Raw genomic sequence first — 54,802 nt, forward strand, 5'->3', positions numbered from 1 at the left:
TTCGCCCCATTCCTGCCGGAGAGGAACATTATGAAGCGAACGACCATCGGGCACGCCATGCTCGCCGCGGCGCTGCTGGTCGGCGGCCATGCTGCAGCGCAGAACCTGACCATCGGGATCGGCGGCTCGCCGACCTCCCTCGACCCGCATTTCTACAATGCCTCCCCCAACAGCAGCCTGACCCAGCACCTGTTCGACACGCTGGTGGAACGCGACGCACAGGCGCGCCTCCGCCCGATGCTCGCCGAGAGCTGGCGCGCGGTCGAACCGACCGTCTGGGAATTCAAGCTGCGCCCCGGCGTGAAGTGGCATGACGGGCGCGATTTCACCGCCGACGACGTCGCCTTCACCATCGAGCGCGTGCCGACCGTGCGCAACAGCCCCGGGTCCTTCGCCGGGCTGATCCGGGCCATCACCCGCGTGGAGGTGGTCGATCCGCTGACCATCCGCTTCCACACCGCCGCGCCGCATCCGCTGCTGCCGACCGAGCTCGGCTCCATCCAGATCATCTCCCGCCACGCCGGCACGGGGGCCGAGACGGACCAGTACAATTCCGGCCAGGCCGCGATCGGGACGGGGCCCTACCGCCTGGTCTCCTACCGGTCCGGCGATCGCACCGAGTTCGTCCGCAACGATGGCTACTGGGCCGGGGCGCAGCCCTGGGCGCGCGTGTCCTACCGCTTCATCGCCAACGACCCGTCGCGCACCGCGGCGCTGCTCGCCGGCGACGTCGACGTGATCGACCAGGTCCCGTCGACCGACATCGCGCGCCTGCGCCGGGAACAGCGCATCAGCCTGTTCGAGATCCAGGGCCTGCGCCTGATCTACCTGATTCCGGACTATTCCCGGGCCGAGAACCCGCTCTGGGTGACCGACAACAACGGCCAGGCGCTCACGCGCAATCCGTTCCACGACGTGCGCGTGCGCCGGGCGATGTCGATGGCGGTGGACCGCGCCGCGCTGTCCGAACGCGTGATGGAAGGCACGGCGCGCCCGACCGGCCAATGGCTGCCGCAGGGGGCCTTCGGCTACAATCCGGACGTGCCGGCGCCGGCCTATGATCCGGATGGCGCGAAGCGGCTGCTCGCCGAGGCGGGCTTCCCGCAGGGCTTCCGCATCACCCTGTCCTGCCCCAACGACCGGTACCCCAACGATGCGCGGGCCTGCCAGGCGGTGGCGCAGATGTGGACGCGCATCGGCGTGCGGACCGAATTGCAGGCCCTGCCCTGGGCGACCTACTCCGCCCGCACCTCCCGCCAGGAATTCAACATGCGCATGGGCGGCTGGGGCAGCGTGACGGGCGAGGCGTCCTACATGCTGGTGAACATCTTCGGCACCTACGACCGCGAGCGCCGGCGCGGCGCGTCGAATTCCTCGCGCTACTCCAATGCGGCGCTCGATGCCCTGACGGAACGCGCCGCGGCGACGCTCGACGACGTGCAGCGCGAGGCGATGCTGCGCGAGACGGTGCGCATGGTCGCCGACGACCAGGCGATGATCCCGCTGTTCCAGCTGGTGAACTTCTGGGCGGCGCGGCGCGGCTTCGCCTACGAGGCGCGGATGGACGAGCGTACTACCGCGATGGCGACGCGGCCGGCGAACTGACCGGAGGGGCAGCGCCCCTCCACGCCGGACTGCCGAGGGCCGCAGGGCCCTCGGCGCCCCGATGGGGCCTCAGGCCGGGCTGGCGAGCTTCAACCCGACGATCCCCGCCAGGATCAGGCCGACGCAGGCGAGGCGGAGCGCGGTCGCCGCCTCCCCGAACAGCACGATCCCGAGCAGCACCGTCCCGACGGTGCCGATCCCGGTCCAGATGGCATAGGCGGTGCCGAGCGGCAGCGTCTTCAGCGCCAGCCCCAGCAGGCCGATGCTGATGATCATGCTGACGATCGTCAGCACGGTGGGCACCGGGCGCGTGAAGCCCTCGGTGTATTTGAGGCCGATGGCCCAGCCGATTTCCGAAAGCCCGGCCGCCAGCAGATAGATCCAACCCATCACAGGTCCCCTTCGGTGCCTGTGGCGGGGTCGTCCCCACCGTTGCAAACGAGGCGCCGGGGTCGTCCCCGGCGCCGATTGGTCAGCCCTGGCGCTCCGCCACGAAGCGCTCGAGCCAATGGATGGTATACTCGCCGGACTGGAATTCCGGATCGTCCATCACCGCCTGGTGCAGCGGCAAGGTCGTGCGGATGCCGGCCACCACCATTTCGCTCAGCGCCCGCCGCATCCGGCCGATCGCCTCGGGCCGCGTCGGCGCGTGCACGACCAGCTTCGCCACCAGGCTGTCGTAATGCGGCGGCACGGTATAGCCGGAATACAGCGCGCTATCGACGCGCACGCCGAGGCCGCCCGGCGCGTGGTAGGTGTTCACGCGGCCGGGGCTCGGCGCGAAGGTCTCGGGATCCTCGGCGGTGATGCGGCATTCGATCGCATGGCCGGCGAAGCGGATGTCGCCCTGGCCGTAGCCGAGCGGTTCCCCGGCCGCGATGCGGATCTGTTCCTTCACCAGGTCGATGCCGCAGACCATTTCGGTCACGGGATGTTCGACCTGCAGGCGGGTGTTCATCTCGATGAAGGCGAACTGCCCATCCTGCCAGAGGAACTCGAGCGTGCCGGCATTGCGGTAGCCGAGCTTCGCCAGCGCCCCGGTCACGCGCGCCCCCATCGCCTCGCGGTCGGCCGCCGTCAGCACCGGGCTGCCGGCTTCCTCGACCAGCTTCTGGTGGCGGCGCTGCAGGGAGCAGTCGCGCTCCCCGAAATGCACGACGTTGCCGTGGGTGTCGGCCAGCACCTGCAGCTCGATGTGCCGCGGGCGGTCGAGGTACTTCTCCATGTAGACGCTGTCGTCGCCGAAGGCCGCCTTGGCCTCGGCGCGGGCGACGCGCCAGGCGTCCTCGAGCTCGTCGGCGCTGCGCGCCACCTTCATGCCGCGCCCGCCGCCGCCGGCCGCGGCCTTGATGAGCACCGGGTACTTGATCTGGTCCGCGACGGCGCGCGCTTCCTCGAGCGATTCGAGCGCGCCCGGCGAGCCCGGCACCAGCGGCACGTCGAGCCGCCGCATCGCATCCTTCGCGGCGATCTTGTCGCCCATCATGCGGATGTGGTCCGGCGAAGGGCCGATGAACTTCAGCCCATGCGCCTCCACCATCTCGGCGAAGCGGGCGTTCTCCGACAGGAAGCCGTAGCCGGGATGCACCGCATCCGCGCCGGTGATGGTCGCGGCCGACAGGATCGCGGCAGTGTTGAGATACGATTCGCGCGCATTCGGCGGACCGATGCACACGCTCTCATCCGCCAGGCGGACATGCATCGCCGTCGCGTCGGCCGTGGAATGCACGGCGACGGTGCGGATGCCCATCTCCTGGCAGGCGCGATGGACGCGAAGCGCGATCTCGCCCCGGTTCGCGATCAGGACCTTGCCGAACATCACGCCTTCCCCGCGTCGCTGCGCGCCGCCCGGCAGCCGGCCGCGTCGGACCTGCAGGCCTGCGGCCTTCCAGTCATCGGACGGCTCATTCGATGATCATCAGCGGCTCGCCGTATTCGACCGGCATGCCGCTCTCGACCAGGATGCGCGTCACCGTGCCGGCCCGCGGAGCCTTGATCTGGTTGAAGGTCTTCATCGCCTCGATCAGCAGCAGGGTCTGGCCCTGGGCGACCTTGGCGCCGACCGTGACGAACTGCGCCGCGTTGGGTTCGGGCGAGAGATACGCCACGCCGACCATCGGGCTCGTCACCGCGCCCGGATGGCCGGCGTCGAGCGGCTCGGCCGCGGGCGCCGCCGCGGCAACCGGGGCAACCGGGGCAGCCGCCACGGCGACCGGCTGCATCACCGGCGCGGCGACGACCGCCTGGCGCACGACACGCAGCCGCGCCTCGCCGTCGACCAGCTCGATCTCCGTCAGGTCGGTATCGCGCAGGATCTGCGCCAGCTCGCGAATCGCGGCGGCGTCGAATTCGATGAAGTTGCCCATCATTCCTCGTCCTGCTCGACCAGATCCGCCATGGCGCGGATGGCGAGCGCGTAGCCCGTCACGCCGAGGCCGCAGATCACGCCCGTCGCCGCCTTGGAGACGTAGCTGTTGTGCCGGAATTCCTCCCGGCGGTGGATGTTCGTGATGTGCACCTCGATCACCGGCAGGTCGACGGCCAGCAGCGCGTCCATGACCGCGATCGAGGTGGTGGTGTAGCCGGCGGGGTTGATCACGATCCCCGCCGCGCGCCCGCGGCATTCCTGGATCCAGGTGACGAGTTCGCCCTCGGCATTGGTCTGCCGGAAGTCGATGGCGAGGCCATACTCCTCGGCCGTCTCGGCGCACAGCGCCTCGACGTCGTCGAGCGTCGCGGTGCCGTACTTCTCCGGCTCGCGCACGCCGAGCATGTTGAGGTTCGGTCCGTTCAGGACCACGATCAGGGGCGGACTCACGGGCATTTCCCGAAAATGGGGGCGGAAGGGGCTAGCACGGGGTGTTTCGGCGGGGCAAGCGGGGCGCGCCCCGGCCATGCGCCGACCCGGCTTGCGGCGCCCCCTCCCCTTCGCCACATTCCCCGCAAGATGTCAGAACGGATCGCCATCACGGTGAACGGGGAAGACCGCGAGGTTGCGCCCGGGGACACCGTCGCCGCCCTGCTCGGGGCCATCGGCCTCGACACCCGCAAGGTCGCGGTCGAACGGAACGAGGAGATCGTTCCGCGTTCCACCTATGCGACCGTCGCCCTGGCCCAGGGCGATCGGCTCGAGATCGTACACTTCATCGGCGGAGGCTGAGCATGGACGGGACCCCCGCTGGAACCACCGACGACACCTGGGAGGTCGCGGGCCGCCGCTTCCGCTCCCGGCTGATCGTCGGCACCGGCCGCTACAAGTCGCTCGAGGAGACCGCCGCGGCCATCGAGGCCTCGGGAGCGGAGATCGTCACCGTCGCGGTGCGGCGGGTGAACCTGTCCGACCCGAATGCGCCGATGCTGCAGGATTTCGTGTCGCCCAAGCGGTACACCTACCTGCCCAACACCGCCGGCTGCCACACCGCGAACGACGCGGTGCGCACGCTGCGCCTGGCGCGCGAGGCCGGCGGGTGGAACCTCGTGAAGCTCGAGGTGCTGGGGCCCCCGCCCTACCTCTACCCGGACATGGAAGGCACGCTGGAAGCGGCGAAGGCGCTGATCGCCGACGGCTTCGAGGTGATGGTCTACTGCGCCGACGACCCGGTGGCGGCGAAGAAGCTCGAGGATCTGGGCTGCGTCGCGATCATGCCGCTCGGCGCGCCGATCGGCTCGGGGCTGGGGCTGACCAATCCGTTCATGATCCGCTCCATCAAGCAGAACGCGAAGGTGCCGGTGCTGGTGGATGCGGGCATCGGAACGGCGTCGGATGCGGCCAAGGCGATGGAACTCGGCTGTGACGCGGTGCTGCTGAATTCGGCGATCGCGCATGCCAAGGACCCGGTCCGCATGGCAGTCGCGATGAAGGCCGCGGTCGAGGCCGGGCGGGATGCCTTCCTCGCCGGCCGCATGCCCTGGAACTACCAGGCCGATGCGTCGAGCCCGATGACGGGGCTCATTCGCTAGGCCCGCGCCCGGGGTAACCCGCGGCGTTGCCTCGCAACGTCGATGGGAACCCCGCCAGGGCCCGGCATGTCGCCCAGCATGGCCGGATCGAGCGGTGTCACGACGCCGGGCCAGTCATGGCGCTGCAGAATGACGCGGTCGACGGTGGATTGGGGTTCGGTGAAGGCCATCGCGGCCGTCGCGCGCCGGGCCCCGAAGGCAGGGGCGCGGTCGGGCGCCATGATCGCGGCCACCCGATCCGGGCCGACATGGGGCATGCCGTATCCCACGGCCGCGCGCGGCCTGCCACTGGCTCGCGCGGGGTCGTCGTGGCCCCGCTGCGGCCGATCAGGGGCTGCCGCCCCGCCACAGCACGATGCTGCCCCCGGTCGGCCGTCAGCCCTCCGCGCCGCGCAGCGCGCGGATCTCCGCCGCGACCTCCTCCCGCGTGAGGTCGGTCCGCCAGGTCGCCTCGACCGACAGCGCCGCGGCGAGGCGCAGCTTGTAGTCGGCCTTCGGGATCTCGACGGCGCCGAAGCGGGCGAGATGGGCGGTGAGGAACTGGGTGTCGAGCAGCGCGTAGCCCCCGAGGCGCAGCCGCGCCACCAGGTGCACCAGCGCGACCTTCGAGGCATCGGTGGCGCGGGAGAACATGCTCTCCCCGAAGAAGGCACCGCCGAGCGAGACGCCGTAGAGCCCGCCGACCAGACGCCCTTCCGCGGTCACCTCGACCGAATGGGCGGCGCCGCGGGCATGGAGTTCGAGGAAAAGCCGCTCGATCTCCTCGTTGATCCAGGTGTCGGTACGTCCGGGGGCGGGTTCGGCGCAGCCGCGGATGACGCCGGGGAAGTCCCGGTCGACGGTCACCGCGAATCGGTCGGACAGCGCGGTGCGCCGCAGGCGCCGGGAGAGGTGGAATCCGCCGTCGAGCGGCAGCACGCCCCGCAGCGCCGGGTCGAGCCAGTAGAGACGGTCGGAGCGGCGGCTCTCGGCCATCGGGAAAACCCCCGCCGCATAGGCGCGGAGCAGGAGGTCGGACGTCACCTCGAGGGTGCGGCGGCTCATGGCGAGGCAGCCTGCACCAGCCGCCCGCGCCGCGTCACGCTTCCTCGTCGTCCGGCGGGGCGACGGGGAGGATCGCGGTTTCCTTGACGGTCGAGAGGGCGAGCACGGTCTCGGTCCGTTCGACGCCCGCCTTGCGACGGAGCTCCCCGGCGACGAAGGCCTCGAGTTCCGGCAGGCCGGCGACGCGCAGCTTCAGCATGTAGGACCAGGGCCCGCTCACGGCGTGGCATTCCAGCACGTGCTCGAAGGGCGCGAGGCCGTCGCGGAACTTGGCGTCGCTGGCGCCGGGGCGGAGGGTCACGAACACCCAGGCGAGCAGCGGGCAGCCGACCGCCGCCGGATCGAGATCCGCGCGCCAGCCGCGGATCGTACCGCGTTCCTCGAGCCGCTTGACCCGTTCCGCGGTGGCGGAAACGGACAGGCCCGCCACCTTGGCGAGCTCCGCGAGGCCGGAGGCCCCGTCATGTTGCAGCGCGACCAGGATGTTCCGGTCAATGCTGTCCATCGCCGCATCCTATCCGGCGCGACGCGCAAATGGAACGTGAAATCGGGCGCCGCCCTTCGCATATCAAAACGGCCCGAGGCGAAGCCTCGGGCCGGGAGCGCAAAGCGCGACCGCGCCCAGACCATCCGCCGCCGCCAGCACGCCAGTACACGGCGCGAAGGCAAGCGGCCCGGACGGGCCGCGCCCGCCGCCTGAGGGCAGACTAGATGTAGTGTTCCGCGAGCGGCCGGAAGCCGTTGAAGGACTGCGAGGCGTAGGAGGTGACGTAGGCGCCGGTCGACAGCAGCTCGACCCGGTCGCCGTCGGTCAGCGCCATCGGCAGGCGGTAGTTCGACTTCTCGTACAGCGTGTCGGTGCTGTCGCAGGTCGGGCCGGCGATGGTCACCGGGCCGTCCGCGGTGCCGTCATGGGGCGTGCGGAAGGCGTATTTGATCGCCTCGCCCTCGGTCTCGGCCAGGCCGCCGAAGCGCCCGATGTCGAGATAGACCCAACGCACCGGATCGTCCTTGCCCTTGCGGGAGACGAGCACGACCTCGGCCGAGACCACGCCGGCGTCGCCGACCATGAAACGGCCGGGCTCGACCAGCATCTCCGGCAGGTCGTTGCCGAAATGCTGGGTCATGGCGCCCATGATGGCGTTGCCGAAATCGTCGATGCCCGGCACCTCGGCGCGGTAGCGCACCGGGTAGCCGCCGCCGAGGTTCACCATGCGCAGCTTCACCCCGGCCTCCTTGAGGTCGGTGAAGAGCATGGCGACGCGCGCGATCGCCCCTTCATAGGCGGCCGTGCTGGTCTGCTGGCTGCCGACATGGAAGGAGATGCCATAGGGGTCGAGGCCGAGCGTGCGGGCCTGCACCATCAGGTCGCGCGCCATCTCGAGCTCGCAGCCGAACTTGCGGCTGAGCGGCCATTCGGCGCCCTTGTTCTCGACCAGGATGCGGCAATAGACGCGCGCGCCGGGGGCGTTCTTCGCGATCTTCAGCAGCTCGGGCTCGCTGTCGAAGGCGAAGAGCGTCACGCCCGCTTCGTGCGCGGCCTTGATGGCCGACGCCTTCTTGATGGTGTTGCCGTAGGAGATCGCCTCCGGCCGCGCGCCGGCGGCCAGGCACGCCTCGATTTCTTCCCACGACGCGGCGTCGAAGGAGGAGCCGAGGCCCGTCAGGCGCTCGAGGATCGGCGCGGCCGGGTTGGCCTTCACGGCGTAGTAGACGCGCGCGAGCGGCAGCGCGGCCTTCAGCCGGCGGTAGTTCGCCTCCACCCGGTCCACGTCGAGGACGAGACAGGGCGTGGCGGGCGCGTGGTCGCGCAGGAACTGGGCGATCTTCGGGGTCATCGCCGCACCTCTCCAGGCTCCGGTGGGCCGCCTGTCCAGGCGACGACCCAAGGTTGACGAAACGGTCGAACGAACCAGCGACCAAAGTGGGCCGCCCGGCATGCCGGGCGGGGTTGCCAGAACGCTTGACGTCGTTGCGTAAACCCTTTGGCCGGAACGGCCGGGGGCCAGAGGCACGTGCGTACTGCGTCTGAGCGGCGCTATACGCCCGCGCCCCCCGGGCGCAAAGAGGAAAATGCGCCGGGGCCGAAGTTTTTTCTCAGCCCGGCCGGATTGCCCGGAAATGGGCCCGGAAGGCCGGGGGTGTCTCGGGTGTTTCGACCAGCGGGCCCGGCGAATCGCCGGAACCATACCGGTCCGCGGGGCGGCGCCCGTCAGGCCGCGCGGGATTGCGCGTTCGCGTTCTCGTTCGCCGCCTTGCGCAGCGCCTGCTGGTAGCGGTCACGCCGCCACTGCAGCAGCCGCCAGGCGCCCTTGGCCGCGATGTCCGACATGCGCCCGCGGGGCTCGAGGCCGATCGTCTTGAAGATCATGCCCATGCCGCGCTCGATGTGGCGAAAACGGTAGAAGCCCATGGCCCGACCCATGTAGCCGCTGATGCAGCGGTCATGGTCGTAGGGCATGCCCTCGGCCTCATTGCCGCAGTGGAAGGCGTAGGCGAGCTCGTCATCCTCGCTTTCCCCGATGCGACCCAGGGCGACGCGCAGGCGCTTCGCGAAGGAAAGCTTCTCGCGCGCCAGGTAGCGCTTCATGTGGTCGTAGAACAGCTTGAAGTGCCGATACTCGTCGGCCGCGATCAGCCGGCAGACCTGCCTGAGCACAGGTTCCTCGGTCGAATCGCCGAGGGCCGAGTAGTAGGAGGAGGTCCCGGTCTCGACCATGCAGCGGGCGATCAACTCGCCGGTGCGCGACCCGCGGATCGAGGCCTCGGCGTCGAGCTGGATCTTGTAGCCGGCCCGGTAGCGGGCGAAGGCCTCCTGGAAGTTCCAGGTCGGATCAGCGATCTCGCCCCAACGGCCGAGCGCGTCGCCGTGCTGCGTCTCCTCCACGCCCCAATGTTCCGCCGCCGCCTGGAAGTCCGGGTCGTCGGCGAAGACACGGGTGAGGTAGGTGACGTAGTCGGCCGCGTTCCGCTCGACCATGGCCGCGGCCTTCACCAGCGGCACGATCTCCGGGTCCACCTTGGAGGGGTCGAAGCGGTCCCAGCCGATCTCGTCGATGTGCCAGTGCTTCATGCCAACCTCTTGCTTGCGGGCGCGAGCCCGGACGACGCGCGACGGCCTGCCATTTTCGCCCCGTGCGTGGTCGTTTCAAGGCAGCCGGCGCGTGCGGAGGCGGATCGTATGAAAGGTGTGTGAAACAGGACGCGCGCCGCGGGGGGCGGCGCGCGCATCAGGAAAACGTGATCGGGCGGCCCCAGGGCCGCCGGGATCAAGCCGCCTCGGCGGCGGCGAGCATGGCGCGGGCCGCGAGCAGGCGCGCCATGGCGGCATCGCGCTTCTCGGGCGTCGCCTCGCCGGCGGCCTCGTCATACGCCTTCTCGCATTTGGCGACGCGGCGCTCGGCATCGGCCTTGGAGAGCTGGGCGACCGGCGTCGCCTCATCGGCGAGAATGGTCACGCGGGACGGCGTCACCTCGGCGAAGCCGCCGGCGACGAAGAGCCGCTCGGAGACCTGGCCGGCCTCGGTCACGGTGATGACGCCGCCGCGCAGGGCGACGATCATCGGCGAGTGGCCGGGCAGCACGCCCATCTCGCCCTCCGCGGCGGGGATCACCGCCATCTCCACCGGCCGGGAGAGCAGCAGCTTCTCGGGGGAGACGAATTCGAGCTGGAACGTGGACATCGCAACGCCCTTCCAAAGTCTGGCGCGACCGGCGGACCCGGCTGCGGCCGGGTCCGAGGCCGCGAATGCGGCCCGCGGCTAGTGCCGCGAAAGCCAAGCGCGCGGAGGCGCGCCCGGCGTCTGAGGGCACCGAAAGATGCGGAAGCCCGTCGCTTACGCGGCGGCCTTCAGCCCCTCGGCCTTCTTCACGGCCTCTTCGATCGTGCCGACCATGTAGAAGGCAGCTTCCGGAAGGTGGTCGTACTCGCCGGCCACGATGCCCGCGAAGGAGCGGATCGTGTCTTCCAGCTTGCAGAACACGCCCGGCGTGCCGGTGAAGACTTCCGCGACGTGGAAGGGCTGGGACAGGAAGCGCTGGATCTTGCGCGCGCGCGCCACGATCAGCTTGTCCTCTTCCGACAGCTCGTCCATGCCGAGAATGGCGATGATGTCCTGCAGCGACTTGTAGGTCTGCAGGACGCGCTGCACTTCGCGCGCCGTCTTGTAGTGCTCCTCGCCCACGATGCGCGGGTCGAGCGCACGCGAGGTCGAGTCCAGCGGGTCGACGGCCGGGAAGATGCCGAGCTCGGCGATCGAGCGGTTGAGCACCGTCGTGGCGTCGAGGTGGGCGAAGGAGGTCGCCGGCGCCGGGTCGGTCAGGTCGTCCGCAGGCACGTAGATGGCCTGCACCGAGGTGATCGAGCCCTTCTTCGTCGAGGTGATGCGCTCCTGCAGCGCGCCCATGTCGGTGGCCAGCGTCGGCTGGTAGCCCACCGCGGAGGGGATGCGGCCGAGCAGCGCCGACACCTCGGCGCCCGCCTGCGTGAAGCGGAAGATGTTGTCGATGAAGAAGAGCACGTCCTGGCCCTGCTCATCGCGGAAGTACTCCGCCATGGACAGGCCGGACAGCGCCACGCGCGCGCGGGCGCCCGGCGGCTCGTTCATCTGGCCGTACACCAGGGCCACCTTCGACCCTTCGGTGTTGCCCTCGTTCAGCTTGATGACGCCGGCATCGACCATCTCGTGATAGAGGTCGTTGCCCTCGCGGGTGCGCTCGCCCACGCCGGCGAAGACCGACACGCCGCCGTGGCCCTTGGCGACGTTGTTGATCAGCTCCTGGATGGTGACCGTCTTGCCCACGCCGGCGCCGCCGAACAGGCCGATCTTGCCGCCCTTCAGGTAGGGGGCGAGCAGGTCGATGACCTTGATACCCGTGACGAGGATCTCGGCCGCGGTGGCCTGTTCCTCGAACGCCGGGGCGTCGCGGTGGATGTTGTAGGTCTTGTCGTGCGGGACGGCGCCGCGCTCGTCGATCGGCTCGCCGATGACGTTCAGGATGCGGCCGAGCGTGCCCGGGCCGACCGGCACCGCGATGCCCGAACCGGTGTCCACCACCTCGGTGCCGCGGACCAGGCCGTCCGTGGTGTCCATGGCGATGCAGCGCACGGTGCGCTCGCCGAGGTGCTGCGCGACCTCGAGGACGAGGGTGCGGTCCTCGACCTTGGTGTGCAGCGCGTTGAGGATGTTGGGCAGGTCCTGCGGAAACTGCACGTCCACGACGGCGCCCAGCACCTGCGTGACCTTGCCGACGTTGTTCTTCATCGTGCGGATTCCCTTCTCAGCGGCCAGCCGGCCGATTCACGTTGCGCGCCTTCGGCGCTTCACGATCGGACGGCATCAGACGGCCTCGGCACCGGAGATGATCTCGATCAGCTCCTTGGTGATGTTGGCCTGGCGTGTGCGGTTGTAGTTGATGGTGAGCTTGTTGATCATCTCGCCCGCGTTGCGCGTGGCGTTGTCCATGGCGGTCATCTGGCTGCCGTAGAAGCCGGCGGTGGTCTCCAGGATGGCGCGATAGACCTGCACGGCGAGGTTCTGCGGCAGCAGCGCGGCGAGGATCTCGTCCTCGGTCGGCTCGTACTCGTACAGCGCCTGCGCGCCGATCGCCTCACCGGCTTCCTGCTCGGGCACGGCTCCCGGGATGAGCTGCTGCTCCGAGGGCGTCTGCGTGATGACGTTCTTGAAGCGGTTGTAGATCAGCGAGCAGACGTCGAACTCGTTGGCGTCGAGCATCTTCGTGATGGTCGCCGCGATCTCGGCCGCGTCCTCGAAGCCCACCACCTTCTTGTTGGCGAAGGAGACCTCGCCCACGAAGCGGGAGCCGAATTCGCGCTTGAGATAGGTCGTCGCCTTGCGGCCGACGCCCAGGATCTTCACCGTCTTGCCGTGGCTTTCCAGCTCACGCACGCGGTTGCGCGCGAAGCGGCCGACATTGGTGTTGAAGGCGCCCGCGAGGCCGCGGTCGCCGCTGACCACCACCAGCAGGTGCACGGCGTCGCCGCCCGTGCCCACCAGCAGCTTCGGCGCATCGGGCTGCCCCGCCACCGCCGCGCCGAGGGAGGCGAGCATGCGCTCCATCCGCTCGGCATAGGGGCGGGCGGCCTCGGCGCGCTGCTGCGCGCGCCGCAGCTTCGCCGCCGCCACCATCTTCATCGCCTGCGTGATCTTGCGCGTGGACTTCACGCTGTTGATCCGCAGGCGGAGGGCCTTCAGGCTCGCCATGGATGGCTCTCCGCCCCCTGTTCGCTCAGCTGAAGGACTTCGCGAAGGAGTCGAGGAAGGCGACGAGCTTCGTCTCGGTCTCCTTCTTGATCTCCCGGTCGGTGCGGATCGCCTGGACGATCTCCGGCGCGCGGGACTTGATGTCCGCGAGCAGGCGGCGCTCGAACTCGCCGACCTGACCCACCTGGATGCGGTCGAGGTAGCCGCGCGTGCCGGCGAAGATCGCGATCACCTGCTCCTCGACCGGCACCGGCTTGTACTGGGGCTGCTTCAGCAGCTCGGTCAGGCGGGCGCCGCGGGCGAGCAGCGCCTGCGTCGTCGCGTCGAGGTCCGAGGCGAACTGCGCGAAGGCCGCCATCTCGCGGTACTGCGCCAGTTCCAGCTTGATGCGGCCGGCGACCTGCTTCATCGCCTTGATCTGCGCGGCGGAGCCGACGCGCGAGACCGAGAGGCCGACGTTCACCGCGGGACGGATGCCCTTATAGAAGAGCTCGGTCTCGAGGAAGATCTGGCCGTCGGTGATGGAGATGACGTTGGTCGGGATGTAGGCCGACACGTCGCCGGCCTGCGTCTCGATGACCGGCAGCGCGGTCAGGGAGCCGGCGCCGAAATCGTCGTTCATCTTCGCCGCGCGCTCGAGCAGGCGCGAGTGCAGGTAGAACACGTCGCCCGGATAGGCCTCGCGGCCCGGCGGACGGCGCAGCAGCAGCGACATCTGGCGGTAGGCGACGGCCTGCTTCGACAGATCGTCGTAGAAGATGACCGCGTGCATGCCGTTGTCGCGGAAGAACTCGCCCATCGCGCAGCCGGAATACGGCGCGAGGAACTGCATCGGCGCCGGGTCGGAAGCGGTCGCGGCGACGATGATCGAGTACTCGAGCGCGCCCTGCTCTTCCAGCGTCTTCACGAGCTGGGCCACGGTGGAGCGCTTCTGCCCGACCGCGACATAGATGCAGTACAGCTTCTGCTTCTCGTCGCCCGAGGCGTTGATCGGCTTCTGGTTGATGATGGTGTCGAGGATCACCGCCGTCTTGCCGGTCTGGCGGTCGCCGATGATCAGCTCGCGCTGGCCGCGGCCGATCGGGATCAGGCTGTCGATCGCCTTGATGCCCGTCTGCATCGGCTCATGCACCGACTTGCGGGGAATGATGCCCGGGGCCTTCACCTCGACGCGGGTGCGGGTGACGTCCACCAGCGGGCCCTTGCCGTCGATCGGGTTGCCGAGCGCGTCGACGACGCGGCCTAGCAGGCCCTTGCCGACCGGCACGTCGACGATCGAACCCGTGCGCGAGACGGTGTCGCCCTCGCGGATGTTCTTGTCGTCGCCGAAGATCACGACGCCGACGTTGTCGGCCTCGAGGTTCAGCGCCATGCCGCGCAGGCCGGCGCCGGGGAACTCCACGAGCTCGCCGGCCATCACGTTCTGCAGCCCGTAGACGCGGGCAACGCCGTCACCCACGGTCAGAACGGTGCCGACCTCGGCCACGTTCGCCTCGGCGTCGAACCCGGCGATCTGCTTCTTGAGGATCTCCGAGATTTCGGCGGGACGGATATCCATGGTCAGGCGGCCCCTTTCATCGCGTACTGCAGGCGCTGCAGCTTGGACTTGATGCTGTTGTCATAGAGGCGGGAACCGATCCGGACGATCAGCCCGCCAAGGATGGAAGCGTCGACGCTTTCGGACAGCCGCACGCCCGAATAGCCGGCCTCGGTGAGGCGGGCGACGATCTGGGCGCGCTGGGTGTCCGTCAGCGGATGGGCGGTGACCACCTCGGCCGTCTGCTGGCCGCGGCGTTCCGCGAGCAGCGCGCCGAAGGCCTGCGCCACGGCGGGCAGCGCCGACAGGCGACGGTTGGTGATCATGACGCCGACCAGGTTCTTCACCTCCGCGCCGATGCCGACGCGCTCGAGGATGGCGAAGGCGCCCGCGCGCTGCTTGGCGGCGTCGAGGCGAGGGTCGGCGATGAAGTCGCGGAACGGGGCGTCATCGCGCCACAGGGTGAACAGCGTCTCCAGGTCGTTGGCGATGCGGTCGACCGCGCCGGGCTCGGTGGCCCGCAGGTCGTCGGCGATACCGAGCAGCGCATGGGCATAGCGCTGCGGCGCGCCCGCCGATTGCGACGAGGAGGTGGAGGCGGTCTGGATGGTCTCGGCTGCGGCCACGGGCGATCCCGGTCCTGTTCTTGCTGGGTCTGCGACGAACGACGGCAAAGGACATGGCCGCGCGAAGGCATCCTCCGGCGGCGGCGGGCGCTTAACATACGCATTGCCGCACCGCAACCGGACGGCCATCGGTTTTCGCACGCGCGGCACCGATTCCGACCCCGGCTGGACGCTGCCGGCCGGGCGGGCGAGGCTGATCAGGCCAGGACATGGGGAACCCCGCGATGCTCGACAACCCGCCGCTGCTGACCATCCACCGCGGCCACCGCCGGCCCGACAAGGCCCTGATCGAGGCCTTCCGCGGGGCGCAGACCTCCCACCTCGTCGACGCCATGGATGGGCGCGGGGCGGTCGACTACCGGATCAAGCCGATGGACCCGGCCAATGCGGGCTTCGTCGGCCCGGCGCTGACCGCCTTCGCCTACCCCGCCGACGTGGTCGGCGTTTACGGCGCGCTCGCCGAAGCCGAACCGGGCGATGTCGTGGTGGTCGCGAACGACGGCTACACCACCACCGCCGTGGTGGGCGACATCGTCGCCGGCATGATGCGCAACAAGGGCATCGCGGCCTTCGTGACGGACGGCCTCGCCCGCGACCGCGCCGGGATCGTCGCGACGGGCCTGCCGCTCTTCGCGGCCGGGATCGTGCCGACCTCCCCGGCCTCCAACGGGCCGGGCGTGGTGGGCGCGCCGGTCGTGATGGGCGGGCAGCATGTCCGCCCGGGCGACATCGTCGTCGGCGACGAGGACGGGGTGGTGATCGTCCCGTTCGACCGCGCCGCGGCCGTGCTGGAGCGACTCGCGGCCATCCGCGTGGCCGAGGCCAAGGCCATCGCCGCCGTCGAATCGGGCGCGACCGCGACGGACCGGATCCGCGCCATCGTGGCCGACGCCAAGGTCATCGGCCCGTAAGCGGGTCCCACAGCGGCATGCCGAGCACGGCGGCGGCGAGGATCAGGACATAGGCGGTGCGGCGGAAGGTCGTCTCGCTGGCCATCCCGAACAGCGCCGCCCCGCCCCACAGCCCCGCGGCATAGGCGGGGCCGGCGGCCAGCGCCAGCCAGGCGCTGCCGGCCCCGATCAGCCCGCGCCAGGCGAAGGCCGCGGTCACCGCCGCGGTCAGGATGGCGAAGTACAGGTTCATGTTGGCGCGCACGTTCAGCGCCGCGCCGCCGCGGCCGAGCCACCAGACCGCCGGCGCCACGCCGCCCAGCATGGCGGTGCCGCTCATCACGCCGCCCACCGCCCCGACGCCGACCGTCAGCGGCGCCGATCCCGCCCCGCGATAGCGCCAGCCGGATCCGAGGACGACCAGCGCGCCCAGGACAAGGCCGGTCATCGCCCAGCGCAGCGCCACCGGGTCGCTGTGCGCGAGGATCAGCGCCCCGAGCGGCACCGCGAAGATGGCGCCGAGGCTCATCACCCCGACTTCGCGCCGCGCCGCGTGCCGCCAGGCCCCGGGCAGGAAGGCGAGGCAGGAGAAGCATTCCAGCAGCGCGAGCACCGGCACCGCCGCCCGCGGCCCCACCGCGGCCGAGGCCAGCGGCACGAAGACCAGCGCGGCGCCGAAGCCCGAGAAGCCGCGCGACAGACCGCCGATCAACGCCGCCGCCGCGACGCCGAGCAGGGCGCCGGTCGCCGGCAGGCCGTTCAGGAATTCCCCCATGGGGTGAGACTCGGCCGGACGCGCCGGCCCGTCCAGGCCCTCAGTCGCTCCGGCGGACCAGGTCGTACTTCAACAGCCAGACCAGGCCGCGCGCGCCGCGTCCGGCCGGCGCGAGAGCGGCGAGTTCCCCCGCTGTCGCCGGCCCGACCGCGAGCCGTGCCAGCATCGCGGCGAACTGGCGCTCGGTCGGCAGCAGGCTGCCGCGCCCGACCACGCCGGGCACCTGCGCCCGGGCACGCAACGCCTCGATCCCCGCGCCCGGCGCGAGGGCCAGGCGCATCTCCCCCGCGATCGCCTCGGTCGGGTAGTCGGCGAAGATGCGCAGCGGATCGGGACGCAGCGGGACCGGCTCGCGGCCCGGCTGCGGCGGGGCGCGCTCGCCGCCGCCGCGACGCCGTTCGGCCAGCTCGTCGAAGAGATCGAGGTAACGGCGGATCACCACCGCCCAGTCGTAGCGGGCGCGGGCATGGGCCGCTGCCGCCGCCCCCATCGCGCGTCGCCGCTCGGCATCGTCGACCAGCGTCCGGTAGGCCTCCGCCGCCCGCGGGATATCCATCGCGACGCCCAGCGAGGCGCCCAGCACGTAGTGCGAATAGGCATCCATCCCCGCCGCGTACCGCCGCGCAATATCCGCCCCCGGCCCGCCCATCACCGTCGGGATGCGGAATCCGTGGACGCCGTCCTCGACCGTGTCGCGGAAGCCGTCCCAGTCGGTGACCACGACGGGCAGGCCGGCCGCCATGGCCTCGACCGGGGCCAGGCCGAAGGTCTCCTGCACATTGTCCACCGGCAGGGTGAAGAAATCCGCCGCGCTCCAGATCTCCCGCCGCGCCATGGGCTCGGTCGCGTCGACATGGTGGACCGTGACCGAGGGGCAGAGCGCGGCCGCGCCGTCGAGGAAGACGCCGCGCGCCTGCTCCGGTTCGAAATACCCCGCGAGGATCAGGTGCATCCGCCGCGCCGCCCCCTGCGCCGCACGCTCGAGCGCCAGGTACATCGGCGCCGGCGTGAACTTCGTCACAAGGCTCAGCCGCCCGACCACGATCGCCGCGACGTCCCCGACCCCCATGCCGAGCCGCTCGCGCCAGCGCCGCCGTGCCTCGGGCAGCGGCGCGAAGGATGCGGTGTCGACGCCAAGCGGGATCTCGGCCAGCAGCGGGCCCTCGATGCGTCCGGTGCCGAAGCGGTCCCGCAGATAGGCGCCCTGCTCGTCGAGCACACGCTGAACCATGCCGCGCGCGGCGCGCGAGGTGCAGACGAGCGCATCCCAGGGCTGCAGCGGTGCGACCAGCAGGTCCCCGATCGCGTCCATCGCCCGGTCGGTCGCGGTGGTGTGAGTCACGCCGCAAAGGCTGAAGGCGTCCTGCCGATGCCGTCGGCGCCACCAGGCATAGGTCGACATGGCCGCGCCCGGAACGAAGATCGTGCCGGCATCGTCGAAGCCGGCCGGGTCCTCATAGGTGTGGGCGCTGGTGTCGAGCGCGGGATCGATCGCCGCCACATGGGCGCGGAAGGCCTCGGCCTGGGCGCGGTCCTGGACCAGCGCGCGCAGCGCCTGCAGGCCGCCATGGCGCACCAGGGCGCGCAGGAATTCCTCCCCGGCGACGCGCCGGCCGATGATCGGCTTCCCGGCGGTGCCGTAGCCGTCGGGATGGTAGTGCAGGGCGGCGACGCGGCGCATGGCCTGGGACGCTGCCGGTGGCCCCCGCGCATGTAAAGGCCGGGCGCGGTTGTCCGCCCGGCGGGATCGGGCTATGGCCCGGGCCGTCATGCACGCCCCCGTCAACCGCCCGCCCGGCGATGCCGGGGCGCAGGCGCCGGTCGCCCTCACCTCCGAGGGGCCCCTGCCCGCGCTCCGCGCGCGCATCGCCGCGGGCGCCATCACCGCCGATCCCGCCCAGGAACTCGCCGCCGAGAAGCTGCAGGATCTCTGGCGCCGCACCCGCGGCTACGACCCGAAGGTCGAGCCGCCCGACACCGGCGGCTTCCTCGGCCGCTTCTTCCGCCGCAAGGCGGTGGAGGAGGCGCCCTCCGGCGCGCCGCTCGGCCTGTATCTCGTCGGCGAGGTCGGGCGCGGGAAGTCCATGCTCATGGACCTGTTCTTCGCCAGCGCGGATGTGGCGCGGAAGAAGCGGCTGCACTTCCACCAGTTCATGCAGCAGGCGCACCGGCGCATCCATGCCTGGAAGAAGGAACACGGGGACACCGCCGATCCCATCCCGCCGCTGGCGGATTCGATCGTCGCCGAGGCCGCGCTGCTCTGCTTCGACGAGTTCCAGGTGCACGACATCGCCGATGCGATGATCCTCGGCCGGCTGTTCGAGGCGCTGTTCGCCCGCGGCGTGGTGATCGTCGCGACGTCCAACACCACCCCCGACGACCTGTTCAAGGGCAAGCCGGGCCGCGACGCCTTCCTGCCCTTCATCGCGCTGATCAAGAAGCGGATCGAGGTGCTGGAGCTCGAATCGGCGCGCGACTACCGCCGCGACCGCATCCGCGGCCTGCCGACCTGGCATGTCCCGCCCGACGGCCGCGCCGAGCGCGCCATGGACGCCGCCTTCGCGGAACTGACCGGCGACACGCCGGCGAAGCCGATGAAGCTGACGCTGCTCGGCCGCGCCGTGGAGGTGCCGCTCGCCGCGCGCGGCGTCGCGCGCTTCGAGTTCAACGACATCTGCGGCAAGCCGCTGGGCCCGGCGGACTACCTCGCCGTCGCGACGCATTTCCACACCGTGGTGCTCGACGGCATCCCGCGCCTCGGGCCCGAGAATTTCGACAAGGCGCGGCGCTTCATCACGCTGATCGACGCGCTCTACGAGCATCGCGTGAAGCTCGTCGCCAGCGCCGAGGAGCATCCCGACCGGCTCTACGAGCGGGGCGAGAACGCCGCCATGTTCGAGCGCACCGCCTCGCGCCTGGTGGAGATGCAAAGCCAGGACTACCTGGCGCTCGCGCATTTGACTTAGCCCTCAAGCGCCGGGCGCCGCGCATCCGCGCGGCTTGGCTGCGCGCCGTGGACTGTTGCGCCAGCGGCGGCGGATGGGCTGGGCGCGGTCGCGCTTCGCGCTCCCGGCCCGAGGCCTGGCCTCGGGCCGAAGTGTCGGCGCTGGCCAGCGGCTGTCTCGTTGATTGGGTCATAGGTCGCGGCGGGCAGGGCCGGCCAGTCGTCATGCATGGCGACCTTCTGCGGCACGGAATGCGGCATCACGCATGTATTGCCGCGGCCTGCCCGGTTTTGACGCCGGTCAAGAATGGCCGGAAGGGGTTCCCGACGCGGGACGACCCAGGCTAAAGTCGTTGAAATATCCCGCAACGAAACGAGAGGTTTGGCGCATGCGGTTTCTGGCCATGGCCTTCATCGCCCTTGCCACCGTCGTCACGGCCGCCGCCCCGGCCGAAGCCCGGTCGCGCACGCAGCAGCAGGCCCAGGCCCAGCAGACCCGCGCCACCGCACCGCAGACGGCACGCGCCAGTGCCGCCCGCAGGACCGAGGCGCCGCAGCGCAACGCCCGCGCCACCGACCGGACTCGCCAGGCGGGCACGGCGACCACCCGCAACGGCCGTCAGGCCAACCGCACCACGTCTCGCGGCACGCAGGTCGCCGAGTCCTGCCGCGGCCGGGCCTGCGGCGCCCGCAGCCGCACCGTCGCCTGGCAGGGCGGGCTCGAGCCGCCGACCAACACCCAGGCCCAGTCCTGCCCGACCGGCACCATGGCCACGCTGGCGCTGGGCCATAACGACGTGGTGCGCTGCCTGCCGCTCTGACGAACCGCGCGGGCCGGCCGGCGCCGTTCCCGGGCGCCCCGGCAGCCTTGCCGCCGCGCGGGCCACGGAGTAGGTAGCGGCGCTTTTCCGCACTGCACCACATCCCGAGGAAGTCCCATGGCCCGCAAGAAGATTGCGCTGATCGGCGCCGGCAACATCGGCGGCACGCTCGCCCACCTCATCGGGCTCAAGGAGCTCGGCGACGTCGTGATGTTCGACGTCTTCCCGGGCGTGGCCGCGGGCAAGGCGCTCGACATCATGCAGTCGGGCCCGGTGGACGGCTTCGACAGCGCTATGTCGGGCTCGGGCGACTACAGCGCGATCGCGGGCTCCGATGTCGTCATCATCACCGCCGGCTTCCCGCGCATGCCGGGCATGAGCCGCGACGACCTCGTCTCCAAGAACGCCGGCGTCATCGCGCAGGTGGCCGAGGGCGTGAAGCAGCATTGCCCGAACGCCTTCGTCATCGTCATCACCAACCCGCTCGACGCCATGGTGTGGGTGTTCCGCGAGAAGTCGGGCCTTCCCGCGAACAAGGTGGTCGGCATGGCCGGCGTGCTGGATTCGAGCCGCTTCCGCCTCTTCCTCGCGCAGGAGTTCAACGTCTCGGTCGAGGACGTGACCGCCTTCGTGCTCGGCGGCCACGGCGACACCATGGTGCCGCTGACCCGCTATTCCACCGTTGCCGGCATCCCGGTGCCGGACCTGGTGAAGATGGGCTGGTCGACGCAGGAGAAGATCGACGCGATCTGCGCCCGCACCGCGAATGGCGGCGGCGAGATCGTGAAGCTGCTCGAAAAGGGCTCCGCCTTCTACGCGCCCGCCGCCTCCGCGATCGCGATGGCCGAGGCGTACCTGAAGGACAAGAAGCGCGTCCTGCCCTGCGCCGCCTGGCTGACCGGCCAGTACGGCATCAAGGACCTCTATGTCGGCGTGCCGGTGGTGATCGGCGCGGGCGGCGTGGAGCGCATCGTCGAGATCGAGCTCAACGCGAGCGAGAAGGCGGCCTTCGAGAAGTCCTGCGGCGCGGTCCGCGAACTGATCGACGCTTCCAAGAAGCTGGTGGGCTGAGCCCCCGGGGCCCGGCGGCGACGCCGGGCCCTTTTCCTGTCAGGCCAAGGGATCTCCGGGCATGAACATCCACGAATACCAGGCGAAGGAGCTGCTGCGCCGCTACGGCGTGGCCGTGCTCGACGGGCATGTCGCCTGGACGGCCGACGAGGCTGCCGCCGCGGCGAAGCAGCTGCCCGGCCCCGTCTATGTCGTGAAGTCCCAGATCCACGCCGGCGGCCGTGGCGCGGGGCGCTTCAAGGAAGACCCGAACGGCAAGGGCGGCGTGCGCGTCGTCAAGTCGATCGAGGACGTGAAGGCCGCCGCCGAGGCGATGATCGGCAAGACGCTGGTCACCAAGCAGACCGGCGAGCACGGCAAGGTCGTCTCCCGCGTCTATGTGGAAGACGGCTGCGACATCAAGCGCGAGCTCTACCTCGGCCTGCTGGTCGATCGCGCGACCTCGCGCGTCACCATCATGGCGTCCACCGAGGGCGGCATGGAGATCGAGGAAGTCGCCGAGCACCAGCCCGAGAAGATCCTGAAGGTGGCGGTGGACCCGGCCTCGGGCATCTCGGGCTTCCATTGCCGCAAGCTGGCCTTCGGGCTCGGCCTGCAGGGCAAGCAGGTGGCATCCTTCACGAAGTTCGTCACGGCGCTCTACGGCGCCTTCCTCGAGCTCGACTGCATGATCGTCGAGATCAACCCGCTGGTCGTCACCGGCGCGGGCGAGATCGTCGCCCTCGACGCCAAGGTGTCCTTCGACGACAGCGCGCTGTTCCGCCACAAGGACCTGGAAGAGCTGCGCGACGACAGCGAGATGGACCCGAAGGAGCTCGACGCGGTCAAGAACGACCTCAACTACGTCGCGCTGGACGGCGAGATCGGCTGCATGGTCAACGGCGCCGGCCTCGCCATGGCGACGATGGACATCATCAAGCTGTACGGGTCCTCGCCGGCGAACTTCCTCGACGTCGGCGGCACGGCGAACGCCGCGCGCGTGACCGAGGCGTTCCGCATCATCACCTCCGACCCGAATGTGAAGGCCATCCTGGTCAACATCTTCGGCGGCATCGCCAAGTGCGACATGATCGCCGAAGGCATCGTGGCGGCGAGCAAGAACCTCTCGCTGAAGGTGCCGCTGGTGGTCCGGCTCGAGGGCACGAATGTGGACCTCGGCAAGAAGATCCTGGCCGAGAGCGGCCTGACGATCACTGCGGCCGATAATCTCGCCGACGCTGCGCAAAAGGTCGTCGCGGCTGTGAAGCACAAGTACCCCGCGGCCGAGACGAAGGGAGCCTGACGCCATGGCCGTTCTGGTCGACAAGAACACCCGCGTCATGACCCAGGGCTTCACCGGGGCCCAGGGCACCTTCCACGCCAGCCAGGGCATCGCCTACGGCTCGACCTATGTCGGCGGCACCACGCCCGGCAAGGGCGGCACGATGCACCCCGAGCTGAACCTGCCGGTCTTCGACACGGTGGCCGAATGCGTCGCGAAGACGCAGGCCAATGCGTCGGTGATCTACGTCCCCGCCCCCTTCGCGGCGGATGCGATCCTCGAGGCGATCGACGCCGAGCTGCCGCTCATCATCTGCATCACCGAAGGCATCCCGGTGCTCGACATGGTGAAGGTGAAGCGGGCGCTCGGCGGGTCGAAGTCGATCCTGGTCGGGCCGAACTGCCCGGGCGTGATCACGCCGGAAGCCTGCAAGATCGGCATCATGCCGGGCCACATCCACAAGCGCGGGTCGGTCGGCGTGGTCTCGCGCTCCGGCACCCTGACCTATGAGGCGGTGGCGCAGACCACGGCCGCGGGCCTGGGTCAGTCCACCTGCGTCGGCATCGGCGGCGACCCGGTGAAGGGCATGGACTTCATCGACGTCCTCGAGCTGTTCCTCAAGGACGACGAAACCAAGTCGATCGTCATGATCGGCGAGATCGGCGGCCAGTCCGAGATCCTCGCGGCCGAGTACCTGAAGGCCGAGAATTTCGGCCCGGGCAAGCCGAACAAGCCCGTCGTCGGCTTCATCGCCGGCGCGACCGCCCCCCCGGGTCGCCGCATGGGCCATGCCGGCGCCGTCATCTCGGGCGGCAAGGACACCGCGGCCGCGAAGATGGAAGCTATGGCCGCGGCCGGCATCCATGTCGCGGACAGCCCCTCGGCGCTCGGTTCGACCATGGTGAAGGCCCTGAAGGGCTGACATCGCCCTCGGGCGGGGTGAAAGCCCTGCCACAAAGGGGCCATGCGCCCTATGTTAAGCGACGCCGCCGCACCCTTAAGGCAGGGGCGGCGGCGACCCGCACTTGATACCAACCCGACGTGACACCCGGCGGCGCCGTCCGCCGGCACGGAGAGACCCGATGGCCGGAGTTGACGTCCTCGCAACCGCGATGACCGGCGCGAATGCCGCCTATCTCGCGGACCTCTACGCCCGCTGGGCGGAAAATCCCGCCAGCGTCGATCCCTCCATGGCCGAGCTGTTCGGCGCGCTGAACGACGAGGCGCGCGCGGTTCTGACGGATGCGACCGGCGCCTCCTGGGCCCCGCGCATCCGCGGCGCCTTCGGCCCCGAGCCCGAGAAGCCGGCGCCGGTCAAGGGTGCCAAGGGCGCAGCCGCTGCCGCCGACCCCGAGGCGACGCGCCGCGCGGTGCTCGATTCCATTCGCGCGCTGATGCTGATCCGGTCCTATCGCGTGCGCGGGCACCTGGAAGCGCAGCTCGACCCGCTGGGCCTCACCCAGCCCAAGCCGCACCCGGAACTCGATCCGAAGACCTACGGCTTCACCGACGCCGACCTCGACCGGCCGATCTTCCTCGACATGGTCCTGGGGAAGGAGACGGCGACGCTGCGCGAGATCATGGCGATCTGCCGCGCCTCCTACTGCGGGTCGATCGGCGTCGAGTTCATGCACATCCAGGATCCGGAGCAGAAGTCCTGGATCCAGCGCCGCATCGAGGGCGCGCCCTGGCTCGCCGGCTTCGACGCCGCGGCCAAGAAGCAGATCCTGCAGGAGCTGACCGAGGCGGAGGGCTTCGAATCCTTCTGCGCGCGCAAGTTCGTCGGCACCAAGCGCTTCGGCCTCGAAGGCGGTGAATCCACCATCCCGGCGCTGGAAGCCGTGATCGAGACCGCGGCCAAGGGCGGCGTGAACGAGATCGCGATCGGCATGGCCCATCGCGGGCGCCTGAACGTGCTCGTGAACGTCGTGAAGAAGCCCTACGTGCAGGTCTTCTCCGAGTTCAAGGGCGTCGGCGCCAACCCTGACGACGTGCAGGGTTCGGGCGACGTGAAGTACCATCTCGGCACCTCGGTCGATGTCGAGATCGGCGGCCGCATGGTCCACCTGTCGCTGCAGCCGAACCCCTCGCACCTCGAGGCCGTCGATCCGGTCGTGGTCGGCAAGGTGCGCGCGCGCCAGGACATGGCGGGCGACACCAAGGGCCGCCGGTCCGTGATGGGCATCCTGCTGCATGGCGACGCGGCCTTCGCCGGCCAGGGCGTGGTCTATGAGACGTTGGCGATGAGCCAGCTCATCGGCTACCGCACCGGCGGCACGGTCCACATCGTCACCAACAACCAGATCGGCTTCACCACCGTCGCGGCGCATGCCTATTCGGGTCTGTACTGCACCGACATCGCGAAGTCCGTGCAGGCGCCGATCCTGCACGTGAACGGCGACGACCCCGAGGCGGTGGTCTTCTGCGCCCGCATGGCGGCCGAGTTCCGCATGCAGTTCGGCGCCGACATCGTGCTCGACATCGTCTGCTACCGCCGCCACGGTCACAACGAGAGCGACGAGCCGGCCTTCACCCAGCCGATCATGTACAACCGCATCAAGGAGATGCGGACGACCCGCACGCTGTACGCGGAACGCCTGGCGCGCGAGGGCTCGCTCAGCGCCGAGGATTCGAAGGCGATGTACGACGCCTTCAACGCGACGCTCGAGGACGCCTTCCAGGCCGCGCAGTCCTTCAAGCCGAACAAGGCCGACTGGCTGGAAGGCCACTGGACGGGCCTGAAGTCCGCGACCTCGGGCGAGGAGGTCGAGAAGCTGCACGACACCGCCGTGCCGCTCGACACGCTGCGCGAGGTGGGTGCGGCGCTCTGCCGCTACCCCGCCGACTTCAACGTCAATTCCAAGATCGCCCGCCAGCTCGAGGCCAAGAAGCAGGCCATCGAGACCGGGGAGGGCCTGGACTGGGCGACCGGCGAGGCGCTCGCCTTCGGCACGCTGCTGCTCGAAGGCCATCGCGTGCGCCTGTCGGGCGAGGACGTGCAGCGCGGCACCTTCTCCCACCGCCACGCCTATCTCATCGACCAGCGGACCCAGGCGGAATACGTCCCGCTGAACAACATCCGCGAGGGCCAGCCGAAGTTCGAGGCGTTCAACTCCCTGCTCGCGGAGTTCGGCGTGCTCGGCTACGACTACGGCTACACGCTCGCGGACCCGCACACGCTGGTGCTGTGGGAAGGCCAGTTCGGCGACTTCGCCAACGGCGCGCAGGTCATCATCGACCAGTTCATCGCCTCGGGCGAGACGAAGTGGCTGCGCATGTCGGGCCTGGTGATGCTGCTGCCGCATGGCTACGAAGGCCAGGGGCCGGAGCATTCCTCCGCACGGCTCGAGCGCTACCTGCAGCTCTGCGCCGAGCGCAACATGCGCGTCTGCAACTTCACAACGCCCTCGAACTACTTCCATGCGCTGCGCCGCCAGATCAAGGCGAACTACCGCAAGCCGCTGGTGCTGATGACGCCGAAGTCGCTGCTGCGCCACAAGCTGGCGGTCAGCTCGCTGGCCGATTTCGGCCCGGGCAGCGCCTTCCGCTACGTCATCCCCGAAATCGACGCGATCGCGCCCGAGGAACAGGTGAAGCGCGTCGTGCTCTGCACCGGCAAGGTCTACTACGACCTGCTGCAGGAACGCCGGGACAAGGGTGCCAACGACGTCGCCATCGTGCGCGTCGAGCAGATGTACCCCTTCCCGGCCAACAGCCTGGCCAAGGCGCTGGCGCCCTACAAGAACGCCGACGTGGTGTGGTGCCAGGAGGAACCCGAGAACATGGGCGCCTGGACCTTCATGGACCGGCGCATCGAGAAGGTCCTCAGGACCCTCGACATCAAGGCGAAGCGGCCCGAATTCGTGGGCCGCGAAGAAGCGGCGAGCCCGGCCACCGGCCTCGCCCGCATCCACCAGCAGCAGCAGGACGCCCTGGTGCGCGCGGCCCTCGGGCTCTGACGCGCGCCACGGCCATCAACGGACGGCAGACATGACCGACATCCTGGTTCCCACCCTCGGCGAGAGCGTTTCTTCCGCCACCGTCGCCCGCTGGCTCAAGAAGGCCGGCGAGGCCGTCGCGGCCGACGAGCCGCTGGTGGAGCTCGAGACCGACAAGGTGACGGTGGAGGTCAACGCGCCGTCCGCCGGCGTGCTGGAAGCGATCGCCGCGGCCGAGGGTGCCGAGGTTGCGCCGGGCGCGGTGCTCGGGTCCATCGCCGCGGGCGGCGGCGCCGCCGCCGCGAAGCCCGCCGCGCCGCCGCAACCGGTGGCTGCCGCCCCGGCCGTGCCGGCCGTCGAGACCCCACGCGCCGTCACCGGCCCGGTTGCCGTCCCCGGGACCCACGCACCGCTGCCCGCCGCGGCCAAGCTGATGGCCGAGACCGGCGCGTCCGCCGCCGCGATCGGCGCCGGCACCGGCAAGGACGGACGCATCACCAAGGGCGACGTGATGGACTTCCTCGCGCGTCCCGCCGCCGCCCCGGCCGCGGCCGCCGCGCCGAAGCCGCCCCGCGCGCTCGAGGCCGGCGAGGAGCGCGTGAAGATGACGCGCCTGCGCATGACCATCGCCCGGCGACTCAAGGAAGCGCAGAACACCGCCGCGATGCTCACCACCTTCAACGAGGTGGACATGGGCGCCGCGATGGCCCTGCGCGCCGAGTACAAGGAGGTGTTCGAGAAGAAGCACGGCGTGAAGCTCGGCTTCATGTCCTTCTTCGTGAAGGCCTGCGTCGCCGCGCTGAAGGAGTTCCCGGCGGTCAACGCCGAGATCGACGGCGACGAGATCGTCTACAAGCACTTCGTGCACATGGGCATCGCCGTCGGCGGCCCGTCCGGCCTGGTCGTGCCCGTGCTGCGCAATGCCGACACGCTGTCCTTCGCCGATATCGAGAAGTCGATCGGCGCCTTCGGCAAGAAGGCCCGTGACGGCGCGCTGAAGCTCGACGAGCTCGCCGGCGGGTCCTTCACCATCACCAATGGCGGGATCTACGGGTCGCTGATGTCGACCCCGATCCTGAACCCGCCGCAGTCCGGCATCCTGGGCATGCACAAGATCCAGGACCGCCCGATGGCGGTGGGCGGCAAGGTCGAGATCCGGCCGATGATGTACATCGCGCTGTCCTATGACCACCGCATCGTGGACGGGAAGGAAGCGGTCTCCTTCCTCGTGCGCGTGAAGGAGAGCATCGAGGATCCGCGCCGGCTGATGCTCGACATCTAAAGGCAACCACCACTGCCCGGGAGCGGCCCCGGCGACGGGGCCGCATTGGTCCCCCGTGCGCCGTCGCCGCGGCGGGACCCAATCATCAAGAAGGAGGTGTCACATGCGCAGCCGTGAAGGCCAGTTCTCCGACGCGCGTCCCATCCAGCGCAGCAAGGCCGAGAAGGAACGGCTCCTGCGCGAACTCCGCGACACGCTCGCGAGCCTCAAGCCGCACGCCTCGGCGTCGATGCGGACCACGCTGCAGGGGCGGATCCGGGAACTCGAGGCGGATCTGGGCGTCGCGAAGAAGTAAGGTTGGAGGAGCGCCGCCCCTCCAAGCCACCCCGCCGAGGGCCGAAAGGCCCTCGGAACCCGGGACCGGGTCCATTACACCGTCAGCAACCGCCGCACCGCCTCCTCGTCGAGTTCCCCCGGCGCCCCGGCCAGCGCCACCTCCCCGCGCACCATGATGGCGATGCGGTCCGCGAGGCTCCGGGCGAATTCGTAATACTGCTCCACCAGCAGGATCCCCATCCCGCGATCCCTCGCGAGATGCGCGATGACCTTGCCGATATCCTTGATGACGTTGGGCTGGATGCCTTCGGTCGGCTCGTCGAGGATGAGCAGCCGCGGTCGCGCGCAGAGCGCCCGCCCGATCGCCAGCTGCTGCTGCTGCCCGCCCGACAGGTCGCCCCCGCGCCGGCGCAGGAACTGCCGCAGGATGGGGAACAGATCGAAGACCTCCGCATCCACGCTCGACCCGCGCGGGGCGGCGGCGAGCGCGGTCTCGAGGTTCTCCTGCACCGTCAGGAAGGGAAAGATCTCGCGGCCCTGGGGCACGTAGCCGATGCCGGCGCGGGCACGTTCGGCGGGGCCGAGGCGCGTGATGTCCCGCCCTTCCCAGGTGATGCTGCCCGCCCCCACCCGCTCCAGCCCCATGATGGACCGCAGGAGGGAGGACTTGCCGACGCCGTTGCGGCCCAGCACGCAGGTCACCTTGCCCGGCTCGACGGCCAGGGAGACGCCGCGCAGGCAGAGGCTCGCGCCGTAGGAGAGATCGATCGCGCACACGTCGAGCATGTCTCAGCGCCCCAGATAGACCTCGATCACGCGCGGATCGTTCTGCACGTGGTCGATCGAGCCTTCGGACAAGACGCTGCCCTCATGCAGCACGGTGACGCGCCTCCCGAGGGCGCGGACGAATTCGAGGTCGTGCTCCACCACCACCACGCTGCGCTTGCCGGCGATGCCGACGAGCATGGCGGCGGTGTGCTCGGTCTCGGCATCCGTCATGCCGGCGACGGGTTCGTCCACCAGCAGCAGCTCCGGATCCTGGGCGAGCAGCATCCCGATCTCGAGCCACTGCCGCTGGCCGTGGGAGAGGATGCCGGCGGGATCGTGCGCGCGCTCGACCAGGCCGACCTCGGTCATCACCTGGCCGATGCGGTCGGCGGCTTCCCCGGTCAGGTGCCACTTGATGCAGGCGATGGGGCCGCGCGGGGCCTTCAGCGCGAGTTCGATGTTCTCGAACACCGTGAGGTCGTCGAAGACCGTCGGCTTCTGGAACTTCCGCCCGATGCCGAGATTGGCGATGGTCGGTTCGTCCAGCCGCGTCAGGTCCATGTCCCCGAAGCGGACGGTACCCGAGGTCGGGCGCGTCTTGCCGGTGATGACGTCCATCATCGTCGTCTTGCCGGCACCATTGGGGCCGATGATGGCGCGCAGCTCGCCGGGCTCGACGACGAGGGAGAGGTTGTTCAGCGCGCGGAAGCCGTCGAACACGACGGTGACGCCGTCGAGGTAGAGCGAGCGCCCCTTCATGCCCCGCGCCCCTTCTTCACCCGGTCGAACAGTCCGATCAGCCCGCGCGGCAGGAACAGCGTCACCGCCACGAACAGCCCGCCGAGCGCGAAGAGCCAGAGGTCCGGCGCCGCCGAGGTCAGCCAGGTCTTGAGCGCATTGACCGAGAAGGCGCCGAGCAACGCGCCCACCAACGTCCCGCGCCCGCCGACCGCGACCCAGATGACGGCCTCGATGGAGTTGCCGGGGCTGAACTCGCCGGGGTTGATGATGCCGACCTGTGGCACGTAGAGCGCGCCCGCGAGCCCCGCCAGCATGGCGGACAGGACGAAGGCGAACAGTTTGTGCCGCGTGGTGTCGTAGCCGAGGAAGCGCGCGCGGCTTTCGGCGTCGCGGATCGCGGTCAGCACGCGGCCGTACTTGGTGCGCGTCAGCGCCGCGCAGAGCAGCATCGATCCGACCAGCAGCACCAGCGAGGCATAGAACAGCACGGCGCGCGCCGAGGGCGTGCCGAGCGGCATGCCCAGCAGTTCCTTGAAGTCGGTGAAGCCGTTGTTGCCGCCGAAGCCCATGTCGTTGCGGAAGAAGGCGAGCATCAGCGCGTAGGTCATCGCCTGCGTCAGGATCGACAGGTAGACGCCGGTGATGCGGCTGCGGAAGGCGAGGAAGCCGACGACAAGCGCGAGCGCGCCCGGCACCAGCATCACCATCAGCATGGCGTAGGGGAAGGACTGGAAGCCGTGCCAGAACCAGGGCAGCTCGGTGTAGCCCAGGAAGACCATGAAGTCCGGCAACACCGGATGGCCATAGGCGCCGCGCGGCCCGATCAGCCGCATCAGGTGCATCCCCATCGCATAGCCCCCGAGGGCGAAGAACGCCCCGTGCCCGAGCGAGAGGATGCCCGCATACCCCCAGGCCAGGTCGAGCGAGAGCGCGAGCACCGCGTAGCAGATCCACTTCCCCGTGACGGAGACGATGAAGTCCGAGACGTGGAAGGCGCTGTCCCGCGGCAGCAGGTTGAGGATCGGCAGCGCCGCGAGCAGCAGCACCGCGATGATCAGCCCCGTGCGGATGCCAAGGCGCATCCGCGATGGCGGCGGGGCGGTCAGGGCGATGCTCACTGTTCCGCCGCCCGGCCCTTGAGGGCGAACAGGCCGCGGGGGCGGCGCTGGATGAAGACCATGATCGCCACCAGCACGAAGACCTTGGCCAGCACCACGCCGGCGAAGGGCTCCAGCATCTTGTTGACGACACCGAGCGTCATGGCGCCGACCAGCGTGCCGGCGAGCGACCCGACGCCGCCGAACACCACCACCATGAAGCTGTCGATGATGTAGCCGGTGCCGAGGTTGGGGGAGACGTTGTCGATCTGGCTGAGCGCGACGCCCGCGATGCCCGCGATGCCCGACCCGAAGGCGAAGGTCAGCGCATCGACGCGCCCGGTGCGGATGCCCATCGCCGAGGCGATGCGCCGGTTCTGCGTCACCGCCCGCATCTCGAGCCCGAAGCGGGTGAAGCGGATCGCCGCCACCGTCAGCGCGAGCACGGCCAGCGAGAAGACCAGGATCCACAGCCGGTTCTGCGTCACCATGACGCCGAGCGGCAGTTCCAGCGTGCCCTGCATCCAGGGCGGGCTCGAGACTTCGCGGTTCTGCGCCCCGAAGCCGAGCCGCACCGCCTGCTGGATCATCATGCCGACGCCGAAGGTCAGCAGCAGCGTCTCGAGCGGGCGGCCATACAGGTGCCGGATCAGCCCGCGTTCCAGCGCCGCGCCGCAGGCCGCGGCCACCAGGAAGGCCGCCGGCACCGACAGCGGCAGCGACCAGGACGCGAGGCCGGGAATGTCGCGCAGCGCCTCCTGCATGACGAAGGTCGTGTAGGCGCCGAGCATGACGAATTCGCCATGGGCCATGTTGATCACGCCCATGACGCCGAAGGTCACGGCCAACCCCAGGGCAGCGAGCAGCAGCACCGAGCCCAGCGACAGGCCCTGGAACAGCGTCTCGAAGGCGCGGCGGATGGTCAGGCGGCGGTCGATGGAGGCGATGGCGGCGTCGATCTCGCCGGCCAGCGCCGGGTTCGTCGCGCGCGCCTCGAGCAGGATGCCGCGCGCCTCGGCCGAGGAGGTCTCGCCAAGGGCTGCGATGCCGGCGCGCTTCGCCGCCTCGTCCGGGGAGGCCATGCGCGAGGCGGCAAGCGCGAGTTCCAGCCGCTCGCGCACCCGGCCGAGGCTCTCGCGCGCCAGCGCGGCCTCGAGCAGGGGGATGTTCTCCACGCTGCGGCTGCGGAAGACGGCCTCGGCGGCGGCAAGCCGCTCGGCCGGATCCGGCGAGACGAGCGAGAGCCGCCCGAGCGCGCCGCGCAGCGCCTGGCGCACCCGGTTGTTGATGCGCAGGGGCTCGGCGCCGGCGGGATCGGCCGCCGCGCCGGTCGCGACCTCGGTCACGCGGTCGCCCTCGCGGATCAGCAGCGTACCATCGGGGCGCTTGAGCAGCCGTCCGTCGGACAGCGCCCGCAGGATGGGCACGGCGCGCGGATCACCCAGCGCGCCGAGCCGGTCGGCCGCCTCGGCCTGCTGCGCGAAACCTCCACCAAGGCCAGGCAGCGCGTCGGAGAAGGCGTCCTGCGCGCGCCCGGTCAGGGGCGCGAGCAGGAGCAGCAGGACGAGGAGGAGACGCATCAGCCGCGGCGGCGGTTCGCGTTCTCGGGGATGAACTGCGACCAGTTCTCCGCCGGGACGACGGTCGGCGTCTTCCAGACGATGTTGAACTGGCCGTCCGCCTGGACCTCACCGATCATCACCGGCTTGGACAGGTGGTGGTTCGGCAGCATCTTCTCGGTGTAGCCGGCGGGTGCCGCGAATTCCTGGCCGATCACCGAGGTCCGGACCGCGTCGACCGCCGTCGTGCGCGCGGCGGCCACGGCCTGGGCCCACATGTTGAAGCCGGTGTAGGTGGCCTCCATCGGGTCGTTGGTCACGCGGCGCGGGTTCTTGATGTAGGCCTGCCAGAGGTTCTTGAACTCGGTGTTCGCCGGCGACTGCACCGACATGAAGTAGTTCCAGGCGGCCAGATGGCCCACCAGCGGGCGGGTGTCGATGCCGGCGAGCTCTTCCTCACCGACGCTGAACGCGACGCAGGGGATGTCCTCGGCCTTGATGCCCTGGTTGCCGAGCTCGCGGTAGAAGGGAACGTTCGCGTCGCCGTTGATGGTCGACACGATGGCGGTCTTCTTGCCCTGGTTGGCGAAGGCCTTCACGCGCGTGACGATGCCCTGCCAGTCGCTGTGACCGAACGGTGTGTATTCCTCCATGATGTCGGCATTGCCGATGCCCTTGGAGTTCAGGAAGCCGCGCAGGATGCGGTTGGTGGTGCGCGGATAGACGTAGTCGGTGCCGAGCAGGACGATGCGCTGCGCGCCGCCGCCATCGGCCGACATCAGGTATTCCACCGCGGGGATCGCCTGCTGGTTCGGCGCGGCGCCGGTGTAGAAGATGTTGCGGCTCTCTTCCTCGCCCTCGTACTGGACGGGGTAGAAGAGCATGCCGTTCAGCTCCTCGAAGACCGGCAGGACGGACTTGCGGGACACCGAGGTCCAGCAGCCGAAGGTCACGTCGACCTTGTGGACCTGCAGCAGCTCGCGCGCCTTCTCGGCGAACAGCGGCCAGTTGGAGGCGGGGTCGACCACCACCGCCTCGAGCCGCCGTCCGAGCAGGCCGCCCTTGCTGTTCTGGTATTCCACCATCATCAGCACGGTGTCGCGCAGCGCGGTCTCGGAGATCGCCATGGTGCCGGACAGCGAGTGCAGCACGCCGATCTTGATCGGGGCCGACTGCGCCATCGAGGGACGGATCGCGGGGGCTGTCAGGGCGGCGCCGAGACCCGCGAGGGCGGCGCGGCGGGTAAGGGTGGGTCGGGTCAAGGTCTGCCTCCGTGCGGATGTCGCGCCGACGCCATCGGCGGCGCGTTGGTCCGGCAGGGTGAGGCAGCGAAATCCGTGCCAGCGTATCCGGCAGGCGGAAACGGTTCGTGTATGCAAAATTCGCCCAATCGGCAGGCAGTCCGCTCAGGTCGCGGGCAGATACCGCCCACGACCCGGGTGCGGCTGCCTTATCGGGCGGCGGCGTCGGCCCGAATGAACGCCGCTGCCCGTTCGGCGACCAGCATCACCGCCGGCTGGATGTTGGGCGAGGGGATCAGCGGGAAGGCGGAAGCATCGGCCACCCGCAGCCCCGCAACCCCGCGTACTCGCAGTTCCGGGTCCAGCACCGCCATCGGATCGGTGCCCATCTTCGCCGTGCCGCAGGGATGGAACACGGTGCCGGCGGTGGCGCGGATACTCTCGAGCAGCGCTTCGTCGGTCGTCGCCGCCGGGCCGGGCCGCAGCTCCTCCTCGATCAGCGACGCGAGCGGCGCCTGCGCCGCGACCTTCCGCCCGAGACGCGCCGCGCCCAGCATGACGCGGATGTCGTTCGGGTGATCGAGGTAGTTCGGCCGGATGCCCGGCTTGTCCCGGACATCGGGGGATTTGAGGAAGACCTCCCCGCGGCTGTCGGGCCGGCAGACGCCATAGTTGAACATGAAGCCCGGGAAGTCCTGCAGGCCCTTCATGTAGTCGAAGGTGGAGAAGTTCACGAAGAGGAACTGGATCTCCGCTTCCTCGGCGCCCGGCGTGACGCGCGCGAAGGCGTTGGCCTCGCCCGCGCCGATCGCAAGGGCGCCCGCGCGCGACACCAGGTAGTCGAGCCCCATCTTCGCCTTGCGGAAGGGCGATTGCAGGATCTCGTTCAGCGTGCCGCAGGGCCTGGACCGATAGATGAACTTCGCGATCAGGTGGTCCTGCAGGTTCCGACCCACGCCCGGGCTGTGATGGACCACCGGGATGCCGAGCGCCTGCAACGCCGCACCGTCGCCGATGCCCGAGAGCATGAGCAGTTTCGGCGTCTCGATCGCGCCGGTGGAACAGACGATCTCCCGCGTCGCGCGGAAGGTCACGGGCTGGCCATCCTGCAGCGCCTCGACCGCGACGGCGCGGCCATCCTCCACGACGATGCGGCGCGCCAGCACGCCGGTCGCGACGCGCAGATTGCCGCGTTTCATCGCGGGCCGAAGGTATTCGCGCGCCGTGGAGGACCGCCGCCCGCCATTCACGTTGAGCTGGACCGGCCCCGCGCCGTCGATCGGCGTGCCGTCGTTCCAGTCGCGGTTGCGCGGCAGGCCGGCGGCGACGCAGGCCTCGACGAAAGCGGCCGCCGCGGGCGCCAGGCGGCGCGGCTCGCGCACATGGATCGCGCCGGCGCTGCCGCGCGCGGGGTCGGGCGCGCCGTCCCAATGCTCGATGCGGCGGAAAACGGGCGCGACGTCCTCATGGGACCAGCCACGCGCGCCGGACTGCGCCCAGCGATCGTAGTCGTTGGGGCTGCCGCGCAGGAAGACCAGGCCGTTCACGCTGCCCGACCCGCCCAGCACCTTGCCGCGCGGCCAGTGGATGCTGCGGCCGTTCAGGTTGGGCTCGGGTTCGGTCAGGTAGTCCCAGTCGTAGCGCTTGCTGCCATAGAGCTTCGCATAGCCCGCCGGCAGGCTGATCCAGATGTCGCGGTCGGGCGGTCCTGCTTCGAGCAGCAGGACGCGACAGCCGGGATCTTCCGACAGCCGCGCCGCCACGATGCAGCCGGCGGACCCGCCGCCGACGACGATGACATCCGCGGTTCGTGTATCGCTCACAGTTCCATCCGTACGCCGGTGCGCTCGACCACGCCCTTGAACTTGTCGAGCTCGGCCTGGAAGAAGGCACGGGCGTCGGCGGGGGTGTTCGGCCGCGTGTAGGCGGTGATGCCCGCCACGAGGAAGCGTTCCTGCAGCTGCGGGTCGCGCAGCGCGCTGTTGATGGCGCGGTTCAGCGTCTCGGTCACCGCGGGCGGCATGCGCGGCGGGCCGATCACCGCGAACCAGTTGCCGATGTCGAAGCCGGGCATGCCGGATTCCGCGAGCGTCGGCGTATCCGGGAAGGTCGGGAAGCGCTCGAGCCCGGTGATGGCGATGCCGCGCACGCGGTTGTCGCGCAGCTGCGCGGCCGCCGAGGCGAGCACCGCCACGCCCCAGGCGGTTTCCCCGCGCGCGATGCTCTCGACCATCAGTCCGCCCGAGCGGTAGGGAATGTGTTCGAACTTGCCGCCGAGGCCGAGCGCCACGGCGACGGATTCGGCCGCGAAATGCGGAATCGACCCGACGCCCGAGGACGCATAGGGCAGCCTGTCCTGCGGCCCCGCGCGCAGCTTCGCCACCGCCTCCGCCGCGTTGGCGGCGGGGAAGTTCGGCGCCGCGATCATGATGAGCGGCCCGTTTGCGGCGATGGCCACGTGGGTGAAGTCGTCCATCGGATTATAGCGGGTGCCCCCGGCGACCGCGTGGGGAATGAGGGCGTGGGACGACGCCTCGTTCAGCATCAGGATGGTCCCGTCGGGCTGCTGCCGCCGCAGCCATTCCGATGCGACGGTGCCGGAGGCGCCGGGCCGGTTCTCCACCACGACGCGCGCATTGGGCCCAAGGAAGCCCTGCATGCGATCGGCCAGCAGCCGCGCCGTGATGTCGGTCGACCCGCCGGGCGAGAAGCCGCTGACCAGCGTGATCGGCCGGTCGGGCAGGCCCTGCTGGGCGTGCCCGACAGCGGGCACGGCAAGGGTCGCTGCGGCGAGCAGGCTGCGGCGGTTCATGCTGGGCGTCTCCCGTCGTGGTTCTGGTTCTGCGCGCAGGGAAGCGCCGAACGCGTCCCGGGGCAAGCCGCCCTCAGCCCGCCGCACTGCCCGCCAGCAGGTTCACCGCGACCCCCAGGATCGCCGCATTGAAGGCGAAGGAGGCGAGCGCATGGGCCAGCACCATCCGCCGCATCGCCGGGGAGGAGGTCGTCACGTCCGAGACCTGCGCCGTCATGCCGACGGTGAAGGCGAGGTAGAGGAATTCCATCCAGTCCGGCTCGAGCCCGCCGGGGAACTCCAGCCCACCTTCGGACAGCGCATAGACATGGGCGTAGTGCGCGGCGAAGTGCACGTGCAGGTAGCCCCAGGACAACACGATCGCCGCGATGCCGAGGGCGAGCGAATAGCCAGCCCGCGGCGTGCCGCCGATCTCCCCCACCACGCCGACGAGGGCGGCGAGCGCGGCCGCCAGGGTCACCAGGGTGATGGTCCAGCGACTGTCCTCGAGCTGTTCGGCATGGCGGCGCATCGCCTCGGCCGGCGTCAGCGCCAGGTGGCGCAGCAACAGCACCACATGCGCCGACGCGCCGGCGCACCAGCCGAGCAGCAGTGCCGCACGCAACGTGAAATCCGGAATGCGCGTCGCGACGATGCTCACCACGATCAGCACGGCCAGCGCCACCACCAGCCCAGGGCGGTGGCGCAGCCGGAATCGCATCAGGCCGCGAGCGCCCGCGCGAAGACGGCGGGGTCGGCATTGCCGCCGCTGACCACCACGCCGATCACGCCGCCCTTCGCGGCGACCTTGCCGGCCAGCACAGCGGCGAGCGCCACGGCGCCGCCGGGCTCGATGACGATCTTCAGGTGCTCGAAGGCGAAGCGCATGGCGCGGAAGACCTCGGCTTCGGTCACCGCCACGCCGCCCGCCAGATGGCGGTGGTTGATCGGGAAGGTGATCGCCCCGGGCTGCCGCGACAGCAGCGCGTCGCACAGCCCGCTGCCGGTCACCGTATTGGGCAGGCGACGGCCGGCCTCGAGCGAGCGCTTGGTGTCGTCCCATCCCTCGGGCTCGACGGCATAGGCCTCGGTGCGCGGCGACAGCGCCTCCAGCGCGAGGACGCAGCCCGCGGTCAGCCCGCCACCACCGGTGCAGACCGCGAAGGCGTCGAGGGCGAGGCCCAGCGCCTGCGCATCCTCGAGCAGTTCGAGCGCGACAGTCCCCTGCCCCGCGATGACGTGCGGATGGTCGAAGGGCGGGATGACGGTCGCGCCGCGTTCCACGGCCAGCGTCGCGGCCAGCGCGTCGCGATCCACCCCGTGCCGGTCGAAGGGCACGATCTCGGCCCCCCAGCGCCGCGTCGCGTCGACCTTGATGGCCGGCGCGTCCGACGGCATGGCGATGGTCGCCGCCATGCCGAGCATGTGCGCCGCCGCCGCGCAGGCCTGCCCGTGATTGCCGGAGGAATGGGTGACGATGCCCCCGCGCCGCGCCTCCGGATCCATCAGCAGCGCCGCGTTGGTCGCGCCCCGCAGCTTGAAGGACCCGGTGCGCTGCAGCGGCTCGGGCTTCACCAGCACGGTCGCGCCGGTGACCTCGTCGAGCCGGCGGTGGCGCAGCAACGGCGTCCGCACGATACGCCCGGCGAGCCGCGCCGCAGCGTCGCGGACGTCGTCGAAGGTGGGTGCCGTTTCATTCATGCCGCTTCCCTCCGGGCAAAACGCAGCGGGTCGCAGAGCGCCACCGCGGCGCCGAGCTCGCCGGGGTCCTGCCCCGCCACCAGCGCCGCGAGCAGGCGACCCGCCGCCGGCGCCGTCTGCATCCCATAGCCGCCCTGACCCACCATCCAGAAGAAGCCGCGCTCCGCCCCCTCCCCGATCGCGAGGCCGCGGTCGGGCGTGAAGGTCCTCAGACCGGCCCAGCGGTGCTCGACGCGCGAGACGGGAATGTCGAGGGCCTGCTGCATGCGGTCGACGGCGATCGCGACGTCGAGCTCGTCCGGCTGCGCGTCGCAGGGATCGCTGTCGATCTCGTCGGCGGGGCTGACCATCAGCTTCCGCCGCGCCTCGGCGCGCGCATACCAGGTGTGGCCGGCATCGCCGAGCAGTGGCCAGTCGGCGCAGTCATGCGGGCCGGGATCGACGATGCAGGCGGTGCGACGCTTCGGCTGAAGGCCGATCGGAGCAAGGCCCGCGATGCGCGCCACCTCGTCGCCCCAGGCGCCGGCGGCGTTCACCACCACCGGGGCGGTGAAGACGGCGCCGGAGGATGTCTCGGCATGCCACCGCCCGTCCTTGCGCCAGATCCGCCCGGCCCGGCTGCGCAGCGCGAGCACCCCGCCCGCCATGCGTGCCTGGCGCAGGAAGCCCTGGTGCATGGCGGCGACATCGATGTCGAAGCAGTCGGCCTCGACCGCGGCCATCGCCGCATAACCGGGGCGCAATGCCGGCACCTGCGCCTGCACCTCGGCGACGGAGATTTCCCGCATGTCATCGCCGCCGGCGATCATCTCGCGCAGGTGCTCCACCTGGTCGGCCGGCGCCAGATGGATCACCGGACGCGCATGCATCAGCGGCGCATCCGCGAAGCCGGCCGGCGGCGCTTCGAAGAACGCGCGCGAGGCCGCGGTCAGGATACGCGCATCCGGACTGCCGTAGTTGCGGATCCAGATGGCCGCGGAACGGCCTGTCGCGTGGTATCCGGCGCTTTCCTCGGCTTCCAGCAATGCAACGCGGTGATTGCCTGAAAGATGTGCAGCGGCCGTGGCGCCGGCGATGCCAGCGCCGACCACGATGGCGTCGAAGTGATGTTGGTCCATGGCGGCGGAGCCTGCCCCCTGTGCCTAAGTCGGGCAAGTGGAGAGGAAGACACGTCCTTCCGGGTTGCCATGCCCAATTCTCCCTGACTAACTTGCCGGTTACCGACAAGCGGGCCCCTCAGCGAGGTCCGCCCCGGGGAGAGAACGGAAGGGAAAGCATGTCCAAGCACGGGATCACCCGGCGCAAAGTGCTGCGCAATGGGGCTGGCGTTGTGGCGGCGACCGCGGTCGGCGCGCCGATGGTGCACGCACAGGGCACGAGCGGCAGCCTGCGCTTCGCCTTCTGGGACCACTGGGTCCCCGGCGGCAACGATGCGCTGAAGGAACTCGCGCAGCGGTTCGGCGAGCAGAACCGCGTCAACATGACGCTCGACTTCATCAACACCACCGGCAACCAGCTGCAGTTGACCATCGCGGCGCAGGCGCAGTCGCGCAGCGGCCATGACGGCATCAGCCTGCTGCCCTGGGATCCCGGCACCTATGCCGACCAGCTCGAGCCCTGCGACGACGTCATGCAGCGGCTGTCCGCGAAGTACGGCCCGGTGAACCCGGTCGCCGAGTTCCTCGCCAAGCGTGGCGGCGCCTGGCGCGGCGTCCCGGCCACGGCCGGCACGCAGGCCAAGCCGGCCTGTGCGCGGTTCGACCTGCTGAAGCAGCATGCCGGCATCGACATCCGCGAGATGTGGCCGGCCGCCAACCGCGCCGGCCCCGGCGCGGACCGCTGGACCTGGGACACTTTCCTCACCGCCGCGGAGGCCTGCCACAAGGCCGGCGTCCCGTTCGGCCTGCCGATGGGCCAGTTCACCGACGCGGTCGACTGGGTCGGCGCGGTGTTCCTCGGCTACGGCGCGCGCGTGACGGATGAGCGGGGCAACCCGACCATCCGCAACAATCAGGAACTCCGTCAGGCGATCGACTACCTGGTGCGCCTGTCGCGCTTCCTGCCCAACGACGTCTGGGCGTGGGACGACGCGTCGAACAACCGGGCGCTCATCTCCGGCCGCTCGGCGCTGATCTTCAACCCGCCCTCGGCCTGGGCGGTGGCGAAGCGCGACGCGCCGCAGGTGGCGGAGAACTGCTGGACCATCCCGATGCCGGCCGGCCCCAAGGGCCGCTTCCTGGCCTACCTGCCCTACGTCACGGGCATCTGGTCCTTCGGGCGCAACAAGACGGCGGCGAAGGCGTTCCTCGAGTTCATCACCCAGCGCGAGAACGCCGAGCTCTGCGTCAACAAGTCGCAGGGCTACGACATCCCGCCCTTCCTCAGCATGTCCGACTTCAAGGCGTGGGAGACGGAAGGCCCGCCGGTGGGGACCATCTTCAACTATCCGCTGAAGGCGCATCACCAGGCGACCTATTCCATCGCCTTCTCGCCGGCGCCGCCGGAACTGGCGCAGCAGATGTACCTCCAGGCGCTCAATACGAAGGTCGTCGCCCGCATCGCCCAGGGCGGCGAATCGGTGGACAGCGCGCTCGGCTGGCTCGAGCGCGAGATCAACAACATGCGTCGCGGCGGCTGACGCCACGAAAGAAGACGACCCCGGGGCACGGTGCCCCGGGGCCTGTCCACGACAACAGGGAGGTACCGGGGATGGCTGATGGCGGCGCCGCCACACTTCCGCGGATCGAGGCGCCGGGCGGCGCCTCGCTGAAGCGCTTCGCCAGGCGACGGTCGACCATCGCCTTCCTCATGACGTTGCCGCTGATCGCGGTGATCGGCGGCCTCGTGGTCTGGCCGGCGGGCTACGCGATCCACCTCGCGACGCTGAACCGGCGCATGACGTCCTTCATCGGCCTCGGGAACTTCGAGATCCTCCTCGAATCCGAGACCTTCCGGATGGTCATCTTCCAGTCGGTCTTCTTCGCGATCACCGCGGTGATCCTGAAGGCGGCGATCGGCTTCTGGCTCGCGCACATGCTGCACCACATCCCGGCGAACGGGCAGCGCAAGTGGCGCGGCATGCTGCTGGTGCCCTGGGTCATCCCGCCGGCGCTGTCCACCCTCGGCTGGTGGTGGATGTTCGAGCCGACCTATTCCTCGATCAACTGGATCCTCAACATCTTCGCGATCCCCTCGGTCCCCTGGCTCGGCGAGCCGTGGTGGGCGCGGATCAGCGTCATCATCGTGAACGTGTGGTACGGCGCGCCCTTCTTCATGATCATGTACCTCGCGGCGCTGAAGTCGGTGCCCGAACAGCTCTATGAAGCGGCGGCGATCGACGGTGCGACGTCCTGGCAGCGGCTGCGCTACGTGACCCTGCCGATGATGCGCAACATCATCTCGATCACCGTGCTGTTCAGCCTGATCGTCACCTTCGCGAACTACGACATCGTCCGCGTGCTGACGAACGGCGGGCCGCGCGACCTGACGCATGTCTTCGCGTCCTACGCCTTCCAGGTCGGCATCCTGGCCGGCAACATCCCGCGCGGCGCGGCGGTGTCGCTGTTCATGTTCCCGATCCTGGCGATCATCGCCTTCTTCGTGCTGCGCGGCGTCAATCGCCGGAACAAGGAGGAGGCGTGATGTCCGCCACCACCATCCCCGTGAAGCAGGGCATCTACCACAAGGCCGGCAGCCTCCGGCGCGAGCGCCGCTGGGCGCTCTGGACCGCCTACCTCTCGCTGATCGTCTCGGCGATCATCATGCTCGCCCCGCCGGTCTACATGCTGCTCACCAGCCTGAAGACCAGCGCCGAGGTGGCCGACCAGTCGGGTTCGCCCTGGTGGGTGAGCAGCCCGACGCTCGAGAACTACTGGGCGCTGCTCGGCAACCGGATGTTCATCGACTTCTTCCTCAACAGCGCGAAGGTCACGATCGCCGTGGTCGCGCTGACGATGGTGATCTCGGTGCTCGCCGCCTTCGCGCTCGGGCGGATGCGGTTCTGGGGCAGCCAGGCGCTGGCGACGGGCGTGTTCCTCACCTACCTGGTGCCGGACACGCTGCTGTTCATCCCGCTGTACCAGATCGTCGGCGGGCTCGGGCTGCTCGACAACGCCTGGGGCCTCGTCCTCGTCTATCCGACGCTGACGGTGCCCTTCTGCACCTGGATCATGATCGGCTACTTCGCCTCCATCCCGAAGGAGCTGGACGAGGCGGCGCTGATCGACGGCGCCAACTGGATGCAGATGCTGTGGAAGATCTTCATCCCCGTGGCGCTGCCCGGCATCATCGCGGCGACGATCTTCGCCTTCACCGTGTCCTGGGCGGCCTTCGTCTATCCGACCGCCTTCATCACCTCCCCGGCCGAGATGCCGATGACCATCGGCGTCGTCTCCCAGCTGATCCGCGGCGACACCTTCGCCTGGGGCCAGCTGATGGCGGGCGCGCTGCTGGCGGCGCTGCCGCCGGTCGTCATCTATGCCTTCCTCATGGATTACTACATCGCCGGCCTCACGGCAGGCGCAACGAAGGGCTGATTCCACCGATGGCGCAGGTTTCTCTCCGCAAGGTCATCAAGGCCTATGAAGGCGGCGTGCAGGCGGTCAAGGGCATCGACCTCGAGATCGCGGACCACGAATTCGTCGTGCTGGTCGGCCCGTCGGGCTGCGGCAAATCCACCACGCTGCGCATGATCGCGGGGCTCGAGGAGATCTCGGGCGGCGACATCGCGATCGGCGGCACGATCGTCAACGACATCCCGCCGCGCGACCGCGACATCGCGATGGTGTTCCAGAACTACGCGCTCTATCCGCACATGTCGGTCTACGACAACATGGCCTTCGGCCTGACGCTGCGTAAGTTCCCCAAGGCCGAGATCGACAAGCGGGTGAAGGAAGCCGCGCGCATCCTCGACATCACGCCGCTGCTCGAACGCAAGCCGAAGGCGCTGTCGGGCGGCCAGCGGCAGCGCGTCGCGATGGGCCGCGCCATCGTGCGCGACCCCAAGGTCTTCCTGTTCGACGAACCGCTGTCGAACCTCGACGCCAAGCTGCGCGTGCAGATGCGCACCGAGATCAAGAAGGTCCACCAGACGGTGAAGACCACGACGATCTACGTGACGCACGACCAGGTCGAGGCGATGACGCTCGCCGACCGTGTGGTGGTGATGAACCACGGCGTGATCGAACAGGTCGGCCCGCCGCAGGAGCTCTACCACCACCCGGCGACCAAGTTCGTCGCCGGCTTCATCGGCAGCCCGGCGATGAACTTCATCCCCGCGCGGATCGAGGAAGCCTCGGGCGCGCTCAACGTCGTCATGAACAACGGCACGACCCTCGCGGTGCCCGAGGACCGCGTCGCCCGCTACCGGCCCCATGCCGGCAAGCAGGTGCTCTTCGGCATCCGGCCGGAGCACCTCACCGACGACAAGACGATGGACAAGTCGAACCTCGCCCCGCTGTCCCTGACACCCGAGGTGATCGAGCCGATGGGCATGGAGACGCTCGCGCATTTCCGCCACGAGGGCACGGAGATCACGGCGCGGCTCGATCCGTCCACGCCGGCCGAGGTCGGCAAGCCGCTCGCGCTGATCGCCCACATGAACCAGATGCACATCATCGACCCGACCACGGACAAGGTGATCTGACCATGGCGCGACTCGCTGGGAAGTCCGCCTGGGTCACCGGGGCGGGCAGCGGAATCGGGCGAGCCATCGCCATCGCCTTCGCCCAGGAAGGGGCGAAGGTCGCCCTCACAGGGCGGCGCACGGCGCCGCTCGAGGAGACGGCGCGGATGATCGGCGGCGGGGCGGTCATCGTCCCCGCCGACCTCACGGACGACAAGCAGGTGGCGGCCGCGCTCGCGAAGGTCGAATCGACCATCGGCGGACCGGACATCCTGGTGAACAACGCGGGCGTGAACCTGCCCAAACGCTACCTGCACCAGCTGACGCCCGAGGCGATCCGCACGCTGGTGGACGGCAACCTGACCGCGCCCTTCCTCACCTCGGTCGCGGTGCTGCCGGGGATGCGCGAGCGCGGCGGCGGGATGCTGATCCAGATCGCCTCCATGGCGGGGAAGGGCATCTCCTTCCTCTCAGGCCCGGGCTACATCGCGGCGAAGCATGGCTTCGTCGCGCTGTCGCAGGCGATCAACCAGGAGAACGGGATCCACAACATCCGCTCCTGCTGCATCTGCCCCGGTGAGGTCGCGACCGACATCCTCAAGAACCGGCCCGAGCCCGTGCCGGCCGAGGACATCGAGCGCCTGCTGCAGCCCGAGGACCTCGCCGCCATGGCGGTCTTCGTCGCGACCATGCCGGCGCGGGTCAACATCACCGAGATGCTGGTGACGCCGACCTACATGCGCCTGATCGCCCCGCAGGCGAAGAAGGTCGCCGCGATGTAGCGCGGGTCAGGTGGGGAGCGTCGCGCGCACCTCGCCGACCGCATTGCCGTTGCTGTCTCGGATCTCGCCTTCGATGCGGGCCGCGACGGCCTCCGCCGCATCCAGCAGCCCGAGCCGCCCCAGGATGGTCGCGAAAACGCCCATCTTGGCGCGCGAGGCGCCGTCGGCGAGCTTCACCGCGATGCCGAGGCCGCGATCCGGCACGAAGCCCACCACGTAGCCTTCCGCCCCGCCCTTCAGCAGCACGCGCCCCTGCGTCGCGCGCACCACCTGCCCGGTCGACGACCCGCGCCCGGACAGATGGTCCGGATAGGCGCGGATCGCGGATTGCAGGCGCCGGATGGCGGTGCGGCGCGAATCCGTCGCGACCTTGGCCGCGGCCCAGCGCGCCGCTGCCTTGGCCATCGCCTCCATCGGCAGCGCGAGGGCCGGCAGGCCGCAGCCGTCGATGCCGCTGGGCAGCGCCGCCGCATCGAGGCCGAGCAGTTCCGAGAAGGCCTCGAGATACAGCTTCTGCGCAGGATGCGCGGGATCGTTGTAGCCCGCGACCGGCGCGCCGATGTGCTTCGACAAAGTCAGGAAGCCGCAATGCTTGCCCGAGCAGTTGTGGAAGACGCGGGAGCGGTCCCCGCCCGCGCGCCACACCGCCGCCTGGTCGGCCTGGCTGCGCGGCATGTCCGGGCCGCAGACCAGCGCGCTCTCGGTCAGCCCGAGACGCTCCAGCCAGCCACGCACCAGCGCGACCTGGAAGTCCTCCGCGCTGTGGGAGGCGCATGCGAGCGCAAGATGCTCCTCGGTCAGGCCCGCCGCATCCGCCGCCCCGCTCTCGACCAGCGGGATCGCCTGGAAGGGCTTGAGCGAGGAGCGCGGGAAGGTGACGAAGGACGGATCGCCCCAGGCGAGCAGCACGCGCCCCTCGGCATCCGCCACCACCGCGCAGCCCTGGTGGACGCTTTCGAGGATGCCGCCGCGGCGGATCTCGGCCATGGGAACGAAGGGCGTGGTCATCGTGGGGTCTCCGGCATCGGGATGACGTCGGTGCCTGGCCTGCCGGCGAGCACCGCGTCGAAGAGTTTCACCTGCTGCGGCAGGCAGATGGCGTGCAGGTCGAACTTCTCGAGCATCGTGCGCCGCGCCGCCTGGCGCAGCGGCACGTAGCGGTCGGGATGGGCGAGCGCGTCGACCACCGCATCCGCCATCCGCTGGTGGTCGAAGAAGGGCAGCAGCAGCCCGTTCTCGCCATGGCGGATGACCTCGGACAGCGTCGGCGTATCGGATCCGATGATCAGCGCCTCGCAGCCCATGGCCTCGACCAGCGACCAGGAGAGCACGAAGGGGTAGGTGTAGTAGACATGCGCGGCCGAGGCGCGGAACAGCGACACCAGCCCCTCATGCGGGATGCGCCCGGTGAAGTGCACGCGCGCGGGATCGAGCCGCGCGCCGACCTCCTCCATCATCACCGCCTTCCAGCTGCGGCCGTCGGCGGGCGTGCGGCCATAGCCGCGCTCCTCGCCGCCGACGATCACCGCATGGGCCTTCGGCCGGCGGGCCAGGATCTCGGGCAGCGCGCGCATGAAGACGTCGAAACCGCGATAGGGCTCGAGATTCCGCGACACGAAGGTCACGACCTCCTGACCCCGTTCGACGAGGAAACCATCCGGCAGCGCGACCTTGCTGGTGCCCACGGGCGTCGCGAAGGTGGCGTCGACGCCCTCATGCACGACCGAGGTCATGTCCTGCACGTGGCGCGGATAGCGACCGCGCTGCCACAGCGTCGGCGACATGCACCAGTCGGCGGTCTCGAGCGACTGCAGCTGCGTCATGTTCAGCGTGCGCACCCGCGCCATCTCGTCGATGTTCACCGGCTGGGACGGGTCGAAGCCGATGTCGCCGCCCCGGGCGTGATAGTAATACTCGCAGTAGTGGACGATGCGCGCATCGGGGAAGACGTCGCGCAGGTAGAGCCCCTCGCCCCATCCCGGATGGCAATAGACGATGTCGGGCACGAAGCCGCGCTTCTGCAGCGTGATCAGCGCGCGCACCACGTTCTGGCCGCGGCGCACCGCGCTCTCGACCGGGCGGAGGTAGCGGTGGGTCTTGTCGCCGGCGGGGTCGGGCGCCGGGTAACGCAGATGATGTACGCCCGGCGGAGTGGCGTTCTGCCGTTCGCCCAGGCCAACGACGCGCGCGTCCTTCCGCTTCGCGATCATCGGCGCGAGGTGCCGCCACTGGCCCGGGAAGTTCTGGTGGATGAACAAGGCCTCGACCACGCGCACCCTCTCCCTTCCCGATCGATCCCTGCCGCTTGATGCCGCCAATCCGGCGGCGCGGCAACCGGGGTGGCTGGCCGGCGCGACGCAGCGGGGCCAGGATGGCGTCGGTATCGCTGAGGAATTGCGAAGATGGGTTTCGACTTCACGGGCAAGCGGGTGCTGGTGGCCGGCGGCAGCCGCGGGATCGGGCGCGCGATCGCGCTGGGCTTCGCGCAGGCGGGGGCGAAGGTGTCGGCCTGCGCGCGCGGAGCGGACGGCCTCGCCGCGCTCCAGGCCGAGGGCGTCGCGCATGTGAAGCCGACCGACCTCGCCGATGCCGGCCAGGTCGCCGCCTGGGTCGCGGAAGCCGCGGCCACGCTCGGCGGCGTGGACGTGCTGGTGAACAACGCCTCCGGCTTCGGCATGGGCGACAGCGAGGAGGGGTGGAAGAAGGGCCTCGACGTCGACGTGATGGCGACGGTGCGCGCGAGCCACGCCGCCCTGCCCCACCTCCGCGCGGCGAAGGGCTGCATCGTCAACACGACCTCGATCTCGGGGCTCGGGCCCTCGGTGCGGACGCCGGCCTATGCGGCGGTGAAGGCGCTGATCATCAACTACACCGCGTCCCAGGCGGCCGCGCTGGCGAAGGACGGCATCCGCGTGAACGCGGTTGCGCCCGGGTCCATCGAGTTCCCCGGCGGCACCTGGGAGAAGCGGCGGGCGGAAGACCCGGCGCTCTACAACCGCATCCTCGCCGGCATTCCGTTCGGCCGGCTGGGCGAGCCCGAGGAAGTGGCCGATGTGGCGCTGTTCCTCGCCTCCCCGCTCGCGCGCTGGGTGACGGGGCAGACCATCGTGGTCGATGGCGGGCAGATGCTGAGCTGATCAGCCCTCGAGCAGCCGCTTCAGCGTCGCGAGGTCGGCGGCCACCAGGCCCGCGTCGCGCGCGAAGTCGGCCTCGGTCATCCCCGGCTGGCGGAACAGGGTGAAGAGCACCTCCGCGCCGTCGCCATTCGGCACGACGCGCATCGGCACCTCGACCACGGACCCGTCCGGCAGCATGACGGCGTGGTCGAGCACGCCGTAAGCGTTCGGCGCGGCGAAGCGGAGCCGCAACGCGCCCTGCGGCGTCTCGACCCGCCAATCCGCGCCGTCGGGCGTGACCGCACCACCGAGGCCCGCCGCCCAGCGCGGCAGGTTCTCGGGGCAGGAGGCGAAGGCGTAGACCTCCGCCGCCGGGCGTTCGATTCGCGTCGACAGCGTGCGGCTTTCGCGCGTCGGCATCACTCGTCGCGCCCGGGCGCACCGCGCATGCGCTTGGTCTCGCCGCGCCGCGTCTTCGATTCCAGACGCCGCTTCTTCGACCCCAGCGTCGGCTTCGTCGCCTTGCGCGGCGGCGGGGGCGGCGTCGCGGCCTCGCGGATCAGCACGAGAAGCCGCTCCAGCGCATCCTCCCGGTTGCGCTCGCGCGTGCGGTGACGCTGGGCGGTGATGACCAGCACGCCGTCCTTGGTCATGCGCCGGCCGGCCAGCGTCGCGAGGCGCGCCTTCACCGCATCGGGCAGGTTCACCGAGGCCATGGCGGCGAAACGCAACTGCACCGCCGTCTCCAGCTTGTTGACGTTCTGCCCGCCGGGGCCGGAGGCACGGAGGAAATCCTCGGTGATCTCCGATTCATCCAGCGCGATGCGCGCCGTCACCCGGATCATGGCGCGGGCAATGCGCCGGCGGGCATCTCGTCCTTCAGTGCCACGCCGGTCGCGCCGAGCCCCTGCGCCGCGCGCAGCAGCCAGGCGGTCTTGGCGGCGGCCTCGTCATAGGACAGGCCGCCGGGACGGACATTGCTGATGCAGTTGCGATCCGCATCCGTGCGCCCGCGCCGCGGCGCCCAGGTGATGTAGAGGCCGAGGCTGTCGGTGGCCGACAGGCCCGGCCGTTCCCCGATCAGCATCACCACGGCGGCAGCACCGGTTGCCTCGCCGATCTCGTCGCCGAGTGCCACGCGCGCCTGTTCCGCGATCACGACCGGGCCTGGCGGCAATGCGAGCGCCGGGACGAGCCGTTCCAGCACCGCCGGCGCATGACGCTGCACGCCGATGGCGCAGAGCCCGTCCGCCACCACGAAGACCACGCTGCCCGGTGCGCGCGGCAGGACCGTGCCCTCCGCCAGCCGACGCCCGAGATCCGGCCGCAGCAGATAGTCGCGACGGTCCGGCACCGCGCTGCGCACCCGCACCACCGGCAGACCGAGCGGCGCGACCGCCGCCTCCATGGCCGCGACGTCCAGGGACGACCACACCGCATCCCGCGCCCGCGCATGCGATTCCTGGAAGTCGAGGTGCGCCGATGTCGGCTGCGCCGTCCCCGCGCGCCCGAGCCCCACCCGCGCATCGGTGAATCGGCGCAGGTCGCGCCAGAGCGAGGGCGTGCTCATGCAAGACCGATCAGCGCCGGGGAGAGCCGCGCCGGGATGCGTTCGGCATCGAGCCCGATCCCCATGCGGTCGAGCCAGGCCTCGAATTCCGGCGCCGCGCGCTTGCCCAGCATCGCGCGTGCCGTCAGCCCGTCATGGAAGGAGGTCGACTGGTAGGCGAGCATCACGTCATCCGCCCCTGGCACGCCCATCACATAGGTGACGCCCGCGACGCCGAGGCATGTCAGCAGCGTGTCCATGTCGTCCTGGTCGGCCTCGGCGTGGTTCGTGTAGCAGACGTCGACACCCATCGGCAGGCCGAGAAGCTTGCCGCAGAAATGATCCTCGAGCCCGGCGCGCAGGATCTGCTTGCCGTCGAACAGGTATTCCGGCCCGATGAAGCCGACGACCGTGTTCACCAGCAGGGGCGAGAATTCGCGCGCCACGGCATAGGCACGGGCCTCGATGGTCTGCTGGTCGACGCCGTGATGCGCGTCCGCGGACAGCGCGCTGCCCTGGCCGGTCTCGAAATACATCACGTCCTCTCCGACCGTGCCGCGCTTCAGCGCTAGCGCCATCTCCCGCGCCTCCTTCAGCACGGAGAGCGACACGCCGAAGGAGGTGTTCACGCCTTCGGTCCCGCCGATCGACTGGAACACCAGGTCGACCGGCGCGCCGCGTTCCATCGCCAGCATCGTCGTCGTGACATGCGACAGCACGCAGGATTGGGTCGGGATGTCGAAGCGATCCCGCACGGTGTCGAGCATCTCGAGCACGCGCATCACCGCCTCGACATTGTCGGTGGCGGGGTTCACGCCGATCACGGCATCCCCGGCGCCGAGCAGCAGCCCATCCAGCACCGAGGCCGCGATGCCGCGCGGATCGTCCGTCGGATGGTTCGGCTGCAGGCGGATCGACAGCGTTCCCGGCAGGCCGATGGTGTTGCGGAAGCGGGTGACGACGCGGCACTTCGCCGCGACCTGGATCAGGTCCGCGACGCGCATGATCTTGGACACCGCGGCGGCCATCTCTGGCGTCAGGCCGGGCGCGAGCGCGGTGACGGCGGCGGGATCGGCCGCCAGCAGCCAGTCGCGGAAGCCGCCGACCGTCAGGCTGCGCACCGGCGCGAAGGGCGCCGCGTCGTGGCGGTCGATGATCAGCCGCGTGACCTCGTCGGCCTCGTAGGGGATCACCGCCTCGTTGAGGAAGCGTCCGAGCGGCACGTCCGCCAGCGCCCGCTGCGCCGCGATGCGTTCGGCCGCGCTCTCGGCCGCCACCCCGGCCAGCGCATCGCCCGAGCGCAGCGGCGTGGCGCGCGCGAGCAGCGTCCTGAGGTCCGGGAACACGTAACGTGTCCCGGCGATGTCCTGCGTGAAGCCCATGGCAGCCATGATGGACCGCCCGGCGCCCACCTTGCCAGCCCGTCGCCGCGCCCTAGGATGCCGGCCGGAAACTGCCGAGGAAACGATGGACGCCGACGCGATCGACAAGGCCCCGGATGCCGCAGCGGCCTGGCCCGACCAGATCTACGGGCTGCTCAAGAAACATGACATACGCCAGGTCGCGCTGGTGCCGGACGCAGGGCATTCCCGCCTGATCAAGCGCTGCCTGGCCGACAACGAGATCCAGGTCACCACCCTGACGACCGAGGAGGAAGGCATCGCCCTGTTGCAGGGCGCCTGGCTCGGCGGCCAGAAGGCCGTGCTGCTGATGCAGTCCTCGGGCGTGGGCAACTGCATCAACATGCTCTCGCTGTCGCACATCCATCGCTGCCCGATGCCGATGCTGGTGACGATGCGCGGCGACTTCGGCGAGTTCAACCCGGCCCAGATCCCCATGGGCAACGCCACCCAGGCGGTGCTGGAAGCCATGGGCACGCTGGTCAAGCGCGCCGACACGCCCGAGGACATCGCGCCCACCGTGGATGCGACCATCCGCCTCGCCTTCAACACCTTCCGCCCGACCGCGACGCTGATCGGCCAGCGCGTCATCGGCGCCAAGACCTTCGGCAAGGACTGAGACGATGCTCGCGGAATCCGGAAAGCTCGACCGTCGCGAGCTCACCCGCGCCCTGCTCGAGGATCGCGGGGAGATGGTCGTCATCGCCGGCCTCGGCGCGCCGGCCTGGGACATCACGGCGGTGGGCGACCACCCGCTGAACCTGCCGCTGTGGGGCGGCATGGGGGCGGCGGCGATGATCGGCCTCGGCCTCGCCCTCGCGCAGCCCAACCGCCGCGTGCTGGTGCTGACCGGCGACGGGGAGATGCTGATGGGCATCGGCGCGCTCGCCACCATCGCGGTGAAGAAGCCGCGCAACCTCTCGATCGTCGTGCAGGACAACGAGCATTACGGCGAGACCGGCATGCAGGAGACCGCCACCAAGCACGGCGTCGACCTGGTGGCCATGGCGAAGGGCGCGGGCTTCCCGCAGACCATGTTCGTCACCAAGCCCGGGGAAGTGCCCGCCCTGAAGGCGGCGATCCATGCCGGGAACGGTCCGTTCTTCGCGGTGGCGAAGATCGACGCCACCAGCAAGAAGCTGGTGCTGCCGCCGCGCGACGGGGCCATCATCCAGGCCCGGATGCGCGAAGCCATCCTGGGGCCGGAGGCACACCACCAGCTCTGATCCCGGAGGGGTCCCGCCCCTCCGGACCACCCTGCCCAAGGCCGCAGCCGACGCAGAGCGGCGCGAAGCCTCCCAGACCACAGGAAACCTCCATGCCGCATATCGTCTGTCTCCGCCCGCTGCACCCCGATGCGATGGAACGCCTGCGTTCCGAGCCGGGCTACACCGTCACCCTGCTCGACCCGGTGACGCCGGAGACGCTGCGCGAGCCGATGAAGACGGCCGAGGCCATTATCGTCCGCGCGACGAAGATCGATCGCGCCTTCCTGGCCAACGCCCCGATGCTGCGCATCTGCGCCCGCCACGGCGTCGGCTACGACGCGGTGGACGTGGAGGCGCTGACCGAACGCGGCATCCCGCTGACCGTCACCCCGGATGCCAACGCCGTCTCGGTCGCCGAGCACGCGATGATGCTGATGCTGACCACGGCGCGGCGGACCATCGACTACGACCGCAACACCAAGGCGCTGGACTGGGGGCCGAAGCCCACGCTCAAGACCCTCGACCTCGCGGGCCTGACGGTGCTGGTGGTCGGCTTCGGGCGCATCGGCGGCCGCGTCGCGCGGCTCTGCCAGGCCTTCGGCATGGATGTGCTGGTGCACGATCCCTACATCCCGCAGAACACCATCAAGGGCGCCGGCTTCAAGCCGGTGAAGGTGCTGCATGAGGGCCTGGCCGCGGCCGACATCGTCACCACCCACTGCCCGTCCAACACCGAGACGCGCGCCATGGTGAACGCGTCCTTCTTCGCCGCCATGAAGCCAGGTGCCGCCTACATCAACACCGCCCGCGGCACGCTGGTGGACGAGACGGCGCTGACCAACGCGCTGAAGTCCGGCCACCTGGGTGCGGCCGGCCTCGACGTCTTCTGGGAGGAGCCGGTGACCACGAAGCTTCCCTTCCTCGACTTCCCCAACGTCGTCGTCTCGCCCCATTCGGCCGCGGCGACCGAGCAGTCCACCCGGCGCATGGGCCTGTCCTGCGCCGAGAGCATCTTCAGCCTGTTCAAGGGAAACCTCGACCCCGACGTCGTCATCAACAAGGAGGTGCTCCGCGGCAACGCGTGAGCAGCACGCCATGACGAACCCGCTTCTCGTCCTCGCCGACCATGCCGCCTCCTGGCGGTCCCGCGACCTGCCTCAGGACGTCGCGCACCACGCGCGGCGCGCCCTGGTGGATTGGTTCGCCGCGCTCCTCGCCGGCGCCTGGCGGGAGCCCGCGACGCTGATGTCGGCCGCCCTCGAGGACGAGACGCGGGGCGGCGGCGGGGCGGTCTGCTACGTCTCGGGCCGCCGCGTGCCGGTGCGCCACGCCGCGCTGCTGAACGGCACGGCGTCGCACACCGTCGAGTTCGACGACATCTACCGCTACGCCGTCTACCACCCGGGCTGCCCGACCATCGCCGCCGCGCTCGCGGCCGCGCAGGCGCGCGGGACGGACATGAACGGCCTGCTGCGCGCGCTCGCCGCGGGCTACGAGGTGTCCTGCCGCATCGGCCTCGCCGTGCAGCCCTCGCACTACGATTTCTGGCATACGACCGGGACCGTCGGGACCTTCGGCGCGGCGGCCTCGGTCGCGGTGCTGCTCGACTGCGACGCGAACCGCACGGCGCATGCCATCGCCACCGCCGCGACCATGGCGGGCGGGCTGCAGCAGGCCTTCCGCGGCGAGGGGATGTCGAAGCCGCTGCATCCGGGCCACGCGGCCGAGGCCGGGGCGCTCGCCGCCATGGCGGCGGCCAAGGGCATGACCGGCGCGCTCGATGTCCTGCACGGCCCGGCGGGCTTCGCCGCGGCGACCAGCGAGGACACCGGCAAGTGGGAGAAGCCGCTCGCCAATATCGGCAAGCCCTTCGCCATCACCGACATGACCTTCAAGAACCACGGCTGCTGCGGGCACATCTTCGCAGCCCTCGACGCCGTGCGGGACCTGCATCTCGAGCACGGCTTCAGGCCGGAGGAGGTCGTCTCGGTCGCCGTCGGCGGCTACAAGGCGACCAAGGAGGTCTGCGACCGTCCGACCGCGCAGACCGAGCAGGACTGCCGCTTCTCCACCCAGTTCACCATCGCGACGATGCTGCTGCATGGCGGCGTGCGGCTGGTGGCCTTCACGCCGGACCGCCTGGCGGATCCCGCGATCCGCGCGCTGATGGGCAAGGTGACGGTGGCACTCGATCCGGAATGCGCGGCGGCCTTCCCGTCCAAGCGGTCGGCCAAGGTGGCGATCACGCTGAAGGATGGCCGGGTGCTGTCCCGCCACCAGCACACCCGCAAGGGCGACCCGGATGCGCCGCTGTCGGACCAGGACCTGTCGGACAAGTTCCTGGAACTGACTTCGGACGCCGTCGGTGCCGCGGCGGCGAAGGCGTTGCTGGCGCAGTTGTGGGAAGGGTCGGCGCTGCCGGGGATCGTGCCCCTGGTGGCGAAGCAGGCGCGCGCGGCGGAATAGCCGCGGCGGATCGTGCGGGGGAAGGCCGGCTTCCCCCCGCGACGTTACTTGCGCTTGCCGCCGACGCGCAGGATCTGCGCGATCGACAGCGCCGGCTTGCCGGACGCCTTCGCGATCTCGTTGTCCTGTTCCTGGATCACCTTGCGCGCGGGCTCGTCGCCGTCGAGCCCGCCGAGGATCTCGGCCGGGACCTTGCGGTTCGAACGGCGGCTGCCGTCCTCGTAGATCACGTCGAACAGCACGAAACTGGCTTTGCTGGCGGGCTTGGCCATCGGGGGCTCTCCTCCGCGGCGCGTCAGTCGCGCGCGGGCTTGTCTGTCAGGTGTTCGGTCTCGGGCTCGTCGGCCTGGCCGGATGCCTTGCGCCTGGCGACCGCTTCCTCGCGTTCGCGCAGCTTGGCGTCCTTCTTGGCCTGCTTGGCCCGGTTCACGTCAGCACGCTGCTGACCGTAGTTCGGCTTGCGGGCCACGGGTCTGCTCCGGGTCTGGAAAGGTGAAAGGGCGGCC

At 70.2% G+C, this 54,802-nt stretch carries 56 protein-coding genes; 22 read left to right on the forward strand and 34 right to left on the reverse strand.

Annotated elements, in window-relative coordinates; all coding sequences use genetic code 11:
• Window positions 1–30: 30 nt before the first annotated feature.
• A complete protein-coding gene (locus tag GWK16_RS18285) occupies window positions 31–1,605 on the forward strand; it encodes an ABC transporter substrate-binding protein (RefSeq protein ID WP_170055420.1) in 1,575 nt (524 codons plus the stop codon).
• A 69-nt stretch (window positions 1,606–1,674) separates the two neighbouring features.
• On the opposite strand, the gene sugE is transcribed toward GWK16_RS18285, so the two are convergent.
• From sugE to aroQ, 4 genes are all read right to left on the reverse strand, one after another.
• Window positions 1,675–1,995, reverse strand: coding sequence for a quaternary ammonium compound efflux SMR transporter SugE (gene sugE / locus GWK16_RS18290; RefSeq protein ID WP_170055421.1), 321 nt, complete (start codon window positions 1,993–1,995; stop codon window positions 1,675–1,677).
• Between the two features lie 82 nt (window positions 1,996–2,077).
• Window positions 2,078–3,424: an acetyl-CoA carboxylase biotin carboxylase subunit gene (gene accC, locus GWK16_RS18295; RefSeq protein WP_170055422.1), complete on the reverse strand. Its 1,347-nt coding sequence runs from the start codon at window positions 3,422–3,424 to the stop codon at window positions 2,078–2,080.
• Between the two features lie 85 nt (window positions 3,425–3,509).
• Window positions 3,510–3,974 carry an acetyl-CoA carboxylase biotin carboxyl carrier protein gene (gene accB / locus GWK16_RS18300; RefSeq protein ID WP_170055423.1) on the reverse strand — a complete coding sequence of 155 codons (465 nt, stop codon included), beginning with the start codon at window positions 3,972–3,974 and terminating at the stop codon, window positions 3,510–3,512.
• Window positions 3,971–4,429: a type II 3-dehydroquinate dehydratase gene (aroQ, locus tag GWK16_RS18305; RefSeq protein WP_211187535.1), complete on the reverse strand. Its 459-nt coding sequence runs from the start codon at window positions 4,427–4,429 to the stop codon at window positions 3,971–3,973. The genes accB and aroQ overlap by 4 nt, the downstream gene beginning before the upstream one ends.
• Window positions 4,430–4,552: 123 nt before the next feature.
• Between aroQ and thiS the strand changes: the two genes are divergently transcribed.
• Window positions 4,553–4,765 carry a sulfur carrier protein ThiS gene (thiS, locus tag GWK16_RS18310; protein ID WP_170055425.1) on the forward strand — a complete coding sequence of 71 codons (213 nt, stop codon included), beginning with the start codon at window positions 4,553–4,555 and terminating at the stop codon, window positions 4,763–4,765.
• A gap of 2 nt (window positions 4,766–4,767) precedes the next feature.
• On the forward strand, window positions 4,768–5,565 hold the full coding sequence (locus tag GWK16_RS18315) for a thiazole synthase (protein WP_170055426.1): 798 nt from the start codon (window positions 4,768–4,770) through the stop codon (window positions 5,563–5,565).
• Here the strand turns inward: GWK16_RS18315 and GWK16_RS18320 are convergent.
• The 10 genes from GWK16_RS18320 to atpH form a co-directional block, all read right to left on the reverse strand.
• Window positions 5,562–5,822, reverse strand: a complete 261-nt coding sequence (locus GWK16_RS18320) for a hypothetical protein (protein ID WP_170055427.1) — start codon at window positions 5,820–5,822, stop codon at window positions 5,562–5,564. The two genes, GWK16_RS18315 and GWK16_RS18320, sit on opposite strands and share 4 nt — an antisense overlap.
• 118 nt (window positions 5,823–5,940) lie before the next feature.
• Entirely contained in the window at window positions 5,941–6,609 is a 669-nt protein-coding gene (gene aat / locus GWK16_RS18325) for a leucyl/phenylalanyl-tRNA--protein transferase (RefSeq protein WP_170055428.1), read from the reverse strand.
• A 34-nt stretch (window positions 6,610–6,643) separates the two neighbouring features.
• Window positions 6,644–7,114 carry an Lrp/AsnC family transcriptional regulator gene (locus GWK16_RS18330; protein WP_170055429.1) on the reverse strand — a complete coding sequence of 157 codons (471 nt, stop codon included), beginning with the start codon at window positions 7,112–7,114 and terminating at the stop codon, window positions 6,644–6,646.
• Between the two features lie 202 nt (window positions 7,115–7,316).
• Complete coding sequence (locus GWK16_RS18335; RefSeq protein WP_170055430.1) at window positions 7,317–8,447, reverse strand: type III PLP-dependent enzyme; 1,131 nt, start codon at window positions 8,445–8,447, stop codon at window positions 7,317–7,319.
• Window positions 8,448–8,821: 374 nt separating this feature from the next.
• Window positions 8,822–9,682, reverse strand: coding sequence for a ferritin-like domain-containing protein (locus tag GWK16_RS18340; RefSeq protein ID WP_170055431.1), 861 nt, complete (start codon window positions 9,680–9,682; stop codon window positions 8,822–8,824).
• A 196-nt stretch (window positions 9,683–9,878) separates the two neighbouring features.
• A complete protein-coding gene (gene atpC, locus GWK16_RS18345; protein WP_170055432.1) occupies window positions 9,879–10,292 on the reverse strand; it encodes an ATP synthase F1 subunit epsilon in 414 nt (137 codons plus the stop codon).
• Between the two features lie 153 nt (window positions 10,293–10,445).
• A complete protein-coding gene (gene atpD / locus GWK16_RS18350; RefSeq protein WP_170055433.1) occupies window positions 10,446–11,873 on the reverse strand; it encodes a F0F1 ATP synthase subunit beta in 1,428 nt (475 codons plus the stop codon).
• 75 nt (window positions 11,874–11,948) lie between these two features.
• The gene (locus GWK16_RS18355; RefSeq protein ID WP_170055434.1) at window positions 11,949–12,833 is read right to left on the reverse strand and encodes a F0F1 ATP synthase subunit gamma; all 885 of its coding nucleotides are present in this window, start codon (window positions 12,831–12,833) and stop codon (window positions 11,949–11,951) included.
• A gap of 25 nt (window positions 12,834–12,858) precedes the next feature.
• Entirely contained in the window at window positions 12,859–14,391 is a 1,533-nt protein-coding gene (atpA, locus tag GWK16_RS18360; protein WP_170055435.1) for a F0F1 ATP synthase subunit alpha, read from the reverse strand.
• A gap of 2 nt (window positions 14,392–14,393) precedes the next feature.
• Window positions 14,394–14,996, reverse strand: coding sequence for an ATP synthase F1 subunit delta (atpH, locus tag GWK16_RS18365; protein WP_338144510.1), 603 nt, complete (start codon window positions 14,994–14,996; stop codon window positions 14,394–14,396).
• Between the two features lie 209 nt (window positions 14,997–15,205).
• On the opposite strand from atpH, the gene GWK16_RS18370 reads away from it, so the two are divergent.
• Window positions 15,206–15,907: an RraA family protein gene (locus GWK16_RS18370; RefSeq protein WP_170055437.1), complete on the forward strand. Its 702-nt coding sequence runs from the start codon at window positions 15,206–15,208 to the stop codon at window positions 15,905–15,907.
• Here the strand turns inward: GWK16_RS18370 and GWK16_RS18375 are convergent.
• Both GWK16_RS18375 and GWK16_RS18380 read right to left on the reverse strand, forming a co-directional pair.
• Window positions 15,894–16,661 carry a sulfite exporter TauE/SafE family protein gene (locus tag GWK16_RS18375; protein ID WP_170055438.1) on the reverse strand — a complete coding sequence of 256 codons (768 nt, stop codon included), beginning with the start codon at window positions 16,659–16,661 and terminating at the stop codon, window positions 15,894–15,896. The two genes, GWK16_RS18370 and GWK16_RS18375, sit on opposite strands and share 14 nt — an antisense overlap.
• Before the next feature lie 40 nt (window positions 16,662–16,701).
• Entirely contained in the window at window positions 16,702–18,342 is a 1,641-nt protein-coding gene (locus tag GWK16_RS18380) for a glycosyltransferase (protein WP_170055439.1), read from the reverse strand.
• 73 nt (window positions 18,343–18,415) lie between these two features.
• Here GWK16_RS18380 and zapE point away from each other — a divergent pair, with 73 nt between their 5' ends.
• From zapE to GWK16_RS18420, 8 genes are all read left to right on the forward strand, one after another.
• Window positions 18,416–19,627: a cell division protein ZapE gene (gene zapE, locus GWK16_RS18385; RefSeq protein ID WP_248291476.1), complete on the forward strand. Its 1,212-nt coding sequence runs from the start codon at window positions 18,416–18,418 to the stop codon at window positions 19,625–19,627.
• A 367-nt stretch (window positions 19,628–19,994) separates the two neighbouring features.
• Complete coding sequence (locus GWK16_RS18390; RefSeq protein WP_170055440.1) at window positions 19,995–20,426, forward strand: hypothetical protein; 432 nt, start codon at window positions 19,995–19,997, stop codon at window positions 20,424–20,426.
• Between the two features lie 117 nt (window positions 20,427–20,543).
• A complete protein-coding gene (mdh, locus tag GWK16_RS18395; protein WP_170055441.1) occupies window positions 20,544–21,497 on the forward strand; it encodes a malate dehydrogenase in 954 nt (317 codons plus the stop codon).
• 61 nt (window positions 21,498–21,558) lie between these two features.
• Window positions 21,559–22,779 carry an ADP-forming succinate--CoA ligase subunit beta gene (gene sucC / locus GWK16_RS18400; protein WP_170055442.1) on the forward strand — a complete coding sequence of 407 codons (1,221 nt, stop codon included), beginning with the start codon at window positions 21,559–21,561 and terminating at the stop codon, window positions 22,777–22,779.
• A 4-nt stretch (window positions 22,780–22,783) separates the two neighbouring features.
• A complete protein-coding gene (sucD, locus tag GWK16_RS18405) occupies window positions 22,784–23,680 on the forward strand; it encodes a succinate--CoA ligase subunit alpha (protein WP_170055443.1) in 897 nt (298 codons plus the stop codon).
• A 160-nt stretch (window positions 23,681–23,840) separates the two neighbouring features.
• The gene (locus tag GWK16_RS18410; protein ID WP_170055444.1) at window positions 23,841–26,717 is read left to right on the forward strand and encodes a 2-oxoglutarate dehydrogenase E1 component; all 2,877 of its coding nucleotides are present in this window, start codon (window positions 23,841–23,843) and stop codon (window positions 26,715–26,717) included.
• 31 nt (window positions 26,718–26,748) lie between these two features.
• Window positions 26,749–27,978 carry a 2-oxoglutarate dehydrogenase complex dihydrolipoyllysine-residue succinyltransferase gene (gene odhB, locus GWK16_RS18415; protein WP_170055445.1) on the forward strand — a complete coding sequence of 410 codons (1,230 nt, stop codon included), beginning with the start codon at window positions 26,749–26,751 and terminating at the stop codon, window positions 27,976–27,978.
• A 103-nt stretch (window positions 27,979–28,081) separates the two neighbouring features.
• Window positions 28,082–28,273 carry a hypothetical protein gene (locus GWK16_RS18420; RefSeq protein WP_168044127.1) on the forward strand — a complete coding sequence of 64 codons (192 nt, stop codon included), beginning with the start codon at window positions 28,082–28,084 and terminating at the stop codon, window positions 28,271–28,273.
• 74 nt (window positions 28,274–28,347) lie between these two features.
• Here GWK16_RS18420 and urtE read toward each other — a convergent pair whose 3' ends face one another.
• From urtE to GWK16_RS18470, 10 genes are all read right to left on the reverse strand, one after another.
• Window positions 28,348–29,040: an urea ABC transporter ATP-binding subunit UrtE gene (gene urtE, locus GWK16_RS18425; protein ID WP_170055446.1), complete on the reverse strand. Its 693-nt coding sequence runs from the start codon at window positions 29,038–29,040 to the stop codon at window positions 28,348–28,350.
• Between the two features lie 3 nt (window positions 29,041–29,043).
• Window positions 29,044–29,781 carry an urea ABC transporter ATP-binding protein UrtD gene (urtD, locus tag GWK16_RS18430; RefSeq protein ID WP_168043328.1) on the reverse strand — a complete coding sequence of 246 codons (738 nt, stop codon included), beginning with the start codon at window positions 29,779–29,781 and terminating at the stop codon, window positions 29,044–29,046.
• A complete protein-coding gene (gene urtC / locus GWK16_RS18435) occupies window positions 29,778–30,845 on the reverse strand; it encodes an urea ABC transporter permease subunit UrtC (protein WP_170055599.1) in 1,068 nt (355 codons plus the stop codon). The genes urtD and urtC overlap by 4 nt, the downstream gene beginning before the upstream one ends.
• A 32-nt stretch (window positions 30,846–30,877) precedes the next feature.
• Window positions 30,878–32,440, reverse strand: a complete 1,563-nt coding sequence (gene urtB / locus GWK16_RS18440) for an urea ABC transporter permease subunit UrtB (RefSeq protein WP_211187537.1) — start codon at window positions 32,438–32,440, stop codon at window positions 30,878–30,880.
• Window positions 32,440–33,681, reverse strand: a complete 1,242-nt coding sequence (gene urtA, locus GWK16_RS18445; protein ID WP_209442335.1) for an urea ABC transporter substrate-binding protein — start codon at window positions 33,679–33,681, stop codon at window positions 32,440–32,442. The genes urtB and urtA overlap by 1 nt, the downstream gene beginning before the upstream one ends.
• Window positions 33,682–33,869: 188 nt before the next feature.
• Window positions 33,870–35,483 (reverse strand): GMC family oxidoreductase N-terminal domain-containing protein, encoded by a 1,614-nt coding sequence (locus GWK16_RS25790; RefSeq protein ID WP_170055447.1) that lies wholly within the window; start codon window positions 35,481–35,483, stop codon window positions 33,870–33,872.
• Window positions 35,480–36,472 carry a Bug family tripartite tricarboxylate transporter substrate binding protein gene (locus tag GWK16_RS18455; RefSeq protein ID WP_170055448.1) on the reverse strand — a complete coding sequence of 331 codons (993 nt, stop codon included), beginning with the start codon at window positions 36,470–36,472 and terminating at the stop codon, window positions 35,480–35,482. The genes GWK16_RS25790 and GWK16_RS18455 overlap by 4 nt, the downstream gene beginning before the upstream one ends.
• Window positions 36,473–36,545: 73 nt before the next feature.
• Window positions 36,546–37,172: a DUF1345 domain-containing protein gene (locus GWK16_RS18460; RefSeq protein WP_170055449.1), complete on the reverse strand. Its 627-nt coding sequence runs from the start codon at window positions 37,170–37,172 to the stop codon at window positions 36,546–36,548.
• Window positions 37,172–38,152: a threonine ammonia-lyase gene (locus GWK16_RS18465; RefSeq protein WP_170055450.1), complete on the reverse strand. Its 981-nt coding sequence runs from the start codon at window positions 38,150–38,152 to the stop codon at window positions 37,172–37,174. The genes GWK16_RS18460 and GWK16_RS18465 overlap by 1 nt, the downstream gene beginning before the upstream one ends.
• Complete coding sequence (locus tag GWK16_RS18470; protein WP_170055451.1) at window positions 38,149–39,270, reverse strand: NAD(P)/FAD-dependent oxidoreductase; 1,122 nt, start codon at window positions 39,268–39,270, stop codon at window positions 38,149–38,151. The genes GWK16_RS18465 and GWK16_RS18470 overlap by 4 nt, the downstream gene beginning before the upstream one ends.
• A 158-nt stretch (window positions 39,271–39,428) precedes the next feature.
• On the opposite strand from GWK16_RS18470, the gene GWK16_RS18475 reads away from it, so the two are divergent.
• The 5 genes from GWK16_RS18475 (at window position 39,429) to GWK16_RS18495 (ending at window position 44,557) form a co-directional block, all read left to right on the forward strand.
• Window positions 39,429–40,790: an ABC transporter substrate-binding protein gene (locus GWK16_RS18475; protein WP_170055452.1), complete on the forward strand. Its 1,362-nt coding sequence runs from the start codon at window positions 39,429–39,431 to the stop codon at window positions 40,788–40,790.
• A 71-nt stretch (window positions 40,791–40,861) separates the two neighbouring features.
• Entirely contained in the window at window positions 40,862–41,794 is a 933-nt protein-coding gene (locus GWK16_RS18480; protein WP_170055453.1) for a carbohydrate ABC transporter permease, read from the forward strand.
• Window positions 41,794–42,687 (forward strand): carbohydrate ABC transporter permease, encoded by an 894-nt coding sequence (locus tag GWK16_RS18485; protein ID WP_170055454.1) that lies wholly within the window; start codon window positions 41,794–41,796, stop codon window positions 42,685–42,687. The genes GWK16_RS18480 and GWK16_RS18485 overlap by 1 nt, the downstream gene beginning before the upstream one ends.
• Before the next feature lie 8 nt (window positions 42,688–42,695).
• Window positions 42,696–43,796, forward strand: coding sequence for an ABC transporter ATP-binding protein (locus GWK16_RS18490; RefSeq protein WP_170055455.1), 1,101 nt, complete (start codon window positions 42,696–42,698; stop codon window positions 43,794–43,796).
• 2 nt (window positions 43,797–43,798) lie between these two features.
• Entirely contained in the window at window positions 43,799–44,557 is a 759-nt protein-coding gene (locus GWK16_RS18495; protein ID WP_170055456.1) for an SDR family oxidoreductase, read from the forward strand.
• A 6-nt stretch (window positions 44,558–44,563) separates the two neighbouring features.
• Here the strand turns inward: GWK16_RS18495 and GWK16_RS18500 are convergent, their stop codons facing one another.
• Both GWK16_RS18500 and GWK16_RS18505 read right to left on the reverse strand, forming a co-directional pair.
• The gene (locus GWK16_RS18500; protein ID WP_170055457.1) at window positions 44,564–45,565 is read right to left on the reverse strand and encodes an asparaginase; all 1,002 of its coding nucleotides are present in this window, start codon (window positions 45,563–45,565) and stop codon (window positions 44,564–44,566) included.
• Window positions 45,562–46,827, reverse strand: a complete 1,266-nt coding sequence (locus GWK16_RS18505) for a glycosyltransferase (protein ID WP_170055458.1) — start codon at window positions 46,825–46,827, stop codon at window positions 45,562–45,564. The genes GWK16_RS18500 and GWK16_RS18505 overlap by 4 nt, the downstream gene beginning before the upstream one ends.
• Window positions 46,828–46,959: 132 nt before the next feature.
• On the opposite strand from GWK16_RS18505, the gene GWK16_RS18510 reads away from it, so the two are divergent.
• The gene (locus tag GWK16_RS18510) at window positions 46,960–47,694 is read left to right on the forward strand and encodes an SDR family NAD(P)-dependent oxidoreductase (protein WP_170055459.1); all 735 of its coding nucleotides are present in this window, start codon (window positions 46,960–46,962) and stop codon (window positions 47,692–47,694) included.
• On the opposite strand, the gene GWK16_RS18515 is transcribed toward GWK16_RS18510, so the two are convergent.
• From GWK16_RS18515 to GWK16_RS18530, 4 genes are read right to left on the reverse strand one after another with little or no spacing between them, the layout of a single operon-like run.
• Window positions 47,695–48,093, reverse strand: coding sequence for an SRPBCC family protein (locus GWK16_RS18515; RefSeq protein WP_170055460.1), 399 nt, complete (start codon window positions 48,091–48,093; stop codon window positions 47,695–47,697).
• The gene (gene arfB / locus GWK16_RS18520; RefSeq protein WP_170055461.1) at window positions 48,093–48,518 is read right to left on the reverse strand and encodes an alternative ribosome rescue aminoacyl-tRNA hydrolase ArfB; all 426 of its coding nucleotides are present in this window, start codon (window positions 48,516–48,518) and stop codon (window positions 48,093–48,095) included. The genes GWK16_RS18515 and arfB overlap by 1 nt, the downstream gene beginning before the upstream one ends.
• Window positions 48,515–49,243, reverse strand: coding sequence for an ethanolamine ammonia-lyase subunit EutC (eutC, locus tag GWK16_RS18525; RefSeq protein ID WP_170055462.1), 729 nt, complete (start codon window positions 49,241–49,243; stop codon window positions 48,515–48,517). The genes arfB and eutC overlap by 4 nt, the downstream gene beginning before the upstream one ends.
• A complete protein-coding gene (locus tag GWK16_RS18530) occupies window positions 49,240–50,604 on the reverse strand; it encodes an ethanolamine ammonia-lyase subunit EutB (protein ID WP_170055601.1) in 1,365 nt (454 codons plus the stop codon). The genes eutC and GWK16_RS18530 overlap by 4 nt, the downstream gene beginning before the upstream one ends.
• An 85-nt stretch (window positions 50,605–50,689) precedes the next feature.
• Between GWK16_RS18530 and GWK16_RS18535 the strand changes: the two genes are divergently transcribed.
• The 4 genes from GWK16_RS18535 (at window position 50,690) to GWK16_RS18550 (ending at window position 54,296) form a co-directional block, all read left to right on the forward strand.
• Entirely contained in the window at window positions 50,690–51,241 is a 552-nt protein-coding gene (locus GWK16_RS18535) for a phosphonopyruvate decarboxylase (RefSeq protein WP_170055463.1), read from the forward strand.
• Window positions 51,242–51,245: 4 nt separating this feature from the next.
• Window positions 51,246–51,848: a thiamine pyrophosphate-dependent enzyme gene (locus tag GWK16_RS18540; protein ID WP_168043347.1), complete on the forward strand. Its 603-nt coding sequence runs from the start codon at window positions 51,246–51,248 to the stop codon at window positions 51,846–51,848.
• A 92-nt stretch (window positions 51,849–51,940) separates the two neighbouring features.
• Window positions 51,941–52,915, forward strand: coding sequence for a hydroxyacid dehydrogenase (locus GWK16_RS18545; protein ID WP_170055464.1), 975 nt, complete (start codon window positions 51,941–51,943; stop codon window positions 52,913–52,915).
• Between the two features lie 10 nt (window positions 52,916–52,925).
• Window positions 52,926–54,296, forward strand: coding sequence for an MmgE/PrpD family protein (locus GWK16_RS18550; RefSeq protein ID WP_170055465.1), 1,371 nt, complete (start codon window positions 52,926–52,928; stop codon window positions 54,294–54,296).
• 44 nt (window positions 54,297–54,340) lie between these two features.
• Here GWK16_RS18550 and GWK16_RS18555 read toward each other — a convergent pair whose 3' ends face one another.
• Both GWK16_RS18555 and GWK16_RS18560 read right to left on the reverse strand, forming a co-directional pair.
• Window positions 54,341–54,568 (reverse strand): hypothetical protein, encoded by a 228-nt coding sequence (locus GWK16_RS18555; RefSeq protein ID WP_170055466.1) that lies wholly within the window; start codon window positions 54,566–54,568, stop codon window positions 54,341–54,343.
• A 23-nt stretch (window positions 54,569–54,591) separates the two neighbouring features.
• Window positions 54,592–54,765 (reverse strand): hypothetical protein, encoded by a 174-nt coding sequence (locus tag GWK16_RS18560; protein ID WP_170055467.1) that lies wholly within the window; start codon window positions 54,763–54,765, stop codon window positions 54,592–54,594.
• Between the last annotated feature and the right edge of the window lie 37 nt (window positions 54,766–54,802).

It is taken from the genome of Neoroseomonas marina, from assembly GCF_012927745.1.
GTDB classification, from domain to species: domain Bacteria; phylum Pseudomonadota; class Alphaproteobacteria; order Acetobacterales; family Acetobacteraceae; genus Neoroseomonas; species Neoroseomonas marina.

Coding starts and splice junctions, on each gene's coding strand:
- GWK16_RS18285 (WP_170055420.1), top strand. CDS start 31: ATGAAGCGAACGACCATCGGGCACGCCATGCTCGCCGCGGCGCTGCTG.
- sugE (WP_170055421.1), bottom strand. CDS start 1,995: ATGGGTTGGATCTATCTGCTGGCGGCCGGGCTTTCGGAAATCGGCTGG.
- accC (WP_170055422.1), bottom strand. CDS start 3,424: ATGTTCGGCAAGGTCCTGATCGCGAACCGGGGCGAGATCGCGCTTCGC.
- accB (WP_170055423.1), bottom strand. CDS start 3,974: ATGATGGGCAACTTCATCGAATTCGACGCCGCCGCGATTCGCGAGCTG.
- aroQ (WP_211187535.1), bottom strand. CDS start 4,429: ATGCCCGTGAGTCCGCCCCTGATCGTGGTCCTGAACGGACCGAACCTC.
- thiS (WP_170055425.1), top strand. CDS start 4,553: ATGTCAGAACGGATCGCCATCACGGTGAACGGGGAAGACCGCGAGGTT.
- GWK16_RS18315 (WP_170055426.1), top strand. CDS start 4,768: ATGGACGGGACCCCCGCTGGAACCACCGACGACACCTGGGAGGTCGCG.
- GWK16_RS18320 (WP_170055427.1), bottom strand. CDS start 5,822: ATGCCCCATGTCGGCCCGGATCGGGTGGCCGCGATCATGGCGCCCGAC.
- aat (WP_170055428.1), bottom strand. CDS start 6,609: ATGAGCCGCCGCACCCTCGAGGTGACGTCCGACCTCCTGCTCCGCGCC.
- GWK16_RS18330 (WP_170055429.1), bottom strand. CDS start 7,114: ATGGACAGCATTGACCGGAACATCCTGGTCGCGCTGCAACATGACGGG.
- GWK16_RS18335 (WP_170055430.1), bottom strand. CDS start 8,447: ATGACCCCGAAGATCGCCCAGTTCCTGCGCGACCACGCGCCCGCCACG.
- GWK16_RS18340 (WP_170055431.1), bottom strand. CDS start 9,682: ATGAAGCACTGGCACATCGACGAGATCGGCTGGGACCGCTTCGACCCC.
- atpC (WP_170055432.1), bottom strand. CDS start 10,292: ATGTCCACGTTCCAGCTCGAATTCGTCTCCCCCGAGAAGCTGCTGCTC.
- atpD (WP_170055433.1), bottom strand. CDS start 11,873: ATGAAGAACAACGTCGGCAAGGTCACGCAGGTGCTGGGCGCCGTCGTG.
- GWK16_RS18355 (WP_170055434.1), bottom strand. CDS start 12,833: ATGGCGAGCCTGAAGGCCCTCCGCCTGCGGATCAACAGCGTGAAGTCC.
- atpA (WP_170055435.1), bottom strand. CDS start 14,391: ATGGATATCCGTCCCGCCGAAATCTCGGAGATCCTCAAGAAGCAGATC.
- GWK16_RS18370 (WP_170055437.1), top strand. CDS start 15,206: ATGGGGAACCCCGCGATGCTCGACAACCCGCCGCTGCTGACCATCCAC.
- GWK16_RS18375 (WP_170055438.1), bottom strand. CDS start 16,661: ATGGGGGAATTCCTGAACGGCCTGCCGGCGACCGGCGCCCTGCTCGGC.
- GWK16_RS18380 (WP_170055439.1), bottom strand. CDS start 18,342: ATGCGCCGCGTCGCCGCCCTGCACTACCATCCCGACGGCTACGGCACC.
- zapE (WP_248291476.1), top strand. CDS start 18,416: ATGGCCCGGGCCGTCATGCACGCCCCCGTCAACCGCCCGCCCGGCGAT.
- GWK16_RS18390 (WP_170055440.1), top strand. CDS start 19,995: ATGCGGTTTCTGGCCATGGCCTTCATCGCCCTTGCCACCGTCGTCACG.
- mdh (WP_170055441.1), top strand. CDS start 20,544: ATGGCCCGCAAGAAGATTGCGCTGATCGGCGCCGGCAACATCGGCGGC.
- sucC (WP_170055442.1), top strand. CDS start 21,559: ATGAACATCCACGAATACCAGGCGAAGGAGCTGCTGCGCCGCTACGGC.
- sucD (WP_170055443.1), top strand. CDS start 22,784: ATGGCCGTTCTGGTCGACAAGAACACCCGCGTCATGACCCAGGGCTTC.
- GWK16_RS18410 (WP_170055444.1), top strand. CDS start 23,841: ATGGCCGGAGTTGACGTCCTCGCAACCGCGATGACCGGCGCGAATGCC.
- odhB (WP_170055445.1), top strand. CDS start 26,749: ATGACCGACATCCTGGTTCCCACCCTCGGCGAGAGCGTTTCTTCCGCC.
- GWK16_RS18420 (WP_168044127.1), top strand. CDS start 28,082: ATGCGCAGCCGTGAAGGCCAGTTCTCCGACGCGCGTCCCATCCAGCGC.
- urtE (WP_170055446.1), bottom strand. CDS start 29,040: ATGCTCGACGTGTGCGCGATCGATCTCTCCTACGGCGCGAGCCTCTGC.
- urtD (WP_168043328.1), bottom strand. CDS start 29,781: ATGAAGGGGCGCTCGCTCTACCTCGACGGCGTCACCGTCGTGTTCGAC.
- urtC (WP_170055599.1), bottom strand. CDS start 30,845: ATGCGCCTTGGCATCCGCACGGGGCTGATCATCGCGGTGCTGCTGCTC.
- urtB (WP_211187537.1), bottom strand. CDS start 32,440: ATGCGTCTCCTCCTCGTCCTGCTGCTCCTGCTCGCGCCCCTGACCGGG.
- GWK16_RS18455 (WP_170055448.1), bottom strand. CDS start 36,472: ATGAACCGCCGCAGCCTGCTCGCCGCAGCGACCCTTGCCGTGCCCGCT.
- GWK16_RS18460 (WP_170055449.1), bottom strand. CDS start 37,172: ATGCGATTCCGGCTGCGCCACCGCCCTGGGCTGGTGGTGGCGCTGGCC.
- GWK16_RS18465 (WP_170055450.1), bottom strand. CDS start 38,152: ATGAATGAAACGGCACCCACCTTCGACGACGTCCGCGACGCTGCGGCG.
- GWK16_RS18470 (WP_170055451.1), bottom strand. CDS start 39,270: ATGGACCAACATCACTTCGACGCCATCGTGGTCGGCGCTGGCATCGCC.
- GWK16_RS18475 (WP_170055452.1), top strand. CDS start 39,429: ATGTCCAAGCACGGGATCACCCGGCGCAAAGTGCTGCGCAATGGGGCT.
- GWK16_RS18480 (WP_170055453.1), top strand. CDS start 40,862: ATGGCTGATGGCGGCGCCGCCACACTTCCGCGGATCGAGGCGCCGGGC.
- GWK16_RS18485 (WP_170055454.1), top strand. CDS start 41,794: ATGTCCGCCACCACCATCCCCGTGAAGCAGGGCATCTACCACAAGGCC.
- GWK16_RS18490 (WP_170055455.1), top strand. CDS start 42,696: ATGGCGCAGGTTTCTCTCCGCAAGGTCATCAAGGCCTATGAAGGCGGC.
- GWK16_RS18495 (WP_170055456.1), top strand. CDS start 43,799: ATGGCGCGACTCGCTGGGAAGTCCGCCTGGGTCACCGGGGCGGGCAGC.
- GWK16_RS18500 (WP_170055457.1), bottom strand. CDS start 45,565: ATGACCACGCCCTTCGTTCCCATGGCCGAGATCCGCCGCGGCGGCATC.
- GWK16_RS18510 (WP_170055459.1), top strand. CDS start 46,960: ATGGGTTTCGACTTCACGGGCAAGCGGGTGCTGGTGGCCGGCGGCAGC.
- GWK16_RS18515 (WP_170055460.1), bottom strand. CDS start 48,093: ATGCCGACGCGCGAAAGCCGCACGCTGTCGACGCGAATCGAACGCCCG.
- arfB (WP_170055461.1), bottom strand. CDS start 48,518: ATGATCCGGGTGACGGCGCGCATCGCGCTGGATGAATCGGAGATCACC.
- eutC (WP_170055462.1), bottom strand. CDS start 49,243: ATGAGCACGCCCTCGCTCTGGCGCGACCTGCGCCGATTCACCGATGCG.
- GWK16_RS18530 (WP_170055601.1), bottom strand. CDS start 50,604: ATGGGCTTCACGCAGGACATCGCCGGGACACGTTACGTGTTCCCGGAC.
- GWK16_RS18535 (WP_170055463.1), top strand. CDS start 50,690: ATGGACGCCGACGCGATCGACAAGGCCCCGGATGCCGCAGCGGCCTGG.
- GWK16_RS18540 (WP_168043347.1), top strand. CDS start 51,246: ATGCTCGCGGAATCCGGAAAGCTCGACCGTCGCGAGCTCACCCGCGCC.
- GWK16_RS18545 (WP_170055464.1), top strand. CDS start 51,941: ATGCCGCATATCGTCTGTCTCCGCCCGCTGCACCCCGATGCGATGGAA.
- GWK16_RS18550 (WP_170055465.1), top strand. CDS start 52,926: ATGACGAACCCGCTTCTCGTCCTCGCCGACCATGCCGCCTCCTGGCGG.
- GWK16_RS18555 (WP_170055466.1), bottom strand. CDS start 54,568: ATGGCCAAGCCCGCCAGCAAAGCCAGTTTCGTGCTGTTCGACGTGATC.